The sequence below is a fragment of the Cronobacter muytjensii ATCC 51329 genome, assembly GCF_001277195.1.
Classification (GTDB): Bacteria; Pseudomonadota; Gammaproteobacteria; order Enterobacterales; family Enterobacteriaceae; genus Cronobacter; species Cronobacter muytjensii.
In genome coordinates this window covers 1,938,512-1,996,182 of sequence record NZ_CP012268.1, presented here as the reverse complement: position 1 = coordinate 1,996,182, position 57,671 = coordinate 1,938,512, and the positions used below count along the sequence as shown (strand labels likewise).

The 57,671-nt window shown below is 60.7% G+C and carries 50 protein-coding genes and 1 pseudogene (2 of these 51 running past the window's edge); 29 read left to right on the top strand and 22 right to left on the bottom strand.

From position 1 onward, the window contains the following. From AFK63_RS09260 to AFK63_RS09220, 10 genes are all read right to left on the bottom strand, one after another. Positions 1-933: the 5' portion of an ABC transporter permease gene (locus AFK63_RS09260; protein ID WP_038863107.1), read on the bottom strand. It extends 12 nt beyond the left edge of the window; only the first 933 of its 945 coding nucleotides appear in the window; its start codon is at positions 931-933; its stop codon lies off the left edge, out of view. Continuing rightward, the gene (locus AFK63_RS09255) at positions 933-2,549 is read right to left on the bottom strand and encodes a TIGR04028 family ABC transporter substrate-binding protein (protein ID WP_038863106.1); all 1,617 of its coding nucleotides are present in this window, start codon (positions 2,547-2,549) and stop codon (positions 933-935) included. Before AFK63_RS09255 ends, AFK63_RS09260 begins: the two co-directional genes overlap by 1 nt. Positions 2,550-2,695: 146 nt before the next feature. Next, a complete protein-coding gene (locus AFK63_RS09250; protein WP_038863105.1) occupies positions 2,696-3,883 on the bottom strand; it encodes a carbohydrate porin in 1,188 nt (395 codons plus the stop codon). Positions 3,884-3,997: 114 nt separating this feature from the next. Continuing rightward, positions 3,998-5,518, bottom strand: a complete 1,521-nt coding sequence (gene arfA / locus AFK63_RS09245) for an arabinosylfuranosidase ArfA (RefSeq protein ID WP_038863103.1) — start codon at positions 5,516-5,518, stop codon at positions 3,998-4,000. Positions 5,519-5,530: 12 nt separating this feature from the next. Next, on the bottom strand, positions 5,531-6,934 hold the full coding sequence (locus AFK63_RS09240; RefSeq protein WP_038863102.1) for a glycoside-pentoside-hexuronide (GPH):cation symporter: 1,404 nt from the start codon (positions 6,932-6,934) through the stop codon (positions 5,531-5,533). A 409-nt stretch (positions 6,935-7,343) separates the two neighbouring features. Beyond that, on the bottom strand, positions 7,344-7,673 hold the full coding sequence (locus tag AFK63_RS09235) for an SMR family transporter (RefSeq protein WP_038863100.1): 330 nt from the start codon (positions 7,671-7,673) through the stop codon (positions 7,344-7,346). Between the two features lie 3 nt (positions 7,674-7,676). After that, entirely contained in the window at positions 7,677-8,246 is a 570-nt protein-coding gene (locus tag AFK63_RS09230) for a TetR/AcrR family transcriptional regulator (RefSeq protein WP_038863099.1), read from the bottom strand. Positions 8,247-8,394: 148 nt separating this feature from the next. Continuing rightward, entirely contained in the window at positions 8,395-8,532 is a 138-nt protein-coding gene (locus AFK63_RS20410; protein ID WP_071603685.1) for a DUF2474 domain-containing protein, read from the bottom strand. Beyond that, on the bottom strand, positions 8,532-9,542 hold the full coding sequence (gene cydB / locus AFK63_RS09225) for a cytochrome d ubiquinol oxidase subunit II (protein ID WP_038863098.1): 1,011 nt from the start codon (positions 9,540-9,542) through the stop codon (positions 8,532-8,534). Before cydB ends, AFK63_RS20410 begins: the two co-directional genes overlap by 1 nt. Next, positions 9,542-10,951, bottom strand: coding sequence for a cytochrome ubiquinol oxidase subunit I (locus AFK63_RS09220; RefSeq protein WP_038863096.1), 1,410 nt, complete (start codon positions 10,949-10,951; stop codon positions 9,542-9,544). The genes cydB and AFK63_RS09220 overlap by 1 nt, the downstream gene beginning before the upstream one ends. A 197-nt stretch (positions 10,952-11,148) precedes the next feature. Between AFK63_RS09220 and AFK63_RS09215 the strand changes: the two genes are divergently transcribed. The 18 genes from AFK63_RS09215 to AFK63_RS09130 all read left to right on the top strand — a co-directional run bounded on the left by AFK63_RS09215 (position 11,149) and on the right by AFK63_RS09130 (position 30,152). Then, positions 11,149-12,591 carry an aminotransferase-like domain-containing protein gene (locus AFK63_RS09215; protein WP_038863095.1) on the top strand — a complete coding sequence of 481 codons (1,443 nt, stop codon included), beginning with the start codon at positions 11,149-11,151 and terminating at the stop codon, positions 12,589-12,591. Between the two features lie 369 nt (positions 12,592-12,960). Then, positions 12,961-14,106 carry a putative ABC transporter substrate-binding protein YdcS gene (gene ydcS / locus AFK63_RS09210; RefSeq protein WP_038863094.1) on the top strand — a complete coding sequence of 382 codons (1,146 nt, stop codon included), beginning with the start codon at positions 12,961-12,963 and terminating at the stop codon, positions 14,104-14,106. A gap of 13 nt (positions 14,107-14,119) precedes the next feature. Next, entirely contained in the window at positions 14,120-15,130 is a 1,011-nt protein-coding gene (locus AFK63_RS09205; protein WP_038863091.1) for an ABC transporter ATP-binding protein, read from the top strand. A 1-nt stretch (position 15,131) separates the two neighbouring features. After that, positions 15,132-16,076 (top strand): ABC transporter permease, encoded by a 945-nt coding sequence (locus tag AFK63_RS09200; RefSeq protein WP_038863090.1) that lies wholly within the window; start codon positions 15,132-15,134, stop codon positions 16,074-16,076. Then, positions 16,066-16,872, top strand: coding sequence for an ABC transporter permease (locus tag AFK63_RS09195; RefSeq protein ID WP_038863089.1), 807 nt, complete (start codon positions 16,066-16,068; stop codon positions 16,870-16,872). Before AFK63_RS09200 ends, AFK63_RS09195 begins: the two co-directional genes overlap by 11 nt. A 17-nt stretch (positions 16,873-16,889) precedes the next feature. Next, positions 16,890-18,314 carry an aminobutyraldehyde dehydrogenase gene (gene patD, locus AFK63_RS09190; RefSeq protein WP_038863087.1) on the top strand — a complete coding sequence of 475 codons (1,425 nt, stop codon included), beginning with the start codon at positions 16,890-16,892 and terminating at the stop codon, positions 18,312-18,314. A 149-nt stretch (positions 18,315-18,463) separates the two neighbouring features. Next, a complete protein-coding gene (locus tag AFK63_RS09185; protein WP_038863086.1) occupies positions 18,464-18,820 on the top strand; it encodes a hypothetical protein in 357 nt (118 codons plus the stop codon). Between the two features lie 261 nt (positions 18,821-19,081). After that, on the top strand, positions 19,082-19,525 hold the full coding sequence (locus AFK63_RS09180; RefSeq protein ID WP_038863085.1) for a GNAT family N-acetyltransferase: 444 nt from the start codon (positions 19,082-19,084) through the stop codon (positions 19,523-19,525). Then, entirely contained in the window at positions 19,522-19,944 is a 423-nt protein-coding gene (locus AFK63_RS09175) for a GNAT family N-acetyltransferase (protein ID WP_038863083.1), read from the top strand. Before AFK63_RS09180 ends, AFK63_RS09175 begins: the two co-directional genes overlap by 4 nt. Before the next feature lie 126 nt (positions 19,945-20,070). Continuing rightward, positions 20,071-20,409, top strand: coding sequence for an FxLYD domain-containing protein (locus tag AFK63_RS09170; RefSeq protein WP_038863082.1), 339 nt, complete (start codon positions 20,071-20,073; stop codon positions 20,407-20,409). Positions 20,410-20,463: 54 nt separating this feature from the next. After that, positions 20,464-20,664, top strand: a complete 201-nt coding sequence (locus tag AFK63_RS09165; RefSeq protein ID WP_038863081.1) for a hypothetical protein — start codon at positions 20,464-20,466, stop codon at positions 20,662-20,664. 103 nt (positions 20,665-20,767) lie between these two features. Then, a complete protein-coding gene (locus tag AFK63_RS09160) occupies positions 20,768-22,666 on the top strand; it encodes an NAD(P)-binding protein (protein ID WP_038863079.1) in 1,899 nt (632 codons plus the stop codon). After that, positions 22,663-23,859: a cytochrome c gene (locus AFK63_RS09155; protein WP_038863077.1), complete on the top strand. Its 1,197-nt coding sequence runs from the start codon at positions 22,663-22,665 to the stop codon at positions 23,857-23,859. Before AFK63_RS09160 ends, AFK63_RS09155 begins: the two co-directional genes overlap by 4 nt. A gap of 162 nt (positions 23,860-24,021) precedes the next feature. Continuing rightward, positions 24,022-26,403, top strand: a complete 2,382-nt coding sequence (locus tag AFK63_RS09150; protein ID WP_038863246.1) for a DMSO/selenate family reductase complex A subunit — start codon at positions 24,022-24,024, stop codon at positions 26,401-26,403. Further along, positions 26,390-27,019: a DMSO/selenate family reductase complex B subunit gene (locus tag AFK63_RS09145; protein WP_038863074.1), complete on the top strand. Its 630-nt coding sequence runs from the start codon at positions 26,390-26,392 to the stop codon at positions 27,017-27,019. The genes AFK63_RS09150 and AFK63_RS09145 overlap by 14 nt, the downstream gene beginning before the upstream one ends. Continuing rightward, the gene (locus AFK63_RS09140; RefSeq protein ID WP_038863072.1) at positions 27,012-27,848 is read left to right on the top strand and encodes a dimethyl sulfoxide reductase anchor subunit family protein; all 837 of its coding nucleotides are present in this window, start codon (positions 27,012-27,014) and stop codon (positions 27,846-27,848) included. Before AFK63_RS09145 ends, AFK63_RS09140 begins: the two co-directional genes overlap by 8 nt. Next, on the top strand, positions 27,848-28,696 hold the full coding sequence (locus AFK63_RS09135) for a 4Fe-4S binding protein (RefSeq protein ID WP_038863071.1): 849 nt from the start codon (positions 27,848-27,850) through the stop codon (positions 28,694-28,696). The genes AFK63_RS09140 and AFK63_RS09135 overlap by 1 nt, the downstream gene beginning before the upstream one ends. A gap of 100 nt (positions 28,697-28,796) precedes the next feature. Continuing rightward, positions 28,797-30,152, top strand: coding sequence for an esterase-like activity of phytase family protein (locus tag AFK63_RS09130; protein WP_038863070.1), 1,356 nt, complete (start codon positions 28,797-28,799; stop codon positions 30,150-30,152). Between the two features lie 63 nt (positions 30,153-30,215). Here the strand turns inward: AFK63_RS09130 and AFK63_RS09125 are convergent, their stop codons facing one another. Next, a complete protein-coding gene (locus tag AFK63_RS09125) occupies positions 30,216-31,754 on the bottom strand; it encodes a methyl-accepting chemotaxis protein (protein WP_038863068.1) in 1,539 nt (512 codons plus the stop codon). A gap of 229 nt (positions 31,755-31,983) precedes the next feature. Between AFK63_RS09125 and AFK63_RS09120 the strand changes: the two are divergent. After that, positions 31,984-33,048 (top strand): annotated as a pseudogene (locus AFK63_RS09120) (sugar phosphate isomerase/epimerase family protein). Between the two features lie 45 nt (positions 33,049-33,093). Here the strand turns inward: AFK63_RS09120 and AFK63_RS09115 are convergent. Further along, complete coding sequence (locus AFK63_RS09115) at positions 33,094-33,615, bottom strand: anti-virulence regulator CigR family protein (protein ID WP_038863066.1); 522 nt, start codon at positions 33,613-33,615, stop codon at positions 33,094-33,096. 293 nt (positions 33,616-33,908) lie between these two features. Here AFK63_RS09115 and AFK63_RS09110 point away from each other — a divergent pair, with 293 nt between their 5' ends. After that, entirely contained in the window at positions 33,909-35,111 is a 1,203-nt protein-coding gene (locus AFK63_RS09110) for a putative acyl-CoA thioester hydrolase (RefSeq protein WP_081642071.1), read from the top strand. 31 nt (positions 35,112-35,142) lie between these two features. Here AFK63_RS09110 and AFK63_RS09105 read toward each other — a convergent pair whose 3' ends face one another. The 3 genes from AFK63_RS09105 to AFK63_RS09095 are packed head-to-tail and all read right to left on the bottom strand — an operon-like array spanning position 35,143 to position 41,741. Further along, complete coding sequence (locus tag AFK63_RS09105; RefSeq protein WP_038863064.1) at positions 35,143-37,341, bottom strand: virulence factor SrfC family protein; 2,199 nt, start codon at positions 37,339-37,341, stop codon at positions 35,143-35,145. Further along, positions 37,338-40,325, bottom strand: coding sequence for a virulence factor SrfB (locus tag AFK63_RS09100; RefSeq protein ID WP_038863061.1), 2,988 nt, complete (start codon positions 40,323-40,325; stop codon positions 37,338-37,340). The genes AFK63_RS09105 and AFK63_RS09100 overlap by 4 nt, the downstream gene beginning before the upstream one ends. A gap of 3 nt (positions 40,326-40,328) precedes the next feature. Then, positions 40,329-41,741, bottom strand: coding sequence for an SrfA family protein (locus tag AFK63_RS09095; RefSeq protein ID WP_038863060.1), 1,413 nt, complete (start codon positions 41,739-41,741; stop codon positions 40,329-40,331). A 314-nt stretch (positions 41,742-42,055) separates the two neighbouring features. On the opposite strand from AFK63_RS09095, the gene AFK63_RS09090 reads away from it, so the two are divergent. Genes AFK63_RS09090 through AFK63_RS09080 form a run of 3 tightly spaced genes read left to right on the top strand, consistent with a single transcriptional unit; the run spans position 42,056 to position 44,838 of the window. Continuing rightward, entirely contained in the window at positions 42,056-43,651 is a 1,596-nt protein-coding gene (locus tag AFK63_RS09090) for an ABC transporter substrate-binding protein (protein WP_038863058.1), read from the top strand. A gap of 47 nt (positions 43,652-43,698) precedes the next feature. Continuing rightward, positions 43,699-43,944: a DUF2526 family protein gene (locus AFK63_RS09085; protein ID WP_038863057.1), complete on the top strand. Its 246-nt coding sequence runs from the start codon at positions 43,699-43,701 to the stop codon at positions 43,942-43,944. A gap of 9 nt (positions 43,945-43,953) precedes the next feature. Next, complete coding sequence (locus AFK63_RS09080; RefSeq protein ID WP_038863055.1) at positions 43,954-44,838, top strand: NAD(P)-dependent oxidoreductase; 885 nt, start codon at positions 43,954-43,956, stop codon at positions 44,836-44,838. 3 nt (positions 44,839-44,841) lie between these two features. Here the strand turns inward: AFK63_RS09080 and AFK63_RS09075 are convergent, their stop codons facing one another. After that, positions 44,842-45,291, bottom strand: a complete 450-nt coding sequence (locus AFK63_RS09075; protein WP_038863054.1) for a DMT family transporter — start codon at positions 45,289-45,291, stop codon at positions 44,842-44,844. Continuing rightward, entirely contained in the window at positions 45,288-45,806 is a 519-nt protein-coding gene (locus AFK63_RS09070) for a GNAT family N-acetyltransferase (RefSeq protein WP_038863053.1), read from the bottom strand. Before AFK63_RS09070 ends, AFK63_RS09075 begins: the two co-directional genes overlap by 4 nt. A 38-nt stretch (positions 45,807-45,844) precedes the next feature. Between AFK63_RS09070 and AFK63_RS09065 the strand changes: the two genes are divergently transcribed. From AFK63_RS09065 to AFK63_RS20395, 3 genes are all read left to right on the top strand, one after another. Next, entirely contained in the window at positions 45,845-46,420 is a 576-nt protein-coding gene (locus tag AFK63_RS09065; RefSeq protein WP_038863052.1) for a helix-turn-helix domain-containing protein, read from the top strand. A gap of 49 nt (positions 46,421-46,469) precedes the next feature. Continuing rightward, positions 46,470-47,510: an NADP-dependent oxidoreductase gene (locus tag AFK63_RS09060; protein ID WP_038863051.1), complete on the top strand. Its 1,041-nt coding sequence runs from the start codon at positions 46,470-46,472 to the stop codon at positions 47,508-47,510. Between the two features lie 75 nt (positions 47,511-47,585). Beyond that, positions 47,586-49,199 carry a dipeptide ABC transporter ATP-binding protein gene (locus AFK63_RS20395; protein ID WP_071603684.1) on the top strand — a complete coding sequence of 538 codons (1,614 nt, stop codon included), beginning with the start codon at positions 47,586-47,588 and terminating at the stop codon, positions 49,197-49,199. On the opposite strand, the gene AFK63_RS09050 is transcribed toward AFK63_RS20395, so the two are convergent. From AFK63_RS09050 to AFK63_RS09030, 5 genes are read right to left on the bottom strand one after another with little or no spacing between them, the layout of a single operon-like run. After that, positions 49,196-50,173 (bottom strand): ornithine cyclodeaminase family protein, encoded by a 978-nt coding sequence (locus AFK63_RS09050; RefSeq protein WP_038863048.1) that lies wholly within the window; start codon positions 50,171-50,173, stop codon positions 49,196-49,198. The genes AFK63_RS20395 and AFK63_RS09050 overlap by 4 nt on opposite strands. Positions 50,174-50,191: 18 nt before the next feature. Continuing rightward, a complete protein-coding gene (locus tag AFK63_RS09045) occupies positions 50,192-51,538 on the bottom strand; it encodes a M20 family metallopeptidase (RefSeq protein WP_038863047.1) in 1,347 nt (448 codons plus the stop codon). After that, positions 51,535-52,449 (bottom strand): ABC transporter permease, encoded by a 915-nt coding sequence (locus AFK63_RS09040; RefSeq protein WP_038863044.1) that lies wholly within the window; start codon positions 52,447-52,449, stop codon positions 51,535-51,537. The genes AFK63_RS09045 and AFK63_RS09040 overlap by 4 nt, the downstream gene beginning before the upstream one ends. Next, positions 52,449-53,294: an ABC transporter permease gene (locus AFK63_RS09035; protein ID WP_038863043.1), complete on the bottom strand. Its 846-nt coding sequence runs from the start codon at positions 53,292-53,294 to the stop codon at positions 52,449-52,451. Before AFK63_RS09035 ends, AFK63_RS09040 begins: the two co-directional genes overlap by 1 nt. Further along, positions 53,291-54,784, bottom strand: a complete 1,494-nt coding sequence (locus tag AFK63_RS09030) for an ABC transporter substrate-binding protein (protein ID WP_038863042.1) — start codon at positions 54,782-54,784, stop codon at positions 53,291-53,293. The genes AFK63_RS09035 and AFK63_RS09030 overlap by 4 nt, the downstream gene beginning before the upstream one ends. A gap of 177 nt (positions 54,785-54,961) precedes the next feature. On the opposite strand from AFK63_RS09030, the gene AFK63_RS09025 reads away from it, so the two are divergent. The 3 genes from AFK63_RS09025 to AFK63_RS09015 all read left to right on the top strand — a co-directional run. Then, complete coding sequence (locus AFK63_RS09025) at positions 54,962-55,621, top strand: GntR family transcriptional regulator (RefSeq protein ID WP_038863041.1); 660 nt, start codon at positions 54,962-54,964, stop codon at positions 55,619-55,621. Between the two features lie 110 nt (positions 55,622-55,731). Further along, a complete protein-coding gene (locus tag AFK63_RS09020; RefSeq protein WP_038863039.1) occupies positions 55,732-55,911 on the top strand; it encodes a hypothetical protein in 180 nt (59 codons plus the stop codon). A 210-nt stretch (positions 55,912-56,121) separates the two neighbouring features. Continuing rightward, positions 56,122-57,671 carry the 5' portion of a methyl-accepting chemotaxis protein gene (locus tag AFK63_RS09015; RefSeq protein WP_038863038.1) on the top strand. The gene runs 391 nt beyond the window's last position, so 1,550 of the gene's 1,941 nt are visible here — the first part of the coding sequence; the start codon lies at positions 56,122-56,124; its stop codon lies off the right edge, out of view.

Genomic DNA, 57,671 nt, shown 5'->3' with positions numbered 1-57,671 from the left:
CCGCGATAGCGACAGCCGGGGATCGAGCAGCGGATAGAGCAGATCCACCAGCAGATTGATGAGAACAAACCCAAGCGCCGCCACCAGCACAATCGCCTGTAACACCGCCAGATCCTGATTGTTCACCGCGTCGCGGGTCAGTTGCCCAAGCCCGTTTAAGCCAAACACGGTTTCAGTCACCAGCGCGCCGGCGATGAGTTCACCCAGCAGCAGGCCCGCGACGGTCAGCACCGGCAGCAGGGCGTTGCGCGCCACGTGACGCCACAGCACGCCGCGGTGGCTGGCGCCTTTGGCGCGCGCGACGGTGACAAACGGCTGGTGCATGACGACGTCAATATTGCGAATCAACAGTTGCGCCAGCGGGGCGCTGATGGGCACCGCAAGCGTCATCACCGGCAGTATCAGCCCCTCCCAGAAGCCCGGATTAATCACCGGGATCAGCCGCCACTGGAAAGAAAAAAGCTGAATAAGCGTGATCCCAAGCCAGAACGTTGGCACCGCGACAAACAGCGACGGCAGCGCGGCGAACGCCCGGCGCAGCACGCGCCCGTAGCTCAGCGTTGAGAGCGCGGCGAGCAGGACGGCGATAACCAGCGCCAGCGTAAACCCGAGCGCGGCGAGGCGCAGCGTGGCGGGGAGGCTTGCGGCGAGCAGGGCGCTCACCGGTACGCCCGCCTGGAGCGAAAAGCCGAAATCGCCGCGCAGCGCGCCGCCGAGGCTTACAAGGTATTGCCGCCACAGCGGCGCGTCGGCACCGTAGGCGGTGCGCATCTGCGCTATCTGGGCGGCGTTTAACCCCAGTTCCGGGTTCTGAAACTTAATGGCGATCGCATCGCCCGGCAGCAGTTGCAGCAGCGCAAACGAGACCGTAAAGCTTGCCCACAGTACCAGCAGCGCCTGGCCAACCCGCGCGCCGAGATAACGCCCGTCCATCAGTGTTTCTCCAGCCAGACGCCGTAAAAGCTCGGACGGCCTACCGCTTCAAACGTGAGGTTTTTCACCCACGGCGCGGCGGCGTAGACCTGCGGCTCTTCAAAGACAGGAATGATATAGGCGTTATCGATGAGATACGCCTGCGCTTCCCCCGCTGCGGCGAGGCGTTTTTGCGGGTCGACCTCCGAGGCGATGGTGGTGAGCAGCGCATTAAGCTTGTCGTCGATAAAATCGGTTTTCTGGCTCAGACCGCCTTTTTGCAGCAGCGCGTCGCGGTTCAACGGGTGAAACTGGCTTTTGATGACGTCCGGATCGGCGCGGCCCACTTCCACCACGTTAACCGGCGTTTTGGCCGGGTCGAGGCTGTCCTGCGCTTTGGTGCCCGCGTCGCCCCCCCGCACGTTGAGCTGCACGCCCACCTGTTTCCACTGCTGCGCCACCAGTTGCAGCACCTCTTTATTCTGCGGCTGCGGCAGCGATTCATAGACCGTCAGGCTCAGCGGCTGTCCCGCTTTGGCCCGGATGCCGTTCGCGCCTTTTTGCCAGCCCGCTTCGTCCAGCAGACGGTTAGCCAGTGCCGGATCAAAGGTCAGTCTGGCGCTGAGATCGCGGTAGCCGGGCGCGCTTTTCGCCACCACAGAAGTGGCGACCGGATAGTGGGGTGAAAAGAGCGTGTCGACAATCTGGCGGGCGTTGGTCGCATGGAGCAGCGCCTGGCGCACTTTCACATCGGCCACCAGCGGGTTGGCGGGGCGAAAGGCGAGGCTGTCATTGACGCCGCGGGTCGGCGCGGCATACACCGGGAACTGCTGGTCGGCCGCCTGTTTTTCATCATATGCCTGCACCTGGCGAATGGCGTCCGCCTGGCCTGCCAGCAGCGCGCCGATGCGCACGCTGTCTTCGGGCGTCACCACTATCTTAATGCCGTCGAGATTCGCCGGGCCTTGCTGTGCGCTGTTCTGCGGCCCCCACTGGTAATCCTTGCGCTTGGTAAGATTCACCTCCCGCCCCAGCGTCTCGCTCTGCACCAAAAACGGGCCGGAGCCGATGATATGGCGCGCGTCGCCAAGCTCATCAAGATTGCGCGCGAGCGTACTGAGCGACACCAGCCCGGAGCCAATCGCCGAGGTGCCCTGTAAAAAGCCGGGCGAAGGCTTGCTGAAGTAAAACTTCACGGTGAGCGGGTCAACCACTTCGCTGCGCTGATAGTTGTTAATCACCTCAGAAACCGGCAGGCGCTGCGCCTTGTTGCCAAGCCCGTAAGTATCGAAGTTTTTCGCCACCGCGCTCGCGTCAAGCGGCGTGCCGTCAGAGAACGTCACGCCGGGACGGATTTTAAAGGTGTATTCGGTTTTATCCGCGTTGCTGCTCCAGGACTGCGCTATCCACGGCTCTATCTCCAGCGTTTTCGGGTTCTGCCAGGTGAGCTTATCGGTTATCTGGTTCAGGATGCCGCCGTTGGGGTAAAAACCACCTGCGGGCGGGTAGAGCGTGGTGTGCGCCTGCTGCTCCAGATAAATCAGCGTGCCGCCTTTCACCGGCGAGGCGCTGGCTGTGGCTATCAGGCCAAACGCGAGGCCGAGCGCCACGCCGCGCGCGGTAATGGAAAAATGCATGGTGAATATCCCTTATCGTCCGTTGTTATTAACTGTCTGTCGACGTTATAAAAACGCAGGGCGTCGGGGATGAGAACCAACAAAAATCGCTATCTAAATGCGGAAAATATATTTGGCCCCTCCGCTGTCGCGAAGGGGCGAGGGCGTCAGAAGAAGTATTTAAAGCGGACGCGGGCGCCGTAGCGGTCTTTATCGCCTTCGTTATCGTACTCACTGTCTTTCAGCGACAGTTGCGACCAGTAAGCGCCGAGATAGATATTGAAGTTGTCCATATCCATCACGTTGGTGAAGCCATAAGAGAGATGCACTGTGTGAATGTCATATTTGCCCGGGTATTTCAGCTGGCCGTCCTCTTCGCCGACGCTCGACACATTGAACTCATCAATATTGTTATGGGCGTAGATATATCCCAGCTCCAGATGACGCCACAGGACGTTGGCTCCGACGCTGAAGTCGGTTTCATCGGTGGCGTCCATATAGGCCGTGTTGAGGTTAATCACGGTGCCGTCGTCCGGGTCGTTTTTCAGGCTGTTCCAGGTAAAGGTGGCGCCGTAGCCGGTGCGGTCTGACTGATCCTGAAACCGTCCCTGGGCGTCGTTATAGCCATAGGCGTTACTCACCACGTTAGTTTCCATCGCCACCGCCGCAGAGACGTGATCGTCGCGCCAGGCGATGACCGGGCGCATATAGATGACGTTCTTTTTGTTCTCCAGCGCGTTGCCGTGATAGGCATCGTCGGCAAACAGCGTGGTGCCGTCTTTCACCATGTTGTTCAGCTCGAAATACCAGTTGCCATATTCGCCGCTCAGTTGCACCGCGCCGCCGTTGCTGCTGCGCCCCCGGCCCTCTTTCATCATGTAGACATAGCCAAAGCCGTCGCCGTAGATGTCGTTGGCGGTGTTGCCGGAGTACTGAATAAAGGTGTCCTGATTGAGCGGGAACATATCGTAGGCTTCAAAACGGCCCACTTTGATTTTCCATGCCTGCGGCTGGCCGAAGTAAAACGCCGCGTCATCAAGATTGGTATGCCCGGAAAGATCCGCCAGCGGCTGCACCGTGAACCCGGCGAAATTACCGTTTTTCTCACGATAGCCGTCAACGCCCAGCAGAATGCGACCGTTGACGTCCCATTTCTCGTTATCGCCCGGCTTCCAGTCTTTATCGTCGGAAGTGCGCAGCGACGTGAGCTGACCGGTGCGGCTTGCCGCATCGACGTTAAATTCCACGTCGCCGTAGAATTTCAGGTCGCCCTGCGGCGTATTCACTTTTAATTCCGCCATCGCGCAGGGGGCGAGCAGGCTAAACACGCAGGGCAGTACCATCATCTTTTTCATGGGGGACTCTCTTATTGTTGTCAGTTTTCAGGCATACGGCGGCCCTGCCGCCGTCCGAAAACGGCGGTGGGGCCCTGTCAGAGGTAGTGGGCGCGAGCGCGCCGGGCGTTCTCCTTACGCGCGGGCGACCGACAGCGTGATGCGGTTCCAGGTCAACGGTGAGAGCGTTATCTGGTTGTCGCGCAGGCGGCTGTGCGGGTAATCGATAATTTCCGGATGCACGCGATTCGGATCGTCAAAGGTGTTTTTGGCGTAGAGGTCGTCGCTACGCAGCACTTTATGTTCCGTCAGGCGGCAGTCACTGAAGGCGGGCAGATTGATATCCAGTTCATAGGCTGTGGTGAAGTCGCAGTTCACGGCAAAAATATAAATTTCGCCGCGCGCTTCGTTATAGACCACAGACGACTGGACGCTGCGCGCGTCGCCATATTTGCTTTTGAACGTCGGCACCGGCAACTGGTGGCGCAGCACCACGCCGTCGCTGACGCTCGCCACCATTTCGAACGGCCAGAAGAGCGTCTGGCAGAGCGCGCCTTTACCCGGCTCGGTGAAAATCGGGGCGATCACATTCACCAGTTGCGCGAGGCTTGCCATTTTCACCCGGTCGGCATGATTCAGCAGCGAGCAGAGCAGGCCGCCCATCACCAGCGCGTCGAGGAAGGAGTAGCGGTCTTCCAGCAGCGGCGGGGCGATGCGAAAGCGGTTCGCCGGATCTTTCATCGGCGCATCCCACGGGTCGCCGCGCAGATACCAGACGTTCCACTCGTCGAACGAAATCATCATCTCTTTGTTGCTGCGCCGCACGGCTTTGGCGTAGTTAGCGGTGCTGACGATAGTCTCGATGAAATTATCCATATTGACGAACGAGGCGAGGAAATCAGTCTCGCTGCCTTCGTTCTCGTAATACTGGTGGCAGGAGATGAAATCGACGTAATCGTAAAGCTCTTCGAGCACGATGCGATCCCACTCAGGGAAAGTGGTCATGGCGGAGCTTGAGCTGCCGCACGCCACCAGTTGCGCCTGCGGGTCGATACAGCGGAGGATCTTGGCGGTTTCGCGCGCCTTATGAGCATATTCGCGGGCGTTCATCTGCCCGGTCTGCCACGGCCCGTCCATTTCGTTGCCAAGACACCACAGGCGGAAGTTATACGGCTCGCGGCGGCCATGCTGAATACGCAGATCGCTGAGCGTGGTGCCGCCAGGGTGGTTACAGTACTCGGCGAAATAGCCCGCCTCCTGCGGCGTGCCGGTGCCAAGATTGACCGCGATCATCGGCTCGACGCCGGTTTTCTCGCACCAGCGGGCGAACTCGTCGATACCGAACTGGTTGGTCTCTTTGCTTATCCAGGCGTAATCCAGGCGCACCGGGCGGTCCTCTTTCGGGCCGATACTGTCGCGCCAGTTAAAGCCGGAGACATAGTTGCCGCCCGGATAACGCACCGTGGTGACGTGCAGCGCTTTTACCAGCTCGATGACGTCCTGGCGAAACCCGTCTTCATCTGCCTGCGGATGCTCCGGCTCATAGACGCCGGTATAGACCGCGCGGCCCAGATGTTCGATAAACGAGCCAAACAGCCGCGGGTCGATGGCGGAAATCACGTTCTGCGGGTCAAGCGTGAACGATAACGTGGTCATAACGTCTCCTTATTAACGAAGGGCGGAATCGCTGGCATATTTCCCGACGCTCAGATCGTCCTGAATTTTCTGCATCGTCTTTTTGTCCAGCTTGTAGAACAGGAATATGGTGGAGGTCAGCACGCCGCCGATGGCCGGAATAAAGGTAATCAGCATCATAATGGCCTGCTGGGTCGCGGGGGCCTGAACGGCGGCTTCCGGCACATAATGGGTGGCGGAGAGCACCAGCGCGGTGATGGCGCCGCCAATGGCGAGACTCACTTTTAACGCGAACAGGTTGCCGGAGGCGTAAATACCCGACATGCGTTTTTTCAGTTTCCATTCGCCATAATCGTCAGCATCGGCAATAAATGACCAGAATACCGGTACGGTGATGGCTCCAATCCAGGCGCGCAGCGTATTAAGAATAAAGATCAGCATCACATTTTGCGGGTCGACAAAATAAATAACGACCGAAATCCCTGCCGTAATAAAGCCTACAGCGATATACAGTTTCACTTTGCAAATATAACGGGTGACGAAACTGGTCGCGAGATTGCCGAGCACGCAGGCCACCACGCCAATACTGATAAACAGCGTGGTCATGGTGTTATCGAGATGCATTAAATATTTGGTGAAATAGATAGTGGCGCCGCCGCAGACAAAAGCAGGAATACAGCCGATAAACATCCCGGCGACGACCATTAACCACTGGTCATTTTTAAAGGCGGAACGGAAATTGCGGACGATATTTTCCTGCTTTTCACGCTGCGGCATTATGCGCTCGCGGGTATTAAAAAAGCAGAGTAAAAACAGGCACAGGCCAATGACCGAGAACATGGCGTTAGTAATAAAAAAGCCTTTTTGCTGGTTGCCGCCGCCGAGATAATCCACCAGCGGCAGCAGGGTCAGCGAGCAGAGCAGTACGGCGCTGTTGGCCATCGTAAAGCGGTAGGACTGGCAGGCCACGCGGTCTACGGGGTTGGCGGTAATCACGCTGCCGAGCGAGCAGTAAGGAATATTCACCGTGCTGTAGAGCACCGAGAGCAATAAATAGGTGACGAAGGCGTAGATTTCTTTCGCGCTGCCGGTTAAGTCTGGCGTATAAAACGCGAAAATACAGATAGCGCAAAACGGGCCGCAACCATAGAGGATCCACGGACGAAAACGCCCGTGGCGGGTCGGGTAACGGTCGGCAAGCGCGCCGATAACCGGGTCGATAAAGGCATCCAGCAAACGCACCACTAAAAACATGGTGGCGATAAGCGCTGCGTTTAATCCAAATATATCGGTATAGAACCAGGTTAAAAACATGGTTACCGGCCCCCAGCTCATATTGCAGGCCGCATCACCAAATCCGAAACCTAATTTTTCCCGGACCGTCAGGCGGTCCTGGGCAGGCGTCACTTTATCCAGCACTGCTGATTGCTGCACCATGATAAACCTCGTTGAATGAATAACCTGAAAGCCAGGGTGAGCATAAGGTAGCGGAGGAAATCACGGTGCGATGTGGCGGGGTTTTTATATTTTATAAGTGCCGCATCTCATCCATATAAACGACAAAAAAATACATACCGCTATTTTGAATGGAAAACGACGAGGCATGGAAACTATTCCGGAAGGTGATTATATTTTCGCAAAATAGTCTCATATATTGCGGTGGGGATATTTATTTACCGCTTTGCTTACAGGCTTAATAACAGTGTGGTTATAGTGGTAAGCGCCACAACATATATTTCAAAGGCTCTAAGATTATCCTTAGGGTGACGCGGAGATAAAAGCGGCAATAACAGGCGGGCATTCATAAGAAAAGGCAATCGCCGGGCAGGGGCCACCCGGCGATGATTCAGTGCGCGACCGCGCGGGAGAAAAGGTTAATCACGATAACGCCTGCGATGATAAGCCCCATACCGAGCATAGCGGGGAGATCAAGCTTCTGGCTGAGGAAGATCCAGCCCACGATGCCTATCAGCACAATGCCGACGCCCGACCAGATGGCGTAGATAATGCCGGTCGGGATCGTGCGCATGGTGACGCTCAGGCACCAGAAGGCGATGCCGTAGCAGAGGGCCGTCACCAGCGTCGGCACCAGGCGGCTGAAGCCTTCCGACAGTTTCAGAAACGTGGTGCCAATCACTTCACAAACAATCGCTACTGAGAGCAGTACCCAGGTCATACATTACTCCGTCATGGCTAATAGTGTCTCAATTAACGCCGCCCGTTCGCCAGGCGGCACCGTGTGATTGCCGCACAGCGCGGCGAACCAGAGCCCGTCCGCCGTCATCCGGCAGAGCAGCCGACGCCGCGCTACCTCCGGCGACGCCTTTTCATCGTCATCACGGGGCAGGGCGTCGTTTAAAAATCGTCCCCAGTTTTGCTGCAGCGCAGGGTCGGCAAAAATGGCCGTCATCAGCGCGCGGTTCACCGCCTGTTCGCGGTCCGGCATCGCTCTGACGCAGGAATGAATATAGGCGCGGGTGGCGCGCCCGTTGGGGTTCGGATCTTTCGCCATCAGCGCATGGATTTCCTCCAGCAGCGCCGTCTGGAGATGCGCCACCACGCCATCCACCAGCGCCTGGCGCGTCGGGAAATGGTGCTGTAACCCGCCTTTGCTTACGCCTGCGCGGCGGATCACTTTCTCCTGCGTCAGGCCCGCGAGGCCCTGTTCGGCGATGAGCTGCGCGGCGCAGTCGAGCAGCGTCTGGCGCAGGGTTTCCGGTGATTTTGAACGATGATGTGCCTGAGTCATAGTAAACAATCCGTCTGGATGGATTGTTTGAGAGTACCGATATAAAAAAAACGCCGCAATGCCTGGCCGCGAAAAAAGACGTTGGTTGAGGCTGCGTTGAGAAAACAGGAAAAAACAGGGCCAGCGCGAAGGCTGGCCCGACATGAGATTACGGCGTTTTCAGCCCGGCCGCGCTCATCAGCAGGCGCAGCACCATACTGACCGCGCCGAGCGCCAGCACGCTGGCGGACCAGATAACCACCAGCCACAGCAGCTTTTTCCAGCGCGGCGAATCGTGATGTTCCATCAGTGATAACCCTCCCCATGCTGGACTTTTCCGCGGAACACATAGTAGCTCCAGAAGGTGTACACCAGGATTATCGGGATAATCAGCAGCGCGCCTACCAGCATAAAGCCCTGGCTTGCGGGCGGCGCGGCGGCTTCCCACAGCGTGATATCAGGCGGAATAATATGCGGCCAGATGCTGATGCCAAGCCCGCTGAAGCCTAAGAAAATCAGCCCCAGCGTCAGCACAAACGGCAGCGTATGGCTCGCCGGGTTCGCAAGCTGTCGCCACAGCCAGAGGCTGAAAAGCCCCACCAGCACCGGCACCGGCAGCAGGAACCAGAGATTCGGCAGCGTAAACCAGCGCTCGGCAACCGCCTGATGCGCAAGCGGCGTCCAGGCGCTGATAATGGCGATAACCACGAGCAGCGCCAGCAGCAGCGAGCGCGCCAGGCGACGCATATTCTGGTGCAGCTGGTTTTCGCTCTTCATCACAATCCAGCTCGCGCCGAGCAGCGCATAAGCGACTACCAGACCCACGCCGCAGAAGAGGTTAAACGGCGTCAGCCAGTCGAGCGCCGAGCCGCTGAAGGTGCGGCCCGTCACCTTAAAGCCGTTGATCACCGCGCCGACCACGATACCCTGGCAGAAGGTGGCGAGAATCGACCCGCTCAGAAAAGCTTTATCCCAGAACGGACGGTGCGCGGGTGTCGCCTTGAAGCGGAACTCAAACGCCACGCCGCGGAAAATCAGCCCGATCAGCATTAAGGTCAGCGGAATGGTCAGCGCGTCGATTATCACGGCATAGGCCAGCGGAAACGCGCCGAACAGCCCGGCGCCGCCCAGCACCAGCCAGGTTTCGTTGCCGTCCCAGACGGGCGCCACGCTGTTGACCATCACATCACGGTCATGGCCGTCGCGCACAAACGGGAACAGAATGCCGATGCCAAGATCAAAGCCATCCATCACGATATACATCAGCGTGGCGAAGACGATTATCACAAACCAGATGATGGAGAGATCGATACCCATTACGCTTTCTCCTCTGCGCTATCCAGAGATTCGCCCGCCGCTGAAAGCGGACGCGCTGGCCTGCCGTCGGTGCTGGAAGGAATATCGTCCAGCGGCTGCGGCCCTTTTTTAATCAGTCGCACCATATAGCTGTAGCCGACGCCGAACACCGAGGTATACACCACGATAAAGGCGATAAGGCTCAGGCTCATCTGCAAATCGCCGTGTCCGGAGACCGCGTCGCGCGTGCGTTGCAGGCCATACACCACCCACGGCTGGCGGCCCACTTCGGTCGTTACCCAGCCTGCGAGGATGGCAATCAGCCCGGCCGGGCCCATCCACAGCGCGAAATGGTGGAACGGGCGTGAGGTATAGAGGCGGTTTTTGTAGCGCAGCCAGACGCTCACCACGCCCAGCAGGATCATTAAGAGCCCCATCGCCACCATAATGCGGAATGACCAGAAGACGATGGTGGAGTTCGGGCGTTCGTCTTTCGGAAACTCTTTCAACGCCGGCACCTGTTTATCCAGGCTGTGTGTCAGAATAATGCTGCCGAGCTTCGGCACTTCCAGCGCATATTTGGTGCGCTCTTCGTCCATATCCGGGATGCCGAACAGCGTCAGCGGCGTCGCCTCGCCGGGCGGGTTCTCCCAGTGCCCTTCGATGGCGGCAATTTTCGCGGGCTGGTGTTTAAGCGTATTCAGCCCGTGCATATCGCCAATCATCGCCTGCACGGGGGCGACAATCAGCGCCATCCACAGCGCCATTGAGAACATCCGGCGAATGGCGGGGGTATCGTTGCCGCGCAGCAGATGCCAGGCGGCGGATGCACCGACAAAAAAGGCGCTGCTCAAAAACGCGGCTATCGACATATGCAGCAGGCGGTACGGGAAGGAGGGGTTAAAAATCACCGCCACCCAGTCTACGGGCACCACCTGACCATTGTGGATCTCAAAGCCCTGCGGCGTGTGCATCCAGCTATTGGAGGCGAGGATCCAGAAGGTTGAGATCAGCGTGCCGAGCGCCACCATGCAGGTGGAGAAAAAGTGCAGGCCGGGGCCGACTTTGTTCCAGCCAAACAGCATCACGCCGAGAAAACCCGCTTCGAGGAAGAAGGCGGTCAGCACTTCATACGTGAGCAGGGGGCCGGTAATACTCCCGGCGAACTGGGAAAAGCCGCTCCAGTTGGTGCCAAACTGATACGCCATCACCAGGCCGGAGACCACGCCCATGCCGAAGTTAACTGCGAAAATTTTCGACCAGAAATGGTACAGCGAGCGCCAGACCGGATTTTTTGTTTTCAGCCACAGCCCTTCCAGTACCGCGAGGTAACTGGCGAGACCGATAGTAATGGCGGGGAAAATAATGTGGAAAGAGACAGTAAAAGCAAACTGAATCCTTGCCAGATGAAACGCATCTAAACCAAACATGCAAACCTCATGACATAAAGTTGTCCGCGACAATGGTAATCAGGGGCAGCACGAACGTGCAGAAACAGAAAGACGTTATTTGACTATAACAGTTAAATAAAAAGTTGCGATTTTGCTTGCCTGATCTAACCAGACGGCACGATGATACCCGTCAGTTGTTAACTCCCTGTGAATGCGGCCGGATGCCGCGAGGTGCGATGAAAAAATACGAGCGGCTGGCCCAGCAGATAACCGATCAGATTGCGCTTGGGGTATGGCACCCTGGCGACCGGCTGCCCTCCCTGCGCGAGCAGGTGGCGAACAGCGGCATGAGTTTTATGACCGTCAGCCACGCATACCAGACGCTGGAAAGCCAGGGCGTCATCGTGGCGCGTCCGCAGTCGGGCTATTACGTGGCGCCGAAACCGTTAGCGCGCCCGCCGCGCGCGCTTGAGCAGGTGACGCGCGATGAGCAGGTCGACATCAACACCTATATTTTCGACGTCCTGCAGGCGAGTACTGACGCTGCGGTGGTGCCGTTCGGCTCCGCGTTTCCCGACCCGCGCCTCTTTCCGCTGGCGCAGCTCAACCGATCGCTGTCGAGCGTCAGCCGCTCGGCCAACGCCATGAGCGTGATTGAAAACCTGCCGCCCGGCAACGAGGCGCTGCGCCACGCGATTGCCCGTCGCTACGCGATGCAGGGCATGAATGTCTCGCCGGATGAAATCGTCATCACCGCAGGGGCGCTTGAGGCATTAAACCTGAGCCTGCAAGCCGTGACCGAGCCGGGCGACTGGGTGATTGTCGAAAACCCCTGTTTTTACGGCGCGCTCCAGGCGCTGGAACGCCTGCGGCTTAAAGCGCTGTCGGTCGCCACTGACGCGCAGCAGGGAATCGATCTTGATGCGCTGGAAAAGGCGCTCCAGGAGTACCCGGTGAAAGCCTGCTGGTTGATGAGCAACGCGCAGAACCCGCTCGGCTTTACCCTGAGCGCGGAGAAAAAGCAGCAGCTGATGGCGCTGCTGGCGCGCCATCAGGTGGTGCTGATTGAAGATGACGTCTACAGCGAGCTCTATTATGGCCGCGAAAAGCCGCTGCCGGTCAAAGCCTGGGACAGCCAGGGCCTCACGCTGCACTGCTCGTCGTTTTCCAAATGCCTGGTGGCCGGATTTCGCATCGGCTGGGTGGCGGCGGGGCGGCACGCGCGGCGCATCCAGCAGTTGCAACTGATGAGCACGCTCTCCACCAGCTCGCCGATGCAGATGGCGCTGGTGGACTACCTTGCCACCCGGCGCTACGACACGCATCTGCGGCGGCTGCGGCGCATTCTCGCCGAGCGCAAGCAGGCGGCGTGGCAGTCGCTGCGCAGGCACTTTCCGGCGGCGGTGAAAATTCACCGCAGCGAGAGCGGCTATTTTCTGTGGGTTGAACTGCCCGCGCCGCTCGACGCAGGCAAACTCCATGAGCGCGCGCTGGCGCACCAGATAAGCATCGCGCCGGGGAGGATGTTTACCACCGGCACGCTGTGGCATAACTATTTTCGCTTTAACGCCTCCTGGGCGTGGGGCGAGCGTGAAGAGCAGGCGGTGAAAACCTTAGGCGCGCTTATCCGCGAGGCACTGAAAGACACGCCGCACGTCGCCGAATCCCGCGCGGAATAATCCGCGCAATTATTTGTCGTTTATATTCTCAAATAAAGAACAGGTTATTGCCGTAATAAAAATCCCTCCGGGAATAAGGCTTATTCCAGAGGGATTATTTCTGTTAATAGTGATTTGCCCGACGCATAGGAAATCATAATAGTTAACGGAAAACGCTTCACTTCGCTAAGCGCCTGTCTACACTGTAAAAAACCACTCCCGTGTTTATACGGCTTTAGCGCCAGAACAATAAAGAGTGCGCGGTTTGTCACAACCTGAATAAATTCCACAAGCGCGCGCAGGCGCGTTTATCAGCGCCTGTATATGGTTATTTTGGGAGATATTTTTACGGCACGGCGGCCGACTATCATTCAGACAGGAGTAACGACAATGACCCATTCTTTCGTGCTTAGCGCGGCCGCCGCGCTGTGCCTGACGGTAAGCGTCGCCAGCGCCGCCGAACCGCCATCTCAACTCGGCCAGGGGGAAGGCCGCCTCGATATCATCGCCTGGCCAGGCTACATCGAACGCGGCCAGACGGATAAAGCCTACGACTGGGTTACCGAATTTGAAAAATCCTCCGGCTGCACAGTGAACGTGAAAACCGCCGCCACGTCGGATGAAATGGTCAGCCTGATGGCGAAAGGCGGCTATGACCTGGTCACCGCCTCCGGCGACGCCTCGCTGCGTCTTATCATGGGCAAACGCGTGCAGCCGATTAACACCGCGCTTATCCCTAACTGGAAAAACATCGACCCGCGCCTGGTGAACGGCGAATGGTTTAACCTGAACGGCAAGGTCTACGGCACGCCTTACCAGTGGGGGCCGAACCTGCTGATGTACAACACCAAAGCCTTCCCGACGCCGCCGGACAGCTGGGCGGTATTATTTATAAAACAGCCGCTCGCGGACGGTAAATCCAACCAGGGTCGCGTGCAGGCCTACGACGGGCCGATTTATATCGCCGATGCGGCGCTCTATGTCAAAGCCACGCAGCCGGAGCTTGGCATCACCGATCCTTACCAGCTTACCGAGGCGCAGTATGGCGCGGTGCTGAAAGTGCTGCGCGATCAGCATCAGCTGATCCACCGCTACTGGCACGACACCACGGTGCAGATGAGCGATTTCAAAAACGAGGGCGTGGTGGCCGCCAGCGCCTGGCCGTACCAGGCGAATGCGCTGAAAAACGAAGGTCAGCCCATCGCTACTGTCTTTCCGAAAGAGGGCGTGACCGGCTGGGCCGATACCACCATGCTTCATGCCGACGCGAAACACCCCAACTGCGCCTACAAATGGATGGACTGGTCGCTGACGCCGAAAGTGCAGGGCGATGTCGCCGCCTGGTTTGGCTCGCTCCCGGCGGTGCCGGAAGGCTGTAAGGCCAGCACGCTGCTTGGCGAAAAGGGCTGCGACACCAACGGTTTCACCTTCTTCGACAAAATCGCCTTCTGGAAAACGCCGGTCGCGCAGGGCGGGAAATATGTACCGTACAGCCGCTGGACGCAGGATTACATCGCCATTATGGGCGGTCGCTAAGCGCGGGGGACGTATGGCTTATGCAGTGGAGTTTCAGCAGGTCTCCCGCCACTATGGCGACGTGCGGGCGGTCGATAACGTCAGCATGACCATCGAAGACGGGGAGTTTTTCTCCATGCTGGGGCCGTCCGGCTCCGGCAAAACGACCTGTCTGCGCATGATTGCGGGCTTTGAGCAGTTAAGCCTGGGCGCGATCCGCCTGTTTGGTCGCGAGGCCAGCCAGCTGCCGCCGTGGTCGCGCGACGTCAACACCGTGTTTCAGGATTACGCGCTGTTTCCGCATATGTCGGTGCTGGAGAATGTCGCCTACGGGCTGATGGTCAAAGGCGTCGATAAAAAAACGCGGCTTACCCGCGCCCGCGAGGCGCTGGAGAGGGTCGCGCTCGGTTTTACCCATGCGCGCAAACCATCGCAGCTCTCCGGCGGGCAGCGTCAGCGGGTCGCCATCGCCCGCGCGCTGGTTAACGAGCCGCGCGTGCTGCTGCTGGACGAACCGCTCGGCGCGCTCGATCTCAAACTGCGCGAGCAGATGCAGGTCGAATTAAAAAACCTGCAACGCTCGCTCGGCATTACGTTTGTGTTTGTCACCCACGATCAGAGCGAAGCGCTGTCAATGTCCGACCGGGTGGCGGTGTTCAACCACGGGCGCATCGAGCAAATCGACGCGCCGCGCGAGCTTTACATGCGCCCGCGCACGCCGTTTGTCGCCGGTTTTGTCGGTACCGCTAATGTACTGAGCGACGCCCTGACGCAGCAGCTCGGCGGCGCGGCGGGCACCTTTTCACTGCGCCCGGAGCATATCCGGCTTAACGAACCCGGTGAAATCCAGGTGCGCGGTACGGTGCAGGCGGTGCAGTTCCAGGGCGCGGCCACGCGCTTTGAGCTGGCGCTTGAGAGCGGCGAAAAGCTGCTGGTAAGCCAGGCTAATCTGTCGCCCGCGCCCGATGCGCCGCCGCTTTGCGCAGGTCAGCCGGTGACGGCGTCCTGGGCGCGCGCCGCGATGATCCGGCTGAGCGAGGGGTGAGATGGATATGACACTCCCTGCCACCGCGCGTTCCGGCGGCCTGCTGCGACGCGGCGCGACGCTCCTCTGGCGGCGTCCGACGCTCTGGCTGTTTCTGCTGTTGCTGCCGCCGCTAATGTGGTTCGGCATCGTCTATCTCGGCTCGCTCCTGACGCTCTTATGGCAGGGTTTTTACACCTTCGACGATTTTACGATGTCGGTGACGCCGGATCTGACGCTGGCCAATCTGCGCGCGCTCTTTAACCCTGCCAATTACGACATTATTTTGCGCACCCTGGTGATGGCGGTCGCCGTCTCTCTCGCCTGCGCCATTCTGGCATTCCCGATGGCCTGGTATATGGCGCGTTACACGCGCGGCACGCTGAAGGCGTTTTTCTATATCGCCGTAATGCTGCCGATGTGGGCGAGTTATATCGTAAAGGCGTATGCGTGGACGCTGCTGCTGGCGCGCGACGGCGTGGCGCAATGGTTCCTGCAACATCTTGGGCTTGAAGGGGCGCTCAGCGCGCTGCTGACGGTGCCGGGCATCGGCGGCAACACGCTCTCCACCTCCGGGCTGGGGCGGTTCCTGGTGTTCGTTTATATCTGGCTGCCGTTTATGATCCTGCCGGTGCAGGCGGCGCTTGAGCGCCTGCCGCCGTCGCTGTTGCAGGCCTCTGCCGATCTCGGCGCGACGCCCGCGCAGACTTTCCGCCACGTGGTGCTGCCGCTGGCGGTGCCGGGCATTGCGGCAGGCTCGATTTTCACCTTCTCGTTAACGCTCGGCGATTTTATCGTGCCGCAGCTCATCGGCCCGCCGGGCTTTTTCATCGGCAACATGGTCTATTCTCAGCAAGGGGCTATCGGCAATATGCCGATGGCGGCGGCGTTTACGCTGGTGCCGATTGTCCTGATTGCCGTTTATCTGGCGTTTGTAAAGCGCCTGGGAGCGTTCGATGCACTCTGACCGCGCGCCGTGGCCCCTTAAAATTGCCGCGTGGGGCGGGGTGATTTTCCTGCACTTTCCGCTGGCGATTATCGCGCTCTACGCCTTTAACACCGAAGAGTCGGCCTTCAGCTTTCCGCCGAAGGGCCTGACGCTGCGCTGGTTTGAGATTGCAGCACAGCGCGCCGATATTCTCGATGCCGTGACGTTGTCACTTAAAGTGGCGCTGCTTGCGACGCTGCTGGCGCTTGTGCTCGGCACGCTTGCCGCCGCCGCGCTCTGGCGACGGGAGTTTTTTGGTAAAAACGCGGTCTCGCTGCTGTTGCTGCTGCCCATCGCGCTGCCGGGCATTATCACCGGTATCGCGCTCCTGACGGCCTTTAAGCAGTTCGATATTGAGCCGGGCTTTCTCACGATGGTGGTCGGACACGCCACGTTTTGTGTGGTGGTCGTCTTTAATAACGTCATCGCCCGGCTGCGGCGCACCGCCTGGAGCCAGATTGAGGCGTCAATGGATCTCGGCGCGGACGGCTGGCAGACCTTTCGCTACATCATTATGCCGAACCTCGGCACCGCGCTGCTGGCGGGCGGCATGCTCGCCTTCGCGCTCTCGTTCGATGAAATTATTGTCACCACGTTTACCGCAGGCCACGAGCGCACCCTGCCGCTGTGGCTGCTGAACCAGCTCGGCCGCCCGCGCGACGTGCCGGTGACCAACGTGGTGGCGCTGTGCGTCATGATCCTTACCATGATCCCTATCCTCGGGGCGTGGTGGCTGACGCGCGATGATGAAACTGTCGCCGGTAGCGGCAAATAACCTCAAAGGAATACGCTATGCAGAGTCAATTACTGATTAACGGCGCGCTGGTGGAAGGCAAGGGCGAGCGCCTGCCGGTCTATAACCCCGCCACCGGCGAGGTGCTGATTGAAATTGCCGAAGCCAGCGCGCAGCAGGTGGATGAGGCGGTTACCGCCGCCGACGCGGCCTTTGAACACTGGCGTCTCACCACGCCCAAAGAACGCGCCGAAGCGCTGCTTAAGCTCGCGGACGTCATCGAGCAGAACGCGCAGACCTTCGCGCAGCTTGAATCAAAAAACTGCGGCAAGCCGCTGCACTGCGTGGCGGGTGATGAAATCCCGGCGGTGGCGGATGTGTTTCGTTTCTTCGCCGGGGCCGCGCGTTGCTTAAACGGACTCGCCGCGGGTGAATATCTGGCGGATCACACTTCCATGATCCGCCGCGACCCGGTAGGCGTCGTGGCGTCCATCGCGCCCTGGAACTACCCGCTGATGATGGCGGCCTGGAAGCTCGCGCCCGCGCTGGCGGCAGGCAACTGCGTGGTATTAAAGCCCTCGGAAATCACCCCGCTCACCGCGTTTAAGCTCGCGGAACTGGCCAAAGATATCTTCCCGGCAGGCGTGCTGAATGTACTGTTTGGCCGCGGCCAGACGGTCGGCGACCCGCTGACCAGCCATGAAAAGGTGCGTATGGTGTCGCTCACTGGCTCCATCGCCACCGGCGAGCATATCATCCGCCGCACTGCGTCATCGATTAAGCGCACCCATATGGAGCTTGGCGGTAAAGCGCCGGTGCTGGTCTTTGACGACGCCGATCTCGACGCGGTGGTGGAAGGCATCCGTACGTTCGGTTTCTATAACGCGGGCCAGGACTGCACGGCAGCGTGCCGTATTTACGCGCAGAAGGGGGTTTATGACGCACTGGTGGAAAAACTCGGCGCGGCGGTCGGCAGCCTGAAAACCGGCGCGCCGGAAGATGAAAGCACCGAGCTTGGGCCGCTCAGCTCCGAGGCGCATCTGAACCGCGTGATCCAGGCGGTGGAGGCCGCGAAAGCGCTGGCGCATATCCGCGTGGTGACGGGCGGCGAAAAAGTCGACGGGCCGGGCTATTACTTCAGGCCAACGGTGCTGGCGGGCGCGAAGCAGGAGGACGCGATTGTGCAGCGCGAAGTCTTCGGCCCGGTCGTCAGCGTTACGCCGTTTGAAGATGAAGCCCAGGCGCTGGAGTATGCCAACGACTCGCAATATGGCCTCGCGTCCTCCGTCTGGACACGCGATGTCGGCCGCGCGCACCGCCTCAGCGCCCGCCTGCAATATGGCTGCACCTGGGTCAACACGCATTTTATGCTGGTCAGCGAAATGCCCCACGGCGGCCAGAAACTCTCCGGCTACGGCAAAGATATGTCGATGTACGGGCTTGAGGATTACACCGTGGTGCGGCATGTCATGATAAAACACTAAGCAAAACCGTGGCTGGTTTGTCGCAGGCGAGCAAACCAGCCGTTTCGTTGCAGCGAACACGTAAGCGGTAATTTTACGAAAAATGGTAGGTAATAAAAAATTCATGAAATGTTAGGATGTTTCCGATTGTTATCAAAAGGAAGCATTGAATGAAAAAGGTTTTATTACTCGCTCTGGGCGCGATGTTATTATCCGGCTGTAGCGCACGCGTCGCTGACATGACGGTAGCGAGCACAAAAAATTACAACCTGAACTCCAATAAGTTCGTCAAAGGTGCGCGAATTACGGGTGAAGATTCTGCGCCAGTGGTTATTTTCCCGCTGGGCGTCCCGAACGTGAAAACCGCGATGGATCGTGCAATCGAGAAGAATCGTTGCGCTGTAGCACTCTCAGATGTTGTCGTTACTCAGTTTAACCACTCTTTCCTGTTTGGTAAGTTTGGCTTCATCATCGAAGGCACTGAAGTTATTGACCGCAGCCAGCCTGGTTGTGAGAACGCCAGCTAAAACAAAAAACCGCCTTCGGGCGGTTTTTTACTGTAAGGGTTTTAAAGCGCATGCAGCGGGTTTTGCACCTGCGGCAAAAGCATGCATTAAATGGCATCCCCCGTTTCATTGATCTCTTTCTCGCGCAGCACGCGGCTAAATCCTGCCTGCCCCCCAGAAACCGCAGGTGACACGCACGCTTAACGCGGCTTACGCTCTCCCTGTGCCCGGCGCTTAACCGTGGCATACACCTGCCCCTTACTCGCCTAAAGAATGATAACGATGATAACCACCCGAGCCGCGACGCCCGCTGATGCCCTTGCCATCAGCGCCTTATTAACCGAACTGGATTACCCTGAGACTTCACGCTTTATCGAGCGACGCATCGCCGAATTGCTGGCGCACCCTGACGAAGCGCTGCTGGTCGCAGAAGAAGACGGTGCGCTGTTGGGCGTGCTGTCGCTACACTTTATCCCGCAACTGGCGCTGGAAGGTGCTTTCTGCCGCATCAGCTATTTCTGCGTCGATGGCAGCGCCCGCAGCAAAGGGATCGGCAGGCTGCTGGAAAGTGAAGCCGAAGCGCTCGCCCGGTCGCGCGGCTGCGATCGCATTGAGGTGCACTGCCACAGCCGCCGCAGCGACGCGCACCGCTTTTATTACCGCCAGGGCTACAGCGAATCGCCGAAATATCTGTGTAAATCGCTGGAAAAGGGAGGCGAGGTATGATTATCCGCGACGCTCGCCTGAACGACGAGACGCAGCTTTGTCTGCTCTTTGAACAGCTCGGCTATAGCATCGGCGAAACGCAGGTAGCCGCATGGCTTGGGCCGCGCGAGGCGTCCGGCACGCGGGTGCTGGTTGCGGAAACGGCAAAACGGATCAGCGGCGCGATTGTGCTGCACCTCATCCAGCCGCTGCACGAGCCGGGCAAATGGGGCCTTATCTCCGCGCTGATTGTCGATGACGCCTCACGCGGCGAGGGCATCGGCGCGAAGCTGCTTGAAGCCGCGCACGCCGAGGCGCGTGCGCAGGGCTGTACGCAGATTGAGCTTTCCAGCAGCGAACGTCGTGTTCGCGCGCACCAGTTTTACGAAACCCAGGGTTACCGCGAAGTGCGTAAGCGTTTTGTAAAACGCCCGGCGTGACTATCCAGTCCGCGACCGCTTCACATTCACATCCCTTTACCCTTTAGCGGTTTTGCTGGTTAAATTGGCGTTATGAATCAGTTAATATTCTGAACAGGCATTACCCCCGCATAACGCTGAGAACCCATGAAACGACTATTCACCCTGTTCGCGCTCGCGTGCGCGCTGTTTATCCAGGCCGCGCGGGCGGATATCGCGCCCGTGTCGCTCTCTGATGTGCATTTTGTCCGTACCGAAGCCGGTAAACTGCAGCTTGAGGGGATAGTAAAAAACCTGACTCATCACTCTCTGCGTCAGGTTTACGTGGCGTTTAACCTGTTGCGTAACGGCATGGTGGTGAGCTACACGACCGCGATCACGTTTAACCTTGCGCCGGACGACACCTGGCTCTTTCAGGCGCCGTGCCGCACGCGCGTGTTCAGGCCGGATCACTTCCGGCTGGCGGAGCTGTCGGCGATCCCCTGACGCGGTGCGAGAAATACTCTACCTTTTAAGTGTTGACGACTGAAAGGAGGATGTATGTCACTGTCTATCGACAAAAAACAGCAGCCGGGCGGGGCCTATGAATATACGGCCACCTGCCGGGAGGAAAATTACCACTTTGTCATTACCGGCAAAGGTGATACGGCCACCGAAGCGGACAATAATCTGCTGAACAATCTGAAAGAGATGCAGCAGCGGCTGGATGAAGTCGCCCAGACCGGCAAACTTTCCGCTTAAACCTTCCGCAATCCCACGCCTGCCGGGGTGCCCGGCAGGTAAAAATTCTGTACCATTACATAACAAACTGAAAACAATAATTTTTGTCCTTTAAGGAAGCTCTATGGCAATCACCCGACGTGATTTTCTTAATGGCGTCGCCATCACCGTGGCCGCCGGAATGACGCCGTGGCACATCTTGCGCGCCTCGCCGCAAACCGCAGCGCAGTCGCTTTATTACCCGCCAACCCTGACGGGGCTGCGAGGCAACCATCCGGGCTCGTTCGAGCAGGCGCATGCGCTGGGACGTGAAGGCAAGCGGTTCGACCCGGCAAGCGTGCCGGTGGAAGAGCAGTACGATCTGGTGATTGTCGGCGCGGGCATTAGCGGGCTCGCCGCCGCCTGTTTCTGGCAGGAACTGCGCGGCAAACAGCAGCGTATTTTGTTGCTCGACAACCATGACGACTTTGGCGGTCATGCCAAACGTAACGAATTTCACATCGACGGGAAAACCGTGCTCGGCTACGGCGGCAGCGAATCTTTCCAGTCGCCCGCGAATAACTTCAGCGAAATCGCGATGGGTCTGCTGAAGACGCTTAATGTCAGCATCGAGCGGATGGCGAAAAGCTTCGACCAGACGTTCTACCCGGATCTCAACTTAAGCCGCGGCGTCTACTTCGACAAAACCAATTTCGGCGTCGATAAAATCGTAAGCGGCGATCCGGGCCGCGCCGTGGCGGACGATATTCCTCCCGATCGCATGAACGCCCGCGACATTCGTGCGTTTATCAACGATTTCCCGCTGCCGCAGGCGGACCGCGATGCGCTGATCGCCCTGCATACTGAGAAAAAAGATTATCTCGCCGGGATGCGCGTTGAAGATAAAGTCGCCTGGCTCGACTCACACAGCTACCGCCAGTTCCTGAGCGAAAAAGTCGGCCTGAGCGACAGCGCCATCCGTTATTTCCAGCAGCGCACCAATGATTTCCAGGCGATCGGCATCGATGGCACATCGGCGAGCGACGCTCGCATCTGCGCGCTGCCGGGTCTGGACGGCATGGATTTACCGCCGCTGGACGCCGAATCGCTGGCAGACCTCGAAGAGCCGTATATCTATCACTTCCCGGACGGCAACGCCGGGCTGGCGCGCCTGATGGTGCGTCATCTCATTCCGGCGGTAGCGCCGGGCGACAGCATGGACGATATCGTGATGGCGACCTTCGACTACAGCCAGCTCGATAAACCGGAACATCCGGTGCGGCTGCGCCTGAACAGCACCGGCGTGCATGCCGCGAACGTGGCAGGCGGTGTGGAAGTCACCTACCTGCGCGACGGCAAGCTGCATAAGGTGAAAGCGGGGCAGACCGTCATGGCGGGCTACAACATGATGATCCCGTATCTGGTGCCGGAAATCCCGCACGACCAGCAGGAGGCGCTGAAGCAAAACGTGAAAGCGCCGCTGGTCTACAGCAAAGTGGTGATTCGCAACTGGCAGCCGTTTGTGAAACTCGGCGTGCATGAAATTTATTCCCCCGCCGCGCCGTACAGCCGCGTCAAGCTTGACTACCCGGTGAATATGGGCGGTTACCCGCATCCGCGTGATCCCAATGCGCCCATCGGGCTGCATATGGTCTATGTGCCGACGTTCCCGGGCAGCGAGCTGAGCGCCCGCGAACAGTTCCGTAAGGGACGCGCGTTTCTGCTTGGCACGCCGTTCGAGGTGCATGAGAAGATGATCCGCGAGCAGTTGCAGGGGATGTTCGGCGAGGCCGGGTTTGACCACGAGCGCGATATCGCGGCGATCACGGTCAACCGCTGGTCACACGGCTACTCCTATTTCTTCAGCGGCCTGTTCGATGACGAAGAGGGATCGCAGAAAATCATCGAAAAAGCGCGTCAGCCGGTAGGGCGCATCACCATCGCCAACTCTGACGCCGACTGGAGCCCATATGCCAACTCGGCTATCGACCAGGGCTACCGCGCGGTGAAAGAGCTGCACGAGATGGCGAAGGAGAGCGCATGAAACGATTAACGCTTCTGGCGCTGGGGCTGTTGGCGGCGCACGCGGGCGCGAAGGAGATGTCGCGCGGCGAATATGTGGCGCGCGCGGGCGACTGCATGGCCTGTCACACGTCCCCCGACGGCGCGCCGCTGGCGGGCGGGCTGAAATTCGGCACGCCGCTTGGCGATATTTACTCTACCAATATCACGCCTGATAAGACGCATGGCATCGGTGGCTACAGCTATGACGACTTCGCCCGCGCCATGCGCGAAGGGGTGGCCAAAGACGGCCATCATCTCTACCCGGCGATGCCATACCCGTCCTACGCCAAAATGAGCGATGACGATCTGCGCGCGCTTTACGATTACCTGATGAACGAGGTGAAGCCGCAGGCGACCGCGAATCGCGAGAGCGATATTCCCTGGCCGCTCTCAATGCGCTGGCCGCTTGGCATCTGGAACCGCCTGTTCGTCGAGGATAAACCCTTTACGCCGCGAGCGGACAAAAGCGCTGCCTGGAACCGCGGCGCGTACCTGGTGCAGGGGCCGGGCCACTGCGGCGCATGCCATACGCCGCGCGGTGTGGGGATGCAGGAGAAAGCCTTCGACGAGCGCGACGAGCAGTTCCTCGCGGGCGAAGCCCTCAACGGCTGGTACGCGCCGTCGCTGCGCGGCCTGGCAATGTCGCAGGACGAACTCGCGGCGCTCCTGCGCGACGGGCGCAGCAAACACGCGGCGCTCAGCGGGCCGATGGATGAAGTCGTCACCAACAGCACGCAATACCTGAGCGATGACGATAATCGCGCGATAGCCGGTTATCTGTTAAGCCTGCCGGGCAGCGCGCCGGTGAAAAATGCTGTGCCGGAGGCGGCGAAATCCGAAATGGAGAACGGGCATCAGCTTTACGCCCGCTACTGCGCCACCTGTCACGGCAGCAACGGCGAGGGTGCGGATTACGCCGTGCCGGCGCTGAGTGGCAACCTGACCGTCAATGCTGACAACACCCTGACGCTGCTGCGCGTAGTGCTTGAGGGCGGCAAAACCGCCGTCACTCAGGGCCATCTGCCGTACAGTATGCCCGGCTACGGCTGGGCGCTCAGCGACCAGGACGCGGCGGATGTCACCAACTATATTCGCGGCAGCTTCGGCAACGACGCCGCGCCGGTGACGCCGGATGATGTCAAAGAGGCCCGCGAGTGGCAGCATAACGAGTAACGCACACGACGCCGCCTTTACGGCGGCGCTTTTTTCTGGTTTCCGCCCACCCGTTTTTCTGAAACTTTCCGCTACGCGCCGTTCAGTTTTTTCCCATTGATACTCATCAAGCTTTCCCACCCAGGGGCTTTGCAGAATACGCCCTTTTGATGAGGGAGCATGATGAAACCAGTAACCAAAAAGGATGAACCTGGCGAGGGCGGGCTGTCGCGGCGCGACTTTCTGCTCGCCACGTCGGCGCTTGCGGCCGCGCCGCTGTTTAGCGCCGCAGGCACGGCGCATGCGATGCCAGCCCGCGACACGACGCCTGCCGAAACCCTGGTACCGACCTGCAGCACCTTCGACTGCGGCGGCAAGTGCGATATTCGCGCCCACGTGCAGGACGGCGTGGTCACACGTATTTCCACCTGCCCGGATAACGAGGTTGACCCGGACATGCCGCTGATGCGCGCCTGCGTTCGCGGGCGCGGCTACCGACAGTTCGTTTATCACCCCGATCGGCTGAAATACCCGATGAAGCGCGTCGGCAAGCGTGGCGAAGGCAAATTCGCGCGTATCAGCTGGGACGAGGCGACGACGCTGATTGCCGACAATTTGCAGCGTATTACCGAAAAATATGGCCCGGCGTCGCGCTTTATGCACACCGACACGGCGGTGTCCGGCGGCGCGTTTTCCGGCGATAAAATGGCGCGCCGGCTGCTTAACCTGACCGGCGGTTATCTGGAGTCTTACCACTCCGTCAGCATGGGCAACACCGCGGCGGCCACGCCGTATACCTACGGCACCGCCGCCAGCGGCAGTTCGCTTGATACGCTCACAGAGACGAAGCTTGTGATCCTCTGGGGTCATAACCCCAACGAAACCATCTTCGGCCATACCAATCACTACTTTCAGCAGATGAAGCGCAACGGCACGCGGTTTATTGTGGTCGATCCGCGTTACTCCGACACTGTGGCGTCGCTTGCCGACCAGTGGGTGCCGCTGCTGCCCACCACCGATAACGCGCTGATGGACGCGATGATGTATGTCATCGTCAGTGAAAATCTGCATGACAGCGCCTTTATTGCGCGCTACGCCATAGGCTTTGATGAAAGCACGATGCCGGAAGGCGTACCGGCGGGCGAATCGCTGACGGCGTATCTCTTCGGTAACAAAGACGGCGTGGCGAAAACGCCGGAGTGGGCGGAGCGCATCACTCGTGTTCCCGCACACACCATCCGCCAGCTGGCGCGCGACTACGCCACCACGAAACCGGCGGCGCTGATCCAGGGCTGGGGCCCACAGCGGCATATCTGCGGCGAGCGCACCGCGCGCGGTTCCACGCTGCTCGCCACCATCACCGGCAACGTCGGCGTGAAAGGCGGCTGGGCGGCGGGCTACGGCGGCATTGGCAACCGGCTCTTCTGCGCCGATCCGTACAACGTGCCAAACCCGGTCACGGCGAAAATCTCCATCATGAACTGGGTACAGGCCTGCGACGACGCGCAACAGGTAACGCCGGAATGCGGCCTGAAAGGCGCCGAAGCGCTCAGCAGCACGATTAAATTTATCTTCAACCTTGCCGGCAACTATCTGGCGAATCAGAACCCCGATATCAACCAGACCGTGAAAGTGCTGGAGGATGAAAGCAAGGTGGAGTTTATCGTGGTGAGCGATCTCTTCCTGACGCCGAGCGCCCGCTATGCCGATCTGCTGCTGCCGGAAACCAGCTTTATGGAGCGCTGGAATATTGGCGAAACCTGGGGTACCGGCAACTATCTGCTGCTGTCGCAAAAGCTGGTGGAGCCGCAGTTTGAGCGGCGCTCGGACTACGACTGGCTACGTGACGTCGCGCGCAAGCTCGGCATTGAGGCGCGTTTTAGCGAAGGGCGCAGTGAAAAACAGTGGGTAGAACATATCTGGGAGAAAACGCGCGAGGCGCTGGCGGACCGCGAGCTGCCGGATTTCGCCGGGCTGTGTCAAAACCCGCACGTGTACCTTAAAGCGCCGCCTTACGTGGCGTTTGAGGCGAATATTCGCGACCCGGAAAATCATCCGTTCCCGACGCCCTCCGGCAAAATTGAGATCTTCTCGAAACGGCTCTGGGAGATGAATCATCCGGAGATCCCGGCGCTCTCCCATTATGTCCCCGCGCAGGAGGGGCCGCAGGACGCATTACGCGCTAAATACCCGCTGCAACTCATCACCTGGAAAGGGAAAAAGCGCGCCAACTCCACGCAGTACGCCAACCCGTGGCTTCAGGAGGTGCAGCGCCAGCAGCTCTGGATCAACCCGCAAGACGCGCAGGCGCGCAACATCCGGCAAGGCGACATGGTGCGGGTTTATAACGATCGCGGCGTGGTGCAAATCCCGGCGGAAGTAACGCCGCGCATCATTCCCGGCGTGGTGGCGATGCAGGCAGGCGCCTGGTGGCAGCCTGACGCGCAGGGCGTCGATAACGGCGGCTGCCCGAACGTGCTTACCAGCGCGCGCATTACCCCGCTTGCCAAAGGCAATGCCCATCAAACCCTGCTGGTCGAGGTTACCAAACATGAGTCAGTTTAAGGAATATCCCCCGGTCAGCGAGGAGCAACTGGGCTTTTTTATCGACTCGTCGCGCTGTTCAGGCTGCAAAGCCTGTCAGGTGGCGTGCAAAGACAAAAATAATCTGGAGGTCGGACGCCGCTACCGCCGCGTCTACGAGGTGCACGGCGGCGGCTTCACGCCGACGGGCGAGGGCGGGCTTATCCATAACGTCTTCACGTATACCTTGTCTGTCTCCTGCAACCACTGCGCGGACCCCATCTGCACCCGCAACTGCCCGACCACCGCGATGCATAAGCGCCCCGGCGACGGCATCGTGCGGGTCAACACCGATAAATGCGTCGGCTGCGGCTATTGCGCCTGGTCATGCCCTTACGGCGCGCCGCAGCGCAATACCCAGACCGGGCAGATGTCGAAATGCGATTTCTGCGTCGACCGGCTCGCGCAGGGCCAGGTGCCGGTGTGCGTCGCCACCTGTCCGCTCGGCGCTATTCAGTTCGGGCCCATCTCCCGGCTTCGCGCGCGTTACGGCACCTTAAGCGAGGTGAAAGGGCTGCCGCCCTCATCCCTCACAACGCCAAATCTGGTCATAAAACCGCATCAGGGCGCGCAGCAAGAGGAACAACACGATGCATGAGTTTCCGTTAGTGCTTTTCACGCTACTGATGCAGGGCGCCGTGGGCGTGATGCTGATGCTCTGTCTCACCGCCGGGCTGATGCCGCGCGCAGGCCACATGACGCTTGTCACGCTGCCCGCGCTGCTTGGCGTGGGGGTCGCGGCCGGGCTCGGACTGCTGGCCTCGACGCTGCATCTTGGCTATCCGCTGAACGCCTTTAACGCGCTGCGCCACCTCTCCAGCTCCTGGCTTAGCCGGGAAATAGCGCTCGCGGGCGTGTTTATGGCGCTGCTTGGCATCAGCGTGCTGCTCCTGATGATGAAACGCCGCGCGCCGTGGCCGCTGCTGTGGCTTGTCACGCTGGCGGGGCTTGCCGATATTGCCGCGATGGCGTCGATTTACTGCCACGCGTCGGTGGTCACCTGGCAGCACGTCAACACCTGGGCGATGTTTTTGGGCTCGGTGGTGGTGACGGGGGCTTCGATCACGTTGCTGCGCCTCGCGCTCCGTCCGCTGTTTAATGCGCAGACCGCGCAGGCGCTCAGCCGACGCCTTTCGCTGCTGGCGCTGACGGCGGTACTGATTCGGCTGCTGGTGCAGCCAGCGTACGATCACTTCCTGGCGCATGCCGTGGTGCCGGTGACGTTTCCGCTGCAGTCGCTGGCGGCGTTTGACGCCAGCGCCGGGCTGCGGCTGGCGGGCTGGTGCTGCTCGGTGGGGGGCGCGCTGCTGCTGATGGTCAACCTGACGCGCCCGCACGGCGCGCGCAGCGGCCAGACGACCAACTGCCTGCTTCTCCTGTTGGGCGAGCTGCTGCTGCGCCTGGCGTTTTTTTGCATCAACGTCTGATGAAGCTCATTGATACCTTCGCGCCCGCCCCACCCGGAGTGGGCGCACGCTGCGCCAGAAAACGGCTGCGCCGCAGCCGCTGTGAGCATTGCGTCGCGCGCTGTCCGACCGGCGCGCTGGCGTGGCGCGACGGCGATATCCATCTGCTGGCCGAGCGTTGCACGGGCTGCGGCATCTGCCTGTTTGTCTGTCCGGCGGACGCGCTGGAAAACCTTGCGCCGTTGCGGCGTCACTACCGCGACGGGGTTTTACTCGGCCCGTTTACGCTGCCGGTGGCCGTCGGGGAGCTGTTACTGTGGCATACGCATTACGGCATTCGTGCGGTCGCAGTGGATCTCACGTTGTTTCCGCACTGGCTGCAACCGCTTGCCGAACTCAACCTGCGGCTGCGCGAGCGCGGCGAGCCGGGCTGGAGATGTTTGCCAGCCACGCAGATGCCAGGCGAGACGACGCGCCGTTGGCTGCGCGGCGAGGGTGGACGCGTGCCGCATGACGTCGCGACGCGGTGGGCCGCAGGTGCGCTATGCTCAAAGTATGGCGTTGCGCTGGCGTCATCGCGCTGCCTGTTATGCGGGGCCTGTGGAAAAGTCTGCGTTGCGGGCGCCATCACCTTTAGCGATGAGGCGGTCACGCTCGACCCGGCGCGCTGCACCGGCTGCGGCGATTGCGCGGCAGTCTGTCCGACAGATGCCGTAAGTATTGCGGCTGGCGACACCGGGCCGGTTAGCCGTCAGGCGATTTATCACGCGCGCTGTGAGCGCTGCGGCGAGCCCTGGCGCGCCTGGCGGCAAGACGAAACGAGCTGTCCGCTCTGTCGGCATCACCGCTTTGGCATGCGCGGCGGCTGACGCTGTGACCTGCTGAATCCACACAGGAAAACCGCGCTGTCATTATTCTGTCACGCATGCGCCTTATAACAGTGCCACGACAAATCCGGACTCAAAAATAATGAAAATCAAACCCCTTGCGCTGCTTTTCACCGCCGTGTTCCCGCTCAGCTCCCTGGCCGCCGCGCCGCAGGTGGAACGCTTTGTGGTCACGTTTCCGCAGGAAGATCACGTGGTCTATTCCGGCAACTACGCCAGCGCGTTTCCTGACGGTCTGCCGGTCGGCGTGGGCTCCGGCCTGCTGTTTTTGCGTAAAGAGGGCGATGACCTGATTTTCGCGACCGTCACCGATCGCGGCCCGAACGCCGACTCGCCGAAAATGGGCAAGCAGGAGTCGAAAATTTTCGCAAGCCCCGAGTATACGCCGCTGATGATGACCATCCGCGTCAGCAAAGATAACGCGCAGGCAAGCGACCCGATGCCGCTGCATGACGAGCAGGGCAATATCAGCGGCCTGCCGCTGCCCGCCGGGCTTATCGGCGCCACCAATGAACTGGCGCTGAACGATGCGTTGCAAACGCTGGCTGGAGATAAGCGCGGGCTTGATACCGAGGGCATCACGCCGGACGGCAAAGGCGGTTACTGGCTCTGCGACGAATATGGCCCGTTTATCATTAACGTCGACGCCAGCGGCGCGATTATCGCCAAACATGGCCCGCAGGCGGGCAAGGGTGAAGAGGGCGTGGCGGGCGGTCTGCCGAATATCCTGAAATGGCGTCAGCCTAATCGCGGTTTCGAAGGGCTGACCCGTATGCCGGACGGTCGCATTATCGCGGCGGTGCAGAGCACGCTGGATATCGACGGCAAAACCAAAAACACTGCGCGATTCACGCGTCTGGTGAGTTTCGACCCGGCGACCGGCAAAACCGCGATGTATGGCTATCCGATTGACATCGACGTCTATAAAAAAGCCAAAGATGCCAAAATCGGCGATATCGTGGCCCTGGATGACCACCGCATTCTGCTCATTGAACAGGGCGGCGATAAAAACAAAACCATGCGCAACCGCGTTTATGTGGTGGATTTGAGCAACGCTACCGATCTGAGCGCCCTGGATAACACCCAGCCGCCGGAATTCGACGATGCCGATAAACTCAACGCGCGCGGCGTGAAACTTGCCAGTAAAACCCTGGCGGTGGACTTGCGCGAGGCGGGCTGGCAGCAGGAGAAAGCCGAAGGGCTGGCGCTTATCGATTCGCAAACCATTGCTGTCATTAATGACAACGACTTCGGGCTGCAATCGGAACTGCTGGAGCCGCAGGGCGATAAAAAAGAGATGGACGATTATAACGTGGACGGCCAGGGCCATCTGACGCTCGATGGCCAGCCGGTCGCGAGCAAAATCGGCGTGAAGCCGCTGGAAAAACCCGCCTCGCAAAATGAGCTGTGGGTTATCAAACTCGACAAGCCTTTGTAAGCGTAATAAAAAAAGGCAGGCCACTGGCCTGCCTTTACGCTTTCCCGTCAGGCTTTTCTCGACTTAGTTCAGCCTGAACACCGCCACGGCCTGATTCAGCAGCTGCGACTGCTCTTTCAGAGAGTGAGCGGCAGCGGAGGCTTCTTCCACCAGCGCGGCGTTCTGCTGGGTGACGGAATCCATCTGCGCCACGGCCTGGTTAATCTGCTCAATCCCACGGCTCTGCTCGCCAGTGGAAAGCGCAATTTCCGACATCAGCTCAGAAACCTGCTTAATCGAGCCGATAATGCGCTTCATGCTCTCGCCTGCGCGCGCGACGCGATCGCTGCCCAGCACCACCTGCTCGCCGGACTGCTCGATAAGCTCTTTGATCTCCTTCGCGGCGACAGAAGAACGCTGCGCGAGGTTACGCACTTCGCTTGCCACCACGGCAAAACCACGACCCTGCTCACCGGCGCGCGCGGCTTCCACCGCCGCGTTCAGCGCCAGGATATTAGTCTGGAAGGCAATATCTTCAATAATGCCGATAATATTATCGATTTTGCTGGAGCTGGACTCTATCTCCTGCATTGATACCACCACTTCCTCAACGATAGCGTTGCCTTCCTGCGCGGCGCTACGCATATTACCCGCCAGCTTATTAGCCTCGGCGGTATTTTCGGAGGTGTGCTTCACGGTCGAGGTCAGTTGCTCCATGCTGGCGGCGGTTTCGCCAAGCGAGGCAGCCTGTTCTTCGGTACGTGCCGAGAGATCGACGTTACCGGCGGCAATCTCTTCGGCGGCGTGCGCCACGCTCTGGCTGGAGTCGCGCACCTGGGCGATGATATTCACCAGCGACAGACGCATCTGCTCCAGCGAGCCGAGCATATCGCCAATTTCATCCTTCGAGCCGGAAAGCACCGGCGTGTGCAGTTCGCCTTCAGCCATCTGCTGGCAGTGAAGACGAGCGGCATCCAGCGGTGCCAGCACGCGCCGTTTGAGCAGAATAAACATTGCGCCAATCAGCAGCGTAAAGAGCAGGGCGAACACCGCGATGGTCACGATGCTGTTCACGAAGCGGTCCTGCGCGTCCTGGTTAAGGCGCTGGGCATATTTCTCGCGGAACGCCAGCAGTTGATCGAGCGTGATTTCAAACTGGCGATCCAGCTGCGGGATAGTGGTGCTGACCAGCTGATTAAAACGCGCGGTATCGTTGCGGCTCGCCGCATCCATCAACGGACGCAGGCCCTCATCGACATAGGCCTGCCAGGCCTGACGGTACGGCGCGGCCAGCGCTTCTTCACCTTCGACCGCCGGGGCCGCTTTGTAATTATTAAACGCGGCGGCGGCTTTTTGCATCACCTCGTTCGCGCTCTGAAGCGACGCCTGTGTTTTCTGGGTATCGCCGATAGAGGCGTTAATCATCGCCTCCATCAGACGCACGCGCAGCGTACGGCTGTGGTTAATCGGATCAATCACCGACAGCACCACGCGAATTTCTTTATTCACGTTATCCAGCGACTGGTTGCTGCGGGTAAGCGACCAGAGGTTAGAGACGGTACTGACGAGAAAGATAAAAAGTAACAGACTGAATACGAGAAATGAAAAACGCCTTACTGACATGTTGTTCCCTTGCGTGAAGTTGCGACACAACGACCCGGCATCTTTGAAAATGAAGATTGCCACCAGACGGTTATCGGTCTGGCGCGAAATAAATTTAGGTTAAATGCCTTTCACTCACTAAAACAAGGGGTTATGAATATTGTCCGCGTCATAAGACAGGCGTATAAGCCGCCAGGCTATGCTTAACGCTGGTTTAGCGAACAGGCGCGCAGGCGCATAAGGAGCGATATTGAAAACGCTACAAGGACCTTCTCTTTTCCTCTCGCAATTTATCAGCGACCGACCGCCGTTTAATCAGCTCGATACAATGGCGGCCTGGGCGGCGGGGCTTGGCTATAAAGCGGTGCAGTTGCCGACCCATCTGCCGCACATTTTCGACCTCGCTAAAGCCGCTGAAAGCCTCGACTACTGCGCAGAGGTGCGCGAAACGCTCGGTAACGTCGGGCTGCAAATCAGCGAGCTGTCAACGCACTTTCAGGGCCAGCTCGTAGCCGTACATCCGGCGTATGACAAGGCTTTTGCCGGTTTTGCGCCCGAGACGGTGCGTCACGATCCGAAGGCACGCCAGCAGTGGGCGGTCAGCACGCTCAAGCTGGCGGCGCGGGCCTCGCAAAATCTCAGTCTCACAGCGCACGCCACGTTTTCCGGCTCGCTCGCCTAGCCTTTTTTCTACCCGTGGCCGCCGCACAATCCTGTGCTGGTGGAAGAGGCCTTTAACGAACTGGCGCGCCGCTGGCTGCCGATTCTGCAAAGCTTTGACGAGGCGGGCGTGGATCTCTGTTTTGAGCTTCACCCCGGCGAAGATCTGCATGATGGCGCGACCTTCGGGCGTTTTCTCGCGCTTACCGGCGACCATCCGCGCTGCCACATACTTTACGATCCGAGCCACATGCTGCTTCAGCACATGGATTATCTTGGCTTTATCGATCGCTGGCACCCGCGCATCCGCGCGTTTCATGTTAAAGACGCCGAGTTCAACCGCTCGGCAAACAGCGGCGTCTATGGCGGCTATCAGCCGTGGATTGACCGCCCCGGCCGCTTTCGCTCGCCCGGCGACGGGCAAATCGACTTTACGGCCATTTTCAGCAAGCTCGCGCAGTACGACTACCCCGGCTGGGCGACGCTTGAGTGGGAATGCTGCCTGAAAGAAGGGGAAACCGGCGCGCGGGAAGGGGCTAAGTTTATCGCCGAACATATCATCAAAGTCTCGGAGCAAAACTTTGAAAACTATGCGGGCGGGCAGCACGAGCGGGAGGCGGTACGCGGGATGCTGGGGCTTGATCCGGCACCGTAAAAGAGCCGGGCGGCTGCCCGGCTCTGATGTTTGTGAGCGCGTTTATCAGTCAAACACGTTATTGATGACGGCGGTCACCAGCGCGGTACTGAGCGCAATCAGCACCAGGTTATCGCCGACCATTTTCCATTCGTAGCCCGGATAGTACGGCAGTTCATTGAGCATACTGGCCGGTACGGATTTTTTGGCGATGCCCGGCGGCAGCGGTTTGCCGCGCGCCAGGTTTTTGGCGATGCCAGGCGGCAGCGAGTCATAACCCGTCAGGCCATAATTCACCGCCAGGCTGCGCGCGCGGCTGAAGCTGATATCGGCGTCGACATTATCGGGTTTGCCATAGTTTTTACGTCCCGACGCGTTGGCGTTTTTCTTCTCTTTGTTGTCGGCACTTTTGCCGTTATTGCCGTGGCCATTGCCATGATTTCCGCTGTTGCCGTTGCCGTTGCCGTTGCCGTTGCCGTTGCCGTTGCTGTTGCCGTTGCCGTTGCCGGGGTTGGCGAGCGCAGGCGTGGCGCACAGGGTAAAAGCCGCAAGCAGGAGCGCCATTGCGCCCAGGCGTTTCGTTTTCATAACGTTTCCTCAGTCAGGTGGAGCAGCGCTATTTCAGCATAGCGGCAACAAAAAACGATTGCGCTTTTTCCTGGATTTCATACTTCTGAAGGCATCTCGCAAAATCGCAACGCCGGTTTGCTGGCACCCTCGAAAATCGGCATTGTGACTGTATAAACAACCAGTTTTCCTGTGTTGTTCATCTTACGGTCAACCGGGCGCACACGGGTGGCGCAGGGAAGCGGGCGGTTTAAGCAAAGCCGCTCAAGTGAACCCACTGAAGCCATGCAACTGAATTAAACAAGGAGAACAGAATGTCGGAGGCCATGCTGAAAACCGCACCGCTGTCGACCCGCCCGATGTTAAGCCGCGATGAGGCCGCCGCTTACACGCGGGAACATTACTTCGCACGGGGCGGCTGGCTGCATACGCCTGACGGGCCGTGGCACCCGGCGCGCATCACCCCGCCGCCTGAAGGGCGCGTGTTGCAGGTCGATGCGCGAAAAGGGCCGTACCGCACGGTGCAGCAGGCCGTGAACGCCGCCGTCGCGTCAGGGCCGCGCAACGCGCGGGTGTGGATAGCCATCGCGCCGGGCGTCTATCGCGGCGTGGCGTATCTGCCAGCGGATTTTCCTCCCGTCACGATTTACGGCACCGGCGAGACGCCGGAACAGGTGCGCCTTGAACTCACGCTGGATGCGCGTTTTACGCCGCAGCACTATCAGGCGGCGGTGAATGCGCAGGGCGAGTTTCAACCCGGCGACCCGGCGTGGGAGGTGTATCAGCATATTGCCGAATCAGGCGCGGCGGAAATCGGCACCGGCGCGTCTGCCGTCGTGCGGGCGCTGTGTGACGATGTTCAACTGGCGAACCTGAGCATCGTTAATACGCTGCTCGACAGCGTGGACGGCGCGGCGCATCAGGCTGTTGCGCTACGTACTGACGGCGACAGGGTGCAGCTTGCACGTCTGCGCCTTATCAGCCGTCAGGATACGCTCTGGCTTAGCAGCCGCAGCGCGCCGCAGGGCGAGGCGTCGCACATCAGTCGCGTCCACGTGACGGACTGTTATCTTGAAGGCGATGTCGATTACGTCTTTGGTTCGGCGAGCGCGGTTTTCGAGCGCGTTCACTTCCACACCGTCTCATCACGCGGCGCGGGCGAAGCTTTCGTACTGGCTCCCTCTACGCCATATAACGTGCCGTATGGGTTTCTGGCGCAGCAGTGCTGGTTTACAAGCGACAGGGGGTTTGGCAAGACGCTATACGCGAAGCTTGGCCGGGCATGGGATCACGGCGCGCGCGAGACCGGGTATCAGCCAGGACGCACCGCCAATGGTCAGGCGCTGATACGGGATTCCGTTACAGATGCAGGTTTTGATTCGGCCGCGCCATGGGGTGCGGCGGCGACAACCGGGCGGCCCTTTGCGCCCAGCCGAAGCGGGGCGCGTAACGACCCACGCGGTAATCGCCTGGTGGAATACCAGAACCGGCAGGAGAGCAGGGAAGAACCGCGATAAAAACGCCGGCGCGGGTGCGCCGGCAGGGTTATCAGCGAAGGCCGATGATTTTCGCCAGCGCTTTACGGTCGGCGGGTTTGATATCGAGCGGATGCTCGTAGCCGATGTTCTCAATGGCGCGCGTATAGAGCGCCACCAGCCAGTCGTAGACATAACGCGTGGCCGCATGCACCGGTTTCTCGCCAAGACGCGTCAGACGCTGGTCATGCGCTGCGGCCGAGGCGAACAGACGTTCGTTCGGGTTAACGCGGCTTGCCGGGCGTTCGGCCTGCGGCACGCGTTCGAAGCCGAGCCAGCTCACGAAATTACCCAGCTCAGCGCGCAGTTGCGCGCCGGAGAGGCCTTCGTGCGCAGCCAGCGCTTCCAGGCGTCCAGCCAGGTTAAGGCGGTAGCTTGCGATGATCAGCGTATCGCCGAGCCAGTGCAGCGTGGCGGTGTCGATACCGAGCTGCGCGGCGTGGTCGTCATTCTGCATCCACTGGCGCACATGGTTCACCCACAAACGATGCGCGCGGCGGGCCAGCGACGCGCCGGAGGCGTTATCCACAGGGCGCGTGGAGACCGATTCGCCAAAGAGGTCGATCTCAGCGCTGAACAGCCCCTGGGGCGTCTCTTCGCGGCGTTCTTCGGTTTCACACAGCGCCTGCAGCGCGGCCGGGTCCGGTAACAGCGCCTGAAGCAGATCGCCGTGACGCGCGGCCTGACGCTGCAACGTACGCACGCCGTTTTCGGCGGTGGCACGCAGTGTGGCTTCATCGGCGGTAAGCGGCGCCAGATAACGGCTGAAAAGCAGGACGGGTTGCGCCTGCGCGCTCGCGTTAAGCAGCGTCAGACGGCGCGCGCGGCTGTTTTCGCTCAGCGCCTGCGATAACCATTCGGTCAGGCGTTGCAGGTTGCGGCCATCGAGCGCCTGCAGCGTGCCCCAGGTGTGGCCCGGCTTGCCGAGCAGACGCTGCACGCCTTCATCAAGGTGCTGGCCGTCGAGAAAACGGGCGTCGTGCGGCGTAATCGCCCACACCAGGCCCGGCAGCGCGTCCGGAGAGGCTGGCTGCGTGGCGTTCACCCAGCGCAGCAGCGTGCGCGCGACCGGCGCGATATCCGCGCGGCTCTGGACGGCATTACAGACCATCAGCACGTCCGGCTGTTGATGCTGGCGGTAGTAGTCGAGCAGAAACGCGATTTTGCTGGCGTTCAGGCTCTCCTGCTGACTATAGGTCGCGCCGGGGATATCCAGCAGGTCGACGCCTTCCGGCACCGACGGCGTGGCGAGCGGCAAGGTCAGTTCGGCGCACAGCAGCGTCAGCGTTGTCAGCGGCACGCTGACCATCCCCTGCAACTGCTGCTGTTCGAGCGCGCGGACCAGCACTTCATCGGGCAGCGCCTCCTCGCCGGAGCCTGCCGGGAGAAGAAAGCCTTCCACCGGCAGGGAAAAATTGTCCACCAGCAGGCTCAGCGGGGCGGCCACTTCGCGGGCGTGCCCGAGCAGAAGCAGCCCTTCGGCGAGCATGACGAACTGCTGCGTCAGCTCGGCAATATCTCCCCACAGCAGCGCGTACAGGCGCACGCGCTCGGTGAGGTTCAGGGCGGGTAGCAGTTGCGCCATCTGGTGCCACGCGTCATCGCCAAGCGTGCGCTGGCGCGCGGGCGTCAGTTCACGCCAGCGGGCGGCGAGCGTCATGACATCCGGCGCGCTGATGGCCGGGTGCGGCTGGGGCTGGCCGAGCGTCTGCAACTGCGCTAAACGCTGGCGCAGCTCCTCTTCGCTCACGGCGCGCGCTTGGCCGCTGGTCTGATAGTGCGCGAGGAAAATTTGTACCAGTTCCGCCTCGCTGAACAGACGCAGGCGCAGCGGAAACTCTTCCGGCAGCGTCTGCGGCGTGCGGGTGAAGCGAACGGCCATCGCCGTCGCGCTGTGGCCAGGGTTGATATGGGTCAGCCAGTCGAGATGTTTATCGCCAGGTGCTACGGCCACCTGACCCTGCGAGCCATTGGCGAGCGTCGCCAGCAGGTGCGCTTTGCCCGCCTGCGAGTGGCCGTAAATGCCGAGCGTGCGCGGTTCGCCCGCCAGCGCGTTCAGCGTCTGCGCCTGAGCATGAAGCGCGCTCAGACGCGCCAGAAGGGGGCCTGCTTCTTCATCCAGCAGCGGCGCATGTTCACGGGTCTTCTCGACCCATTGGGTCAGGGCGGCAGGCGTCGTGATTGTCTGGTTAATGAGGGTAGAAACAGTCATTTCAGATAAACGCTCCCGCTGTCGATCCAGTAATGGCTGCCGGAACTGCGGCGGTCAGCCAGAGTATTAAGTTTAAACGTGACCTGCTCAGGCGGCACGCGGGTGCCGTCGGAAAGCCAGGCTTCGCTAAGGGTAAAGCCTTCCGGTGCCTGATGCTTGCCGCCGCCGGTCAGCTGCAGACGCACGTTGAGCACGCCGTCGCCGGCGATGGCTTTAGCAAGCTCCGGCGAGTTGACCGAGAGCGTATAGAGCGGCGTGGCGGGCCAGCGGGCGTTATCCAGCTGACGAAAGCCGAGCGTGACATTGCCGCGCAGCGGGAAATGCAAGCGTGCGTCGAGCTTCGCGCCCGGGGCGTCGAGGTCAATATCGCGATACCAGACGTTTTCGTCGCGCAGCGTGTTCACCACATTATCCAGCACGCCGAGGTAGCGCACGGTGGAATAAGCGCCGATATCCGCCGCTTTAAAGTTAAAGCGCGGCAGGCGCAGGTCGAGCGCCAGGCTGCAGAGCATCGCGCCGACGGCGGCGGTGGATTTCGGGTTTCCGACACGGCGGTGCTGACTGAAGGGATACCATTCATGCACTTCATAGTTATCAAGCCAGACCATACGGCTGACCGGCACCGGCTGGAGCAGGCGGATAAGCGACTGCAAGCCCGGCAGACAGCCCGGACGGCCCGTTATCAGCAGCACGTCGCAGCAGTAGTAAGAGATGGCTTCGCACAGCGCCTGGATGGGCGCGCAGATGCTGAATTTACCGGCATGCAGCGCCTCTTCCAGCTCGCTGAAGCTCACCTGCAGCGGAACGTCCAGCACGTTAAACGCCGGGCTGCCTGCCGGCAGCGCGTGTTCGATAGCCTGATGAAGATAATTATGCACATTGCGGGTCGGCGGTTGTTTCAGCATCTCGCCAAACGTGGTGTAGAGGCCGCTTTGCGGATCGGCCGGATCGCTGTTTTCCCATGCCGAAAGCACCGCGTGCCCCAGCGGCATAAACAGTTGCAGCGCGGTCTGCTGGCGCAAAATCGCTTGCGTGTCCATGCGTCCGGAATCACCGAACAGCGTGGACATCAGCGTCGCGGCGTCGGCGACGCCCGCTTTTTGCAGGTGTTCCTGCAACGCAGGCAGTACGCAGCGCTGGATAACGTCCAGCAGAATGTCATCGCCCGCCACTTTAAACCCTTCGCGGAACAGCAGCGTCGGGCTGATTTTTACGTTACTGCCGACGCCGTCATCCAGCTGAAACTCGGCAATCGCCATATCGGTGGTGCCGCCGCCGATATCTATCGAGGCGACGCGCAGCTGACGGCCCGGTGTGGCGCCAGGCGGCGTTTCGCGATCCGGACGGGCAAGGCTTGCGAAAAAGCGCTCGGTCTGGCCTGCGAAGTGCACCATCGCTTCGTTATAGAGCCACACCAGCTGGCCACAGCTGGCTTCGTCCCACTCCATCTGGATTTCCGGCACCGGTACGCGGCTCTGGCGCTGGCCTTTTTCGACGCTAAAGTCGTCATCATGCGGGTGCCAGCCCAGCGCTTTCCAGACCAGCGCGATGGCCTCCTGCATACGGCGGCGAAAAATCTCGCGCTCCTGTTTCGGCATCGCCGAGGGGAGCGTCAGGATCAGCTGGCGCAACTGGCGCGGCGAGCTGGCATTGCCCATGCGCAGACGGCTGGCGACGCTGTTAATCTGACATACCGCCTGGGCGAGCAGCTCGCACAGCATATGGGTCATCAGCGAGCTGCGGCTGTACTGCGGGGAAAATACCGGCAAACGTTCCTCCGGCGGCAACTGCCAGAGCGGTTCGCCATCGTCGTTCATCAGGTTCATCAGCGGGCCTGCGGTCGCGAGCGGCTCACGCTGGGTTTTCGGTGTCATCAGGTTAAAACGCCACTCCTGCGCCGCCGGGGTTTCATCCCACAGGTAACGGCGCGGGCTGGAGATGCCGCTGTTGCCTTCGGTGCCAAGACGCTGCATCGCCAGTTTGCGGGCTTCGTCGCCGACGCGCACGATGGAAGGCCAGACAAACGCTTCGTCACGACCGCTCTCTACCGAAAAATGCTGCTTACCAAAGCGCGCTTCGGCGAACGCGAGGCGGCTGGTGAACATCAGGGCGTTCATAAACTGCGGCTCGCTCAGCGAGCGCACCTGCAGCTCCATGGTCTGGCGCAGGCCGTCGTTGGCCTCGCCGTGATCTTCAATTATCACGCCGCAGGTGTGAGTGTTGCCGACGTCCAGGATGAGATCCACCGCGACCGCAGGCGAACTCAGGGTGCCGGTAACGATTTTCATCTCCGGCACGTTCAACTGATTGCCGAGCAGCGACATCACGTTCAGCCAGTGAGCCTGATACTCAAACACCTTCAGCGCGCGCTGGATCTCCTGTTCGCTGCGCGCTTCCTGAGCGCCTGCAAACTGCGTAAACGCCTCACGCAGCCAGCCGTCGACCCAGGTCTGGTCGAGGAAATCCGCCACTTCGTCATCGCGCCAGGCGAGCGCGAAACGCGTGCCGTTGCGGACATCGTTTTCTACCGGCGCAAGCTGGGAGGCCGCGCCTTCGTCCTGCTGGATCTGGGTGTCGAAGGCGAGGGTGACGCGGTGAGTATTGCCCGCGCTGTCCGGCTCGCTGAGCTTGCGGATCTGCACGCGGGCCCAGTTATCCGGCCCCTGCACGAACGTGCGCGGCGGGTTGAAGCGCAGCACCGGCAGCGGCAGCCAGACGCCATCCATCATCGCGAGCGACTGGCTCAGTGCGACGCTGCTTTCCGGTTTCACCACTTCCGGCTGCCCGCCGTGGCGGGCAGGCAGAGTGAACTTGCCGGAAGCGATATCGTAATCGAGGCGCAGCAGCGGCCCGTTGGCGGTTTTACGGACAAAACGCCCGTCGTGGGGCGCCTCCACCGGCGTCAGGCCGAAATCAAGAAATTGCACCCCGCTGTTTTCAATCAGGGTGACGCTCTGTTTGTAATCACACAGGTTTGCCAGCATAAATCAGGCGCTCACTTTCTTCATGGTCAGGGGCAGAACGGTCTTTTCATCATAGCGACCGGTACATTCGGCAACGTCATTCGGGCCCGCTTTGCAGGAAATTTCCGGCATCGGGTAGCGAGAGCCGTCGCTGCAGCGGGCTTTGCCGCGAGTCTTAATCATCAGCTCGCCGGACTGGTGCAGTCCGGAGAAAAGATCGGCGCGACAGACAACATTGTCGCCAAGCGTCACGCGGGCGCTGCCTTTGTTGCTTTTCATATCAATACGCATCGAGGTCGCCTTGCCGGTAATCGGGTCGGGGCTGCCGATGCTGAGACGCCAGGTGCCGTTAAGGAAACGGGTCGTGCCCGCTTTCACCTGACTGGCGTCCATCACCAGCGCATTTTTATCGACCGGCGCAGGCGCGACAGGCTTCTCTTCAGCCACCGGCGCGGGCGGTGTGACCTGGGCGGCGGCGAGCGGCAGCGAGGTCACGGGCGCGACAGGGGCAACCGCCGGAGCATCCACCGATTTCACGGGCGCGGGCGCAATTTCCAGCGCCTTGATCTGCTCGACCGAAACGGAGGGCGCAGGGACGGTTTTTTGTTGCAACGTGTACCAGGTGAGCGGGGCGGCGATGGCGCCAACCACCACGGCGGCCGCGAGCGGCCATGTCCAGAGCGGAATACGCGAGCGGCGGGCAGGGGCGGCGGTCGGGGCGGCTACTGGCGCGGTGTCTTCAGGCTGCGGCACAGCCCCGGCGTCTGCGGCGTAGGCCGCGAGCACGGCGGCCTGAGTCGGCACCGGCACGGCTGGCGCAGGGGGGGCGACGGGCGTGGGCAGAGGCGCGGCAGGCGGTACGGCCAGCAGCGGCGCGTCCGGCTCGTTCATCATGACCGGCGCGGGTTCCGGCTCCGGCTCGTCCTGCGGCGTCATGATGATTTCCGGCTCGACAGGCTCGGCTTCGCGCAGGCAGTCCAGCACGTCGTCACGCGCGCCCTGGTTTAAGTTAACGAAGCCCCAGAAGGTGATAACCGGCTTGCCGTCCACCAGATAAAGGAAATTCGCGCCGGGAAACTGCACGGCCTTTGCCAGCAGCGCGCCAAAAAGCTGCTGGGCGGTTTTTTCCGACCCCAGGCAGCGCTTGCTCAGCGCGCGGGCGCCAGAGAGGGCGCTTTCCAGAAAGCGCAGGGCGCGCTCGCGCTCTTCGTGGCTGGCGGAGGCCCAGCCCATGACCTTGCCGCTGACCGGTGAATACCAGTCCACGCGGTCACCCTCTTCATTGAGTTGCGGGATAGCCAGAGACTCCACCAGCGGCTGCTTGCGCAGGCGAAGCGTTTCACGGATTTGCAGCGCAGACTCGAAAACCGCCTGACCATTTTCGCCTACAGACTGGAAGTCATCGAGGTCGCCACTGCGCAATAGAATTTTTGCCACGTCATTCTCTCTGCCAGGAAAAACATTTTCACCACGCTACTTTGAACGATAGACCTGTCCAGCAAAGCGCGAAAGAAACGCAAAAAAGCGTAAATTCTCGGGTCATTGAATCTTAGGAATTTTCTTGACTTAAGCAAAAATTCGCGGTGATAACGCGACTTAACCGGAGCGTAAATCATTTTTAGCTGAAATTGACTGATATTCAGGCGAAAAATGCCAGAAAGGCATAAAGCTACAGTTTTTTGTTATTTGCCAGTTGACGCGGCCTGTGATGTGATGGCTTTCCTTCTGAAAAGTAAAATAAAAGGCACATGATGAAGACAGGGAAAACTCTGCTCGGGCTGCTGTTAAGCGCCCTGTTACCGGCAAGCGCGATCGCGGCGAACAGCGATACGATTATTTACTGCTCCGAGGCATCGCCGGAATCCTTCAACCCGCAAATCGCGAGTTCCGGGCCGAGCTTCGTGGCGAGCTCGCAGGTGTTGTATAACCGCCTGGTCAACTTCGATCCGAAAACCAACACCCCGGTGCCGTCGCTTGCCACCGGGTGGACGGTGAGCCAGGACGGCAAGACCTGGACGTTTACGCTGCGCCAGGGCGTGAAGTTCAACAGCAACAAATTTTTCAAACCGACGCGCGACTTCAACGCGGACGACGTGATTTTCTCGGTGATGCGCCAGAAAGACCCTAACCATCCTTACCATAAGGTGTCGCAGGGCAACTATGAATACTTCCAGGATGTGGGCCTCGATAAGCTTATCACCGACGTGAAAAAGCTCGACGACTACCATGTCCAGTTCACGCTGAGCGAGCCAAACGCCGCGTTCCTGGCTGACTGGGGCATGGATTTCGCCTCGATCCTCTCGGCGGAATACGCCGATGCGATGCTGAAAAAAGGCACGCCGGAAAATGTCGATAACTGGCCCATCGGCACCGGCCCCTATGCGCTGCAACAGTATAAAGTCGACTCGCTTATCCGCTATATCGCTAACCCGAACTACTGGGACGGCGAAGTGCCGACCAAACACCTGATCTTCTCGATTACCCCGAACGTCGAGACGCGCCTTGCCAAGCTTAAAACCAACGAGTGCCAGATTATTCCGGCGCCAAGCCCGGTGCAGTTTGAGCAGATCAAGGGCGATAAAAACCTGACGCTGCACAGCGTCGAGGCGCTGAACGTCGGTTATCTGGCGTTCAACACCGAGAAGAAACCGTTCGATAACGTGCTGGTTCGTCAGGCGCTTAATTACGCGGTCGATAAGAAGTCGATCATTAATGCGGTATTTATGGGCAGCGGCAGCGTCGCGAAATCGCCGATCCCGCCGAATATGATGGGCTTTAACAAGGATCTCAAAGACTACGATTACAACCCGGAAAAAGCCAAAGCGCTGCTTAAGCAGGCGGGGCTGGATAAAGGCTTTGAAGCGACGCTGTGGTCGATGCCGGTTCAGCGCCCGTATAACCCTAACTCTAAGCGCATCGCCGAGATGATCCAGAGCGACTGGGCGAAAGTGGGCGTGAAGGCGAAAATCGTCAGCTACGAGTGGGGCGAATACCTCTCCGGCATTCGTAAAGGCGAGCACGACGCCGCGCTGTATGGCTGGATGTCCGACAACGGCGACCCGGATAACTTCGCCGACGTGCTGCTGAGCTGCGACAGTATCCAGAGCGGCTCCAACGCCGCGCGCTGGTGCGACAAGCAGTACACCTCGCTGATTGATCAGGCCAGGCGCGTCAGCGCGCCGCAAGAACGCGCTAAACTCTACGAGCAGGCGCAGGAGATCTTCTACCAGCAGGCGCCGTGGGTGCCGCTCGCCAATGGCCGCACCTTCTACGCGACCCGCAGCAACGTGACGGGGTACAGCGTCAGCCTGATGGGCAGCGACTTCTCGAAAGCGAAAATCAATTAAGCACTGCGCCGCGGCCTCTGCCGCGGCGACGCGTTTAAGGAGGTTTAATGTCTCATCTTGATGAAGTGAAACGCCAGGTCGACGCGGTGATTGAAGAGCACGTTATCGCGCATATGAACGAACTGCTGATTGAACTCAGCGACGACGCGCAGCTCAGCCGCGACGAGCGCTACGTCGAGCAGCAGCGGCTGCGCACCGCCATTGCCCATCACGGGCGTCAACACAAAGAAGATCGCGAGCGCGAGGCGGCTGAACGCCTGGCGGAGCTGACCCGCGGCGGCACGATTTTATAAGGAATTGTCATGCATATTGCTTTTCTCGGCCTCGGCGGCATGGGCCAGCCGATGGCGACCAATCTTATCAACGCCGGTTTTACGGTAACGGTATGGAACCGCTCGCCCGCACCGTCTGAGGCGCTGCGCGCGCTCGGCGCGCAGGTGGCGCAAAGCCCGAAAGACATTTATGACGCCGACGTGTTAATCACCATTCTTGCTGATGACGCGGTCACCGAAAGCGTGGTGGTAGAGCAGGGCGCGCTGGCGTCGCTCGCGCCAGGGGCGCTGTGGATCAACATGGCGACGGTCTCGGTGGCTTTCACGCAGGCGATGGATGCGCTCTCGCAACAGCGCCGTATCGGATACGTGGCCGCACCCGTGCTTGGGCGCGTGGATGTCGCCGCGGCGGGCAATCTCAATATTCTCGCGGCGGGCGCGCCGGAGTGGCTTGCGAAAGCGCAGCCGGTTTTCGATGTGCTGGGCCAGAAAACCTGGACGTTTGGCGACAGCCCGGCGCAGGCGGCCGCGGTGAAGCTTGCCGCTAATTTTATGCTCGCGAGCGCGATTGAGACGATGGGCGAAGCCTCCGCGCTGGTGGAGGCGTATGACGTCGGCAAAGGCGATTTTCTCGGGATGATGACGGGCACGCTGTTTGCCGCGCCGGCCTATAAAAATTACGGCGCGATGATCGCCGAAGACCGCTATTCGCCTGCGGGTTTCACCATGAAGCTCGGGCTGAAAGATGTGCGTCTGGCGCAGCAGGCGGCGGAGAGTAAAAACGTGCCGATGGGCATTGCGGGGGTGCTGCGCGATAACTATCTCGACGCGCTGGCCCACGGCGACGAGCAGCTGGACTGGGCGGCGCTTGCCACCGTCAGCGCGCGCCGCAGCGGGCAGAAACCGAAAGCGTAACCGTCAGAAGGTGCGCCTGGCGACCAGCCAGGCGCCAATCACCAGCAATACCGCGCCCGCCACAGGCCCCGCCACCATACGCAGCGTCAGGCCGCTGGTGCGGGCGATATCAAACAGCAATCCGCCGATAAGCTGACTCGCCACGAGTACCGCAATGGTCGTGGCCGCGCCGAGATGCTGATAACCATTGATGCTCGCGAACACGAAAAACGAGCCGAGCAGCCCCGGCAGCAGCGTCCACCAGCGCACGGTGGCGATAAGCTCGCTAAAGCCCGCCGTGCCGTTACGCAGCAGCAGGATCGCGCAGAACAGCACAATCCCCACCAGCGAATTAAGCAGCATCGCAATCAGGATAGTGGACGCCGACTGCGTAATGCGCACCATCAGCATATTCTGCACCACCAGGCCCACCCCGGCGGCGGCGAGAAACAGCAGGCTCAGCGACGCATTCATCCGATGGCGTCCGGTTCACGGCGTTTATCAAGCTGGAGCTGCATAAACGTTAAATCGAGCCAGCGGCCAAATTTGGTGCCGACCTGCGGCATCTGCGCGGTGATGGTAAACCCGAGCTTTTCATGCAGCGCGATGGACGCCACGTTTTGGGACTCAATCCCCGCGACCATCACATGCTTGCCGATAGCCCGCGCCTCGGCAATCAGATGCGTCATCAACAGCTTGCCGATGCCTTTGCCATGATGCTGCGGATGCACATAGACCGAGTGTTCGACGGTATGACGAAAGCCATCAAACGCGCGCCAGTCGCCGAATGAGGAATAGCCTACGACGGTGTTGCCTTCAACCGCCACCAGCACCGGGTAGCCCGCGTTGCCGCGTTGATAAAACCAGGCGAGGCGGTTGTCGGTATCGACGGTAGCATCGTTCCAGATGGCGGCGGTGTGCTGCACCGCGTAGTTATAGATGTCGGCGATAGCCGCGCAGTCTTCGGCGGTGGCGTGGCGAATGAGCATGGTTGAACCCCGGTGGTTGTTCACTATAATGTTACGTAATGAATAATATAATCGACACATTAAATCAACGGATTGGTGAGCGTATTCGCCTTGAGCGCGAGACGCGCGGCTGGTCGCTCTCCGAACTGGCGGAGCGCGCCGGCGTTTCACGCGCCATGATCCATAAAATCGAGCGCGGCGAAAGCAGCCCGACGGCGACGCTGCTGGGCAGGCTTTCCGGCGCGCTCGGGCTTAGCATGTCCACGCTTATCGCGCGCGCGGAGATGAACGAAGGGCGGCTGCTGCGCTTTGCGGATCAGCCCGTCTGGCAGGATCCGCAGAGCCACTATCTGCGCCGCCACGTCTCGCCGAAATCCGATCTGCCGCTCGATCTCGTGCAGGTGGAGCTGCCCGCCGGCAGCGATATTCCGATGCCCGCCTCGGCCTACGCTTTCGCCCGCCAGCTTATCTGGGTACAGCGCGGGGAGCTGGTGTTTCGCGAAGGCGACACGCATCACCAGATGCGCGAGGGCGACTGTCTGGAGCTCGGCCCGCCGAATGAATGCCATTTCATCAACCCAGGCGACGCACCCTGCGTCTATCTGGTGGTGCGTCTGAATAACGTCGCCAGTTGACGTGAATGCACTACGCTTTGGGGATGTCCTGAAAATAAAGGAGAACCGCATGACACAACAAGCTTCCCGTAATCGTCGCTGGGTGCTCGCCTCCCGGCCGCATGGCGCGCCGGTGGCGGACAACTTCCGTCTTGAAGAAGATACCGTCGCCACACCGGGCGAAAACCAGGTGCTGGTGCGCACGGTCTGGCTGTCGCTCGACCCGTATATGCGCGGGCGTATGAGCGATGAGCCGTCCTATTCGCCGCCGGTGCAAATCGGCGAGGTGATGGTCGGCGGTACCGTCGGGGTGGTGGAGCAATCCGAACACCCTGATTTTCACCCTGGCGACTGGGTGCTCGGGTACAGCGGCTGGCAGGATTACTGCATCTGTGACGCCAAACAACTGACTCCGCTCGGCACATCGCCAGAGCACCCGTCCTGGTTCCTCGGCGTGCTGGGGATGCCGGGCTTTACCGCCTATATGGGCCTGCTGGATATCGGCGCGCCGAAAGAGGGTGAGACGCTGGTGGTCGCCGCGGCGACCGGGCCGGTAGGCGCGAGCGTCGGACAGATTGGTAAAATTAAAGGTTGTCGCGTGGTCGGCGTGGCGGGCGGCGAAGAGAAATGCCGCTACGCCGTTGAGCATCTGGGGTTTGACGCCTGTATCGATCACCGCGCGCCGGATTTCGCGGATAAGCTTGCCGCCGCCTGCCCGCAGGGCATCGACGTCTATTATGAGAATGTCGGCGGTAAAGTGTTTGACGCCGTATTGCCGCTGCTGAACACCGGCGCGCGCGTGCCGCTCTGCGGTCTGGTCTCCGGCTATAACGCCACAGACCTGCCGCCAGGCCCGGATCGCCTGCCGCTGCTAATGGGCACGCTGCTTAAAAAACGCATCCGCATGCAGGGCTTTATCATCAACCAGGATTATGGTCACCGGATTGAAGAGTTCCAGCGTGAAATGGGCCAGTGGGTCTCAAGCGGGAAAATCCACTACCGCGAGCAGATTGTCGATGGTCTTGAACAAGCGCCGCAGGCGTTCATCGGCCTGCTGGAGGGCAAAAACTTCGGCAAGCTGGTAATTCGCGTGGGTCAGGATGAATCATAAACCAGCTAAATAACAACTTGTTAACCACGGCGGCTGCCGATATGCTCGACCCATGCCTGTTGTCGGGAGCCGCCTGTGCCGTTGTTAACCGTATCCCACCTCAGCCTGCAAAGTCGGCAGGCTGTTTTACTTCATGACGTCAGCCTGACCGTTGACCGCCGCGAAATGGTCGCGCTGGTGGGCGAATCGGGTTGCGGCAAAACCCTCACGTCGCTCGCCATTACCGGCCTGCTGCCGCGCGGCGTCTGGCAGAGCGGCGGCGAAATCCGCTTTGACGACGCCCACTCGATTATCCCGGATTCGCCATACCCGACGGGCCTGCGCGGACGGCACATCGCCATGATTTTCCAGGAGCCGATGAGCAGCATGAATCCGGTGCTGAAAGTGGGCGAACAGATAGCCGAAGTGCTGGTGCGTCATCGCGGGCTTGGCTGGAAAGCCGCCTGGCGCGAGGCGGTGGCGCTGCTCGGCCATGTCGGCATCGGCGAGCCGGAAAAGCGCGCGCGCCAGTATATTCATCAGCTCTCCGGCGGCATGCGCCAGCGCGTGATGATTGCGAGCGCCATCAGCGGCAAACCGGATCTGCTGATTGCGGATGAACCTACCACCGCGCTGGACGTGACGCTCCAGGCGCAAATCCTCGGGCTGTTAAAACATCTCCAGCAGGAGATGGGCATGGGCGTGCTGCTGGTCACGCACGATCTCAGCGTGGTTGCGCGTTTTGCCGATCGCGCCTGCGTGATGAACGGTGGTGAAATCGTCGAACAGGGCCCGGTGGAGCCGCTCTTTACCGCGCCTCAGGCCGACTGGACGCGGCGGCTTATCGCGGCATCCACGCCGCAAACGCCAGAGGTCCGTGAAATTGAACGCCAGACGCCGCCGCTGTTGCAGGTGACCGGCATCGTGAAAAGTTATCCGCGCCGTCAACGGTTGCCGTTTATTCCCCCGGAGCGCCAGCGGGTGCTGCATCCCACTTCCTTCAGCCTGGCGCGCGGGGAAATCGTCGGGCTAATCGGCGAATCCGGGTCCGGCAAAACCACGCTCGGGCGCGCGGCTATCGGGCTTATCGAAGCAGACAGCGGCGCTATTCTCTTTGACGGCGTCGATATGGCGCAGGCGAGCCGCGGCGAACAAAAGCGTGTGCGCCGCCGCGCGCAAATGATCTTTCAGGACCCCTACGCCAGTCTCGATCCGCGTATGAGCATCGGCGAGCAGCTCGCGGAGCCGCTGCGGGTACACGGCCTGCGCCACGGCGACGCCATCCCCGCGCGGGTGAGCGAACTCATGACGCTGGTGGGGCTTGACCCTTCCTGGGCGCAGCGGCGTCCGGCGGCTTTCTCCGGCGGGCAGCGCCAGCGTATCGCCATCGCCCGCGCGCTGGCGCTGGAACCCGATCTGCTGGTCGCCGACGAAGCCGTGGCGGCGCTCGACCTGCCGGTTCGCGGACAAATCCTGCGCCTGCTGGCGGAGCTTCGCGACAAGCTCGGGCTGTCGGTGCTGTTTATCAGTCACGATTTACAGGCGGTGCGCCAGCTCTGCGATCGCGTGCTGGTGCTCTATCTTGGCGATGTCGTGGAGGAGGGACCGACGCATCAGGTGCTGGCGTCGCCCGCGCACCCGTATACCCGGCGGCTTATCGACAGCGCGCCCGATCTTCACCAGGCGCTGCGCCTGCGCCACACCGTTTAAGGCGCGCAAGACAGCGCAAGCGAGGTGCCCACATCGTCGCGCTCCGCCGCCTGCAACACGCGCGCGGCGAGCGCGATATCAAACACATTCAGACCGAACGACGAAAAATAGACGCAGTCGTCAGCCGCCGGACGCCAGCGCCCGCTGACCAGCGCCGGAAGATCGGCGGCCCAGCCGTCATCCGGGAATTCGCCTGCGCGATACATCTGAAACAGGCTTTTGGCGCTGGTATGGCGAAACTCGCCCCAGGCGTCGACGACCACCTGTGTGGCGCGCCTGATGGCTGCAAAGCTCACTTCGTGATAACCAATCTGCATCACCAGCCTGCCGGGGGTAAACCAGGCCGGGCCGAGAAACGGCTGCTGCGCGCCGGTACAGGTGATAACCGCATCCCAGGGCTGCGCCTGCGCGTCGTCAGGATGACGATAACGCGTAAACGGGAACGGCAGCGGGGCGGTGGTCAGGGCGTCGAGGCGTTCCGGCGTGCGGTTCCACAGGCCAAGCGCCTCAAGCGACGGGAAATGCGCGCTGAGCATGGCGAGATGCGCGCGCGCCTGGACGCCCGCGCCGAGCAGCAGCACGCGTCTTATCTCGCGGGGCGCGGCGTGGCGCAAGGCCAGCGCCGAGACGGCGGCGGTGCGCACCGCCGTCAGCCCGCCACTTTCCACAAGCCCGACCGGCAGCCCGCTGTCGGCGCGGTTGATGAGCGTCACCGTCAGCGCCATCGGCAGGCCGTCCTGCGGCTGCGGGCGGTGCGCCGTCCATTTGACGCCGGTAGCGTTAAAGCGTCCGCCGACGCGCGCGGGCAGCGCATAGACCATGCCCGGCGCGGTATCGAGCGGAACGTGCGTTTCGGCTGGCATCACGGCGTCGCCAGACGCCATGAGCGTTACCGTATCGGTCACATCGCGCAGCGCCGCCTGCGGGTCGAGCCCGCCGAGGCTCGCCACCTGTTGGCCGCTAAGAAATAGCATGAAATCCTCCTGAATCCATCAGAATGAGAGCAGCCAGTCGCGAAGCGATTGGGTAAAGCGCGACAGCCCGCGCAGGGTGACAAATTCATTCACCCCATGCGCGTTGCCGCCATAGCCGAGCCCGCCGATAAGAAACGCCGGAGCGACGGGCGCGAACGCATACGCCGGGGCGCAGCCGGGTGCCCAGGGCCAGATTTGCGGCCGGGCCTGCTGCTGGTGATAGCTGTTTAACAACTCCAGCACGCCCGGATCGTCATCGGAAAAGCGGCGGCCCGGGTAGCTGTCATCCACCATCAGTTCCGCGCCGCTTATCTCCTGCATGGAAAGCTGCGCGCGCATGGCATCCAGCAGCCTTGAGGGCGAGCTGCCAGGCGGCGTGCGCAGGGCAAATTCGGCGCAGGCGAGCGGGGGAATAATGCCGCGCCCCGGCAGCGGTGAGGTGCGGATCTCGCTGAGATTGAGCACCGCGCTGCCGAGTAAAAACGCCAGCGCTTCGCGGCTGTCGCCGTCGACAGTCAGCCGCTGGCTTTTACGCATCGTCAGTTCATCCTTGATGCTGAACTGCGGCGCCAGTTCGTCGAGCCAGCGCAGGGCGCGCTCGTCAAGCGGCAGCGTTTCCAGCACGCCGTTGCGCCCGGCAGGCGCGATCGCGGCCAGCGCCTGCACCAGTCGCCAGGCGGGGTTGGCAATCCAGGCCGCGTTGCTGGCATGAATGGCGGCCTGTGGGCCGCCCCAGTCGCCGCCCGCGACGCGCAGACGGCCTGTCGTCATGCCGGTAAAGCCGAGGTAGAGGCGCGGCGCGCCGCCGCCATATTCGCATAATGACGGAAAAAGCACCGCCAGCGCGGGCGATACCGGGCAGGGCGTGCGGGCGAGATAGCGTCGCAAGGCGCCGCTGCCGCACTCCTCTTCACCCTCCAGCAGGATCTCCAGATTGGTGGCGAGCCTGCCGCTCTGCCACAGCTCGCGCACCACGGTAAGCATCCCGGCGAGCGGGCCTTTGTTGTTTTCCGCGCCGCGCGAGATAAACACATCGCCTTTATCAGCCCAGCGACGGATGCCTCCGGTGAACGGGTCGACCTGCCAGCCTTCTCTGTCTGCGGGCATCACGTCATACATGTTGTAGAGCACCAGCGTATCGGGCGCGCCGATATCGACGCGCACATGCACCAGCGGCGGGTGTTCGGGGGGCTGCTGCGCCACCGGCAGCATCACCTGCGCGTCCAGCGCGTCCACCAGCCAGGCCTCCAGCCAGGCGGCAAGCGAGCGCTGCTCGTCCGGCTCATCCGCCACGCTTTGCCATGCAGTGAGCGACGCGAGCAGCTCCAGGGTCGCATCCAGGTCGGCATGCGGCTGAACGGTCATAAACGGATCCTCGGGTTCAGTACCAGATAAAGCAAATCAATCAGCAGGTTAACGACCACGAATGTGAGCGCGGCGAGCAACACCACGCCCTGCACCAGCGGAAAATCACGATTCTGGATGGCCTGCACCGCCAGGCGGCCAATGCCGGGCCAGGCGAAGATTATCTCGGTGACCAGCGCGCCGCCGAGCAGGGCGGCGAGCGAAATCCCCTGAACCGTCACGACCGGGATCAGCGCGTTGCGAAGCCCGTGTCGCACCAGCACCCGCCAGGCGCTGAGCCCTTTGGCGCGCGCGGTGCGGATATACTCCTGGTCCAGCACGTCAATCAGGCTGGCGCGCACCAGACGGGCCATCGCGCTCATGTAGTAGGCGCCAAGACAGACGGCAGGCATGATGAGCTGCAACGGCTCGCCGTAGCCGCCGGAGGGCAGCCAGCGCAGTTGCAGGCTGAAGAATAAAATCATCAGAAGCCCCAGCCAGAACACCGGCACCGCCTGACCGCTGAAGGCCACCAGACGCGCCAGCAGATCCCAGAACGTGTCGCGCCACAGCGCACTGATAAGCCCGAGCGCGAGCCCGGCAAGCGTGCTCCAGGCAAGCGCGGTGAGCGCGAGCAGCGCGGTGGCGGGCAACCGCTCGGCAATCAGCGTCGAGACGGGCTGGCCAAAGCGCAGGGAATCGCCCAGGTCGCCGCGCAGCAGATGGCCCGCGTAATCGGCGTATTGCGCAAGCAAGGGCCTGTCAAAGCCCATCGCGTGGCGGAAATCGGCGATCTCCTGCGTGGTCGCGCCGGGCGGCATCATGACGGCCGCCGGATCGCCCGTCAGATGCAGGCTGAAGAAGATAAGCAGCGAAACGCCGAACATCACCAGCAGCGCCTGGAAAAACCGTGAAATGAGATAGCGCGCCATTATTCAACCCTCGCCTGCGTGGTGCGCAGCCAGTAATCGCCGAGCAGGTTACAGCCCACCACCAGCATCGCGATAGCGCAGCCGGGCCAGACCACCAGCCAGGGCGCAAGGAGCATATAGGCGCGGCCTTCGCCGATAAGATTGCCAAGCGTCGGCGTCGGCGGCTGAATGCCCATGCCGAGAAACCCGACCGACGCCTCCAGCACGATAAGCCGGGGAATATCGAGCGTCAGCAGCACCAGCAGCGGGGTGGCGAGCGCCGGTAAAATATGGCGCAGCATAATGCGCAGATGCGAAAAACCCATGGTTTTCGCGGCCTCGATATACTCCAGCTCGCGAATTTCCAGCGTTCTGGCGCGCGCCACGCGGGCGTAAATCGCCCAGCTTGTCACGCCCATAATCACAATAATATTCGCAAGCGAAGTGCCAAAGAGGGCCATCACCAGCAGGATCAGCAGGATAAACGGCACGGCCAGCTGGATGTCGATAAGCCGCATAATCAGCGCATCGACCCAGCCGCCGAAGTAACCGGCCATCATGCCCATCAGCGTGCCCATCGTGGCGGCGATAACGGCGGCGATGATCACCACAAAGAGCGACAGCCGGGCGCCCGCCAGGATGCGCGCGAGCAGGTCGCGGCCCAGCTGGTCGGCGCCCAGCCAGTGGCTCGCGCCAGGCGACTGAAAGACCGCCGTGAGATCGCTTAACAGCGGGTCGGGCAAAGGGAGCCAGGGAGAAAGCAGCGCGGCCAGGATGAGAATCGCCAGCAGCGCGCCGCCGAGAAGGCCGTCCCCCGGCAGGGGACGGCGACGTGAACGGGATGCGTAACGGCCAGGGAAGATCATTTCACCCTCATGTCGAACAGCGACACGCGCGCGTCTTCACGCCCTTTAAACGTGACGTTGTCACTGGAGGCGTAAATCGCATCTTCCCGGTAGAGCGGGATGAGCGGCTGTTCGCTGGCCACGCGGTCCTGGATTTGCTCCAGCAGCGCTTTGCGCTTCGCGGCGTCCACAGTGGCGCGGCTCTCGTTTAAGAGCTTATCCAGCGCCGGATCGCTTACCGTTGAGTACGGCTCGCCCGCGTGCAGCACCGGATAGAGCGCGGCATCGGCATCCAGCGTCTGGGTGGAGCCCCAGCCGAGCATATAGAGCGGCACCTGCTTGCCTGAGGCCACCTGCTGGGTATAGACCGACCACTCCGGCACTTCAAGCTGCGCCTTCACGCCGATTGCGGCGAGATCCTGCACAATCGCCTGGCCCACATCGGCGCTGGCGATATAGCGTCGCGGCGCCTGGAATTTCAGCGTAAAGCCGTCAGCAAAGCCTGCTTCTTTCAGCAACGCTTTGGCTTTCGCCAGATCCTGTTTCGGGGCGGCAATCGCTTTGTAGCCATAATCTTTCGGGCCCGCGAGCGTGCCGGTCGGCGTGCCGAAACCATGCAGCAGCGACTGGGTATAGGCGTCGCGGTTCAGCGCCAGCGACAGCGCCTGACGCACGCGCGCGTCGTTCAGCGGCGGCTGGTTATTTTTAATGCCGAGGTAAATGGTCAGCCCGCCGCCTTTAACCTGCTCAAGCCTGACGCCCGGCTTGCTTTTCACCAGCGGCGCGAGATCCGCCGGTACGCCTTCGACCAGTTGCGCTTCGCCGGTCAGCAGCGCGGTGATGCGCGCGGTCGCTTCCGGAATGGGGCGCCAGGTCACTTCGTCAATGGCCGGTTTGCCGCGCCAGTAGTTCGGGTTGGCCTCCATCACAACGCGCTCGTCAGGAATAAAGGTTTTGACGATATAAGCACCACTTCCGACAGGTTTTCGTGCAAATTCCGCAGCACCGACTTTACTTACATAACCAGGCGGCACGATATAGGCCGGATAACGGCTCATGCGGGTAGGCAGGAGCGGGTCCGGGCCGTTGGTGTGAATGCGCACCTGATAGTCGCCGACCGCCTCAACCGATTTAATGGTGCGAATATACGAAATGGTGGGGGCGTGGTTAGCCGGGTCAAGAATGCGGTCGATAGAGAATTTCACCGCGGCGGCATTCACCGGCTCGCCGTTGGTAAATTTCACATCCTTGCGCAGATCGAACTGCCATGTGGTGTCGTTAACGGCCTCCCAGTGGGTGGCGAGGCCGGGTTTGAGTTGCATCTGCGCGTCGCGCAGCACCAGCGTATCGAAAACGTTATCCACCAGGGTCGCGGCTTCTTTCAGAAAGCCGGGATCCATGGCGGTGGCGGAAGTCGGCTGCGCGATAGTCAGCGAGCTGGCCTGACTGAGCGGAGCGAATAATGAGAGCGCCACAGAAAGAGAGAGAAGCTTACGGGACAGTCGTTTCATTAGGTCAATACCTTAATGGTTGTCGTACTGGTCAGTGAAAGTTTTGATTATTTTGGGTTTTCCTGACCCCTAAAGCCATGTTATCAAGGATATAACATATATCCTCTGGTCAGGATAATGAGACGTCAGTTAAGCGCCTGCTAATACAAAGTAAATTTTTTACGACAGGAAATAAACATGCTGGATCTGGAAAAAGCGCAACGCCTGAGTTTAACCATGCAAGTGGAAGTGAGATTGAAAAACGCCCTTATCGTCGGCAGCCTGCGTCCTGGCGCGCGTCTGGTCACGAAGGAAATCGCCGATCAACTGGGGATCAGCATCACGCCGGTACGTGAAGCGCTGCTGCGTCTGGTGTCCTCTGGCGCGCTGAACGCCACCCCGGCCCAGGCGTTTCTGGTGCCGGAAATTAGCGAAGCGCGTTACGACGAAGTCACAAAGATCCGCAAAAATCTCGAAGGCATGGCCGTTGAGGCGGCGGCAGCGCATATCACGCCCGCCCGTATGGAGCACCTGCGCGAACTGTGCGACGCGTTCCGCGACGCCAAACTTGCCGGCAATGTTGAGCAGGCGTTGCAGGCCAACCGCGCGTTTCGTTTTCAGATTTACAGCTGGGCCGAAATGCCGACGCTGGTGGCGCTGATAGAACAGCTCTGGATGCGCATCGGCCCGTGCTTTAACTATCTCTATCCGCAGTCGGAAGATTTTGTGCGCGGACATCATAATTACGACGATTTGCTGGCGGCGCTGGAGGCGGGCGACGGTGAAGCCTGCGTGCGTGCGGTGCACAAAGCGATTAACGACGGCGCGGCCATCCTTAAAAAACAGTATTTCGGCTAAGACGCGCCCCGGCAAACGATTGCCGGAATGCGTATTTCCCTTTTCGTCTCCCCGGCGCTTTACTGACAGGGCAGCACAACGCCTGCGCACCCGCCGAGGAGGCGATTATCATGCATACCCCCGCACAGCGTCATGCGGCGCGCTCGCGCCTTCGCCGCATGCTCAGCGCCTGGCTCACGCCGCAACCGCCCGAGGCGCGAGCACTGATGCTCGAATCCTTTATCCCTTATGGACACCTCTATGGCCTTGACTTCGGCAACATCGACCCGGGCCTGCACCGCCCGCGCTAACCGCTACCGACGCGGTATCCGGCTGCGCTACTGGAATGAATTATGCGCGCCGCGTAATGGCCTTTGTCACGACAGCTTCCCGCGAGGCTTTCGGATAAAAGGCCATTTTTATTGCCGATAATTTCTTCTTTTTGCTAAAAAAACTGCCGTCCTTGCCGATAACCTCCTGTGGCTCTCCGGGAGCCCGATTATCGTAAAACAGGAGGCAGGATGGCTGGACTGGTAAACCGATTACGCAACGTTCGCATAACCCGCAAGCTCGCCGTCGGATTTGGCGTGGTGCTGCTGCTGGTGGCGCTGGCGACCGCGCTCTCCGCGGCGCGCTTTATGGCCATCCGCGACGTCAATGTTAAAAGCAATCTTATCTACGATATCAATATCGGCGTTTTTCAGGCCAAAATTAACCGGCTGAAATATTTCTATACCGGCGATGACGAGGCTCGCGTGCTGATGAGCCGCTACGTCGACGAGGCGCTGGCCAGAACCGGCGAGGCGCGCTCGCTGACGTGGTCTGCCAGCGAGCGCGTCCTCGTTGATGATATCCATCGCTATCTGCGAAGCTTTCAGAGCGGCATCACCACGATGAGCGACACCACCGGAAGGCTTGGCCAGATCCGCCGCCAGCTCGACGCGCTGGCGGGCCAGGACGATACCGCGCGCTATAGCCAGCTTATCCGCACCCCGGTCGCCGACACCGAACTCTCTTTCGCGATTTACGATCTGCTGTTCGCCATCAGCAGCCTGCGCGATGACGCCTGGGCCCTGCGCTTTAGCGGCACAGAACAGGCGAACCAGGCGCTCGCCAGCCGCTTTCAGGCGGTGGAAGGGCAATATCAGGCGCTGGTAAGCCGGCTGTCGCCGGAACTGCTGCCGCCGTTCGCCGGACTCTGGCAGGACACCGTGCGCTACCAGACGTTAAGCCGCGACTATTACACTGCCTGGGAGGCGCTGAAAGGCGCTGAAAACGCGGTGAAAAACGCAGGCGATAGCAGCAGCGCCGCCATCAAACAGATGGTCTTGCTCACCAAAGCGCAGAATGACGCGCTGACGTCGGGTTCTTCGACGCTCGCCATTCTCCTGGGCGCGCTGGCGATAGTGACAGGGGTTTTCGTGGCCTGGGCCATCACTCGCCAGATTGTGCGCCCGCTGATGATGAATCTCGCGCTCGCCGAGCGTATCGCCGATGGCGACCTGAGCGCGCAGATTGCAACAGATCGCCATGATGAATTCGGCAAGCTCACCGGCGCGATGGCCCGTATGAACGCACGCCTGCGTGAGATGACCGGCGAGCTGCGCGCAAGCGTCGGGCGGCTCACCCACACGGCAGGCGATATCGCGTCCGGCAACAGCGCGCTGGCGGCGCGTACTGAGCAGCAGTCCAGCGCCGTCGTGCAGACGGCGGCCAGCATGGAGCAGCTCACCGCGACCGTGAAAAATAACGCCGACAACGCCCGCCACGCCAGCCAGATCGCCGCCACAGCCTCGCAGACGGCCGGGCGCGGCGGTGGCGTGGTGCGCGATGTTGTGCAGACCATGCAGGATATCTCCGCCAGTTCGCGCAAAATCGCCGACATTACCGAGGTGATAAACAGTATTTCTTTCCAGACCAATATTCTGGCGCTGAACGCGGCGGTGGAAGCGGCGCGCGCGGGCGAACATGGCCGTGGTTTTGCGGTGGTGGCCGCCGAAGTGCGTAGCCTCTCGCAACGCAGCGCGCAGGCGGCGAAGGATATCGCGGCGTTGATTGATGAGTCGGTGAA

Coding starts and splice junctions, on each gene's coding strand:
- patD (WP_038863087.1), top strand. CDS start 16,890: ATGCAGAGTCAATTACTGATTAACGGCGCGCTGGTGGAAGGCAAGGGC.
- AFK63_RS09185 (WP_038863086.1), top strand. CDS start 18,464: ATGAAAAAGGTTTTATTACTCGCTCTGGGCGCGATGTTATTATCCGGC.
- AFK63_RS09105 (WP_038863064.1), bottom strand. CDS start 37,341: ATGACTGTTTCTACCCTCATTAACCAGACAATCACGACGCCTGCCGCC.
- AFK63_RS09205 (WP_038863091.1), top strand. CDS start 14,120: ATGGCTTATGCAGTGGAGTTTCAGCAGGTCTCCCGCCACTATGGCGAC.
- AFK63_RS09065 (WP_038863052.1), top strand. CDS start 45,845: ATGAATAATATAATCGACACATTAAATCAACGGATTGGTGAGCGTATT.
- AFK63_RS09115 (WP_038863066.1), bottom strand. CDS start 33,615: ATGAAAACGAAACGCCTGGGCGCAATGGCGCTCCTGCTTGCGGCTTTT.
- AFK63_RS09080 (WP_038863055.1), top strand. CDS start 43,954: ATGCATATTGCTTTTCTCGGCCTCGGCGGCATGGGCCAGCCGATGGCG.
- AFK63_RS09075 (WP_038863054.1), bottom strand. CDS start 45,291: ATGAATGCGTCGCTGAGCCTGCTGTTTCTCGCCGCCGCCGGGGTGGGC.
- AFK63_RS09030 (WP_038863042.1), bottom strand. CDS start 54,784: ATGAAACGACTGTCCCGTAAGCTTCTCTCTCTTTCTGTGGCGCTCTCA.
- AFK63_RS09215 (WP_038863095.1), top strand. CDS start 11,149: ATGAAAAAATACGAGCGGCTGGCCCAGCAGATAACCGATCAGATTGCG.
- AFK63_RS09155 (WP_038863077.1), top strand. CDS start 22,663: ATGAAACGATTAACGCTTCTGGCGCTGGGGCTGTTGGCGGCGCACGCG.
- AFK63_RS09170 (WP_038863082.1), top strand. CDS start 20,071: ATGAAACGACTATTCACCCTGTTCGCGCTCGCGTGCGCGCTGTTTATC.
- AFK63_RS09160 (WP_038863079.1), top strand. CDS start 20,768: ATGGCAATCACCCGACGTGATTTTCTTAATGGCGTCGCCATCACCGTG.
- AFK63_RS09220 (WP_038863096.1), bottom strand. CDS start 10,951: ATGTTTGGTTTAGATGCGTTTCATCTGGCAAGGATTCAGTTTGCTTTT.
- AFK63_RS09085 (WP_038863057.1), top strand. CDS start 43,699: ATGTCTCATCTTGATGAAGTGAAACGCCAGGTCGACGCGGTGATTGAA.
- AFK63_RS09025 (WP_038863041.1), top strand. CDS start 54,962: ATGCTGGATCTGGAAAAAGCGCAACGCCTGAGTTTAACCATGCAAGTG.
- ydcS (WP_038863094.1), top strand. CDS start 12,961: ATGACCCATTCTTTCGTGCTTAGCGCGGCCGCCGCGCTGTGCCTGACG.
- AFK63_RS09125 (WP_038863068.1), bottom strand. CDS start 31,754: ATGTCAGTAAGGCGTTTTTCATTTCTCGTATTCAGTCTGTTACTTTTT.
- AFK63_RS09195 (WP_038863089.1), top strand. CDS start 16,066: ATGCACTCTGACCGCGCGCCGTGGCCCCTTAAAATTGCCGCGTGGGGC.
- AFK63_RS09110 (WP_081642071.1), top strand. CDS start 33,909: ATGTCGGAGGCCATGCTGAAAACCGCACCGCTGTCGACCCGCCCGATG.
- AFK63_RS09040 (WP_038863044.1), bottom strand. CDS start 52,449: ATGGCGCGCTATCTCATTTCACGGTTTTTCCAGGCGCTGCTGGTGATG.
- AFK63_RS09035 (WP_038863043.1), bottom strand. CDS start 53,294: ATGATCTTCCCTGGCCGTTACGCATCCCGTTCACGTCGCCGTCCCCTG.
- AFK63_RS09175 (WP_038863083.1), top strand. CDS start 19,522: ATGATTATCCGCGACGCTCGCCTGAACGACGAGACGCAGCTTTGTCTG.
- AFK63_RS09250 (WP_038863105.1), bottom strand. CDS start 3,883: ATGAAAAAGATGATGGTACTGCCCTGCGTGTTTAGCCTGCTCGCCCCC.
- AFK63_RS09230 (WP_038863099.1), bottom strand. CDS start 8,246: ATGACTCAGGCACATCATCGTTCAAAATCACCGGAAACCCTGCGCCAG.
- AFK63_RS09100 (WP_038863061.1), bottom strand. CDS start 40,325: ATGCTGGCAAACCTGTGTGATTACAAACAGAGCGTCACCCTGATTGAA.
- cydB (WP_038863098.1), bottom strand. CDS start 9,542: ATGGGTATCGATCTCTCCATCATCTGGTTTGTGATAATCGTCTTCGCC.
- AFK63_RS09140 (WP_038863072.1), top strand. CDS start 27,012: ATGCATGAGTTTCCGTTAGTGCTTTTCACGCTACTGATGCAGGGCGCC.
- AFK63_RS09130 (WP_038863070.1), top strand. CDS start 28,797: ATGAAAATCAAACCCCTTGCGCTGCTTTTCACCGCCGTGTTCCCGCTC.
- AFK63_RS09020 (WP_038863039.1), top strand. CDS start 55,732: ATGCATACCCCCGCACAGCGTCATGCGGCGCGCTCGCGCCTTCGCCGC.
- AFK63_RS09255 (WP_038863106.1), bottom strand. CDS start 2,549: ATGCATTTTTCCATTACCGCGCGCGGCGTGGCGCTCGGCCTCGCGTTT.
- AFK63_RS09060 (WP_038863051.1), top strand. CDS start 46,470: ATGACACAACAAGCTTCCCGTAATCGTCGCTGGGTGCTCGCCTCCCGG.
- AFK63_RS20410 (WP_071603685.1), bottom strand. CDS start 8,532: ATGGAACATCACGATTCGCCGCGCTGGAAAAAGCTGCTGTGGCTGGTG.
- AFK63_RS09150 (WP_038863246.1), top strand. CDS start 24,022: ATGAAACCAGTAACCAAAAAGGATGAACCTGGCGAGGGCGGGCTGTCG.
- AFK63_RS09200 (WP_038863090.1), top strand. CDS start 15,132: ATGGATATGACACTCCCTGCCACCGCGCGTTCCGGCGGCCTGCTGCGA.
- AFK63_RS09045 (WP_038863047.1), bottom strand. CDS start 51,538: ATGACCGTTCAGCCGCATGCCGACCTGGATGCGACCCTGGAGCTGCTC.
- AFK63_RS09240 (WP_038863102.1), bottom strand. CDS start 6,934: ATGGTGCAGCAATCAGCAGTGCTGGATAAAGTGACGCCTGCCCAGGAC.
- AFK63_RS09090 (WP_038863058.1), top strand. CDS start 42,056: ATGAAGACAGGGAAAACTCTGCTCGGGCTGCTGTTAAGCGCCCTGTTA.
- AFK63_RS09145 (WP_038863074.1), top strand. CDS start 26,390: ATGAGTCAGTTTAAGGAATATCCCCCGGTCAGCGAGGAGCAACTGGGC.
- arfA (WP_038863103.1), bottom strand. CDS start 5,518: ATGACCACGTTATCGTTCACGCTTGACCCGCAGAACGTGATTTCCGCC.
- AFK63_RS09180 (WP_038863085.1), top strand. CDS start 19,082: ATGATAACCACCCGAGCCGCGACGCCCGCTGATGCCCTTGCCATCAGC.
- AFK63_RS09235 (WP_038863100.1), bottom strand. CDS start 7,673: ATGACCTGGGTACTGCTCTCAGTAGCGATTGTTTGTGAAGTGATTGGC.
- AFK63_RS09165 (WP_038863081.1), top strand. CDS start 20,464: ATGTCACTGTCTATCGACAAAAAACAGCAGCCGGGCGGGGCCTATGAA.
- AFK63_RS09135 (WP_038863071.1), top strand. CDS start 27,848: ATGAAGCTCATTGATACCTTCGCGCCCGCCCCACCCGGAGTGGGCGCA.
- AFK63_RS09070 (WP_038863053.1), bottom strand. CDS start 45,806: ATGCTCATTCGCCACGCCACCGCCGAAGACTGCGCGGCTATCGCCGAC.
- AFK63_RS09050 (WP_038863048.1), bottom strand. CDS start 50,173: ATGCTATTTCTTAGCGGCCAACAGGTGGCGAGCCTCGGCGGGCTCGAC.